This is a genomic window from Salisaeta longa DSM 21114 (assembly GCF_000419585.1).
Classification (GTDB): Bacteria; Bacteroidota; Rhodothermia; order Rhodothermales; family Salinibacteraceae; genus Salisaeta; species Salisaeta longa.
This window is the reverse complement of sequence record NZ_ATTH01000001.1, coordinates 802,952-860,622: the sequence shown is the minus strand read 5'-3', so window position 1 is coordinate 860,622 and position 57,671 is coordinate 802,952. Positions and strand designations below refer to the sequence as shown.

The window sequence follows — 57,671 nt, the reverse complement described above, 5'->3', positions numbered from 1 at the left end:
AACCGTCTCAACGGTCAGCGTGGCGGCCGCCGGGTGTTCGCTGTTGATCACGTAATTTGCGCCCTCCGGCAGCACCACCGAGGGCACTTGCAGCACCGCGTAATCGCCGCGGTCAAGCCACGCGTCCCCCACGGCGCGCGTGCTTTCGGGCGCAGGCACCGCATCCCAATCGTCGGGCCGCTCCGCTGCAGAAAGTTGCGTCACGTGTTCGGGGGCCATGACGGCCTTCGCGTACACCATCTCGGCCATCAGGTCCGCGCGCTGCACGCCCGCAAGTTTCTCAAGCGTTGCCAGCGCCAAGTGATCGGCCGCATAGCTGACGCGCTGTCCTTGCGAGGCCCACCGGCTGTTGTGGTACAGCCCGCCCATTCCAGAAAATGGATCGGTGCGGTACCGGCGATGCACAATGCGGTAGAGCGTGAGCACTTGCAGCGGAAAAGAGACGCAGGGCAGCGAACATCTACAACCGAAAGACGCTACACCGGAAAGCCGTGTTCGAGGCCCGCAAGCAGATCGTCCACCAGTGCTGCGCCCGGCGCGGTGAGCGCTACATCAAACGGGGGGCGGCCGTTCAGCGACGGATTTGGCTCTTTCATCCACCATGCCGCTTTCTCCGCCGTACCAAAGACGTGCTCGGCGCGCTGCAGCAACCGAATGTATCGGAAGATGCGCTCCGATTCCGGCAAGCCCAATTGCTTATCCTGGCGCCGATAGCGCGTGTAGGTGCGTCGCGAGCGCCCCAGCACATCGGCCATCTCGGCATCGGTGAGCGCCAACACGTCCTGCAGCTCTTCTGCAATACGGACTGGATACCCGCCGCGAATTTCCGTATCGGCCTCGCGGTCGTTGGCAATGTGCAGGTCGGCCACGGAAGCCGCTGTAGATGTAGAGGGCATGGGCGCACCGATGGTTTGTGGTTAGACAGATGGCCTTTCGGAGCTGGCCATATGCAGACAGTAGACGTTAGACGGTGGGTGGTTTGTTCCGCACAAACACATCGGTGAATGCAAACGCATCGCCGTCAAACAATCCCTGATCGCTCAGCTTGAGCGACGGAATCACGAGGAGCGCCATGAACGAAAGCGTCATGAAGGGGGCCTCCATCGGACTCCCCAGCTCGTCTTGCACCCTTCGGCTGAGGGCCTCGTAGCGTGTGGCGACGGTTTCAAACGGCGCAGCACTCATGAGGCCGGCAATGGGCAACGGAAGGCACGCCACGTCCTCGGGCGTGGCCACGCTGATGCCGCCGGTTTCGGCAATGACGGCGTTGATGGCCCGGGCGAGCGCGTCGTCGTTTGCCCCCACGGCAATGACGTTGTGCGAGTCGTGGGCGACGCTCGATGCCATCGCGCCGCGTTCCAATCCAAATCCACGGACAAACGCCGTTGCGGGCGGCGCGTCGACGTATCGATTGATGACGGCCAGCTTGAGAACATCGCGTGCGGGATCGGCGACCGCCGCGCCATCCACGATGGTGGCGGGCAGGTGCGCTTCGCCGGTGGTCAGCTGATGGTCGGCGGCTTCGATGACGCGGAGCGTATCGCCGGTGGCGGGGACCTCCAGATCGGCGGGTTCTACCGGCGCGGCGTGGAAGGCGTTGGGCGTTTCGGGGGGTGTGGCGGAGAAGTTAGCAGTGCCGTTTTCGCTCACCCGCTGCCCGTCGATGTACGTGGCCTGCACGGTAAACGCGTTGAGGTCATCGACCACGATAAAATCGGCCGGATCGCCCACGCGCAGCAGGCCTACGTCGAGGGAATAATGCGTCACCGGATGCACGCACGCGGCCCGCAAGACATCGAAGCGGTTGTAGCCACGCGCCAGGGCGCGCCGCACGAGCCGGTCGATGTGGCCGCGGCGCAGCATATCGGGATGGGCGTCGTCGGTGCAGAACATGAGCCGCTCCGGCGCTTCGGCCATCAGCGGGATGAGCGCGTCGAAGTTTTGCGCGGCCGAGCCGTCACGGATCAGGATGTGCATGCCGGCGGCCAGCTTGTCGCGGGCTTCGGCCAGGGTGGTGCATTCGTGCTCGGTGGAGATGCCCGCGGCGGCATAGCGCTCGGCCTCCGCGCCCCGCAATCCGGGGGCGTGACCATCCACCGGCAGCCCGCGCGCCTGCGCAGCCTCCAGCTTGGCCTGCACCTCGGCGTCGCCGCTGAGAACGCCGGGGTAATTCATCATCTCGCTGAGGTATCCAATGGCCGGATCGTCGAGCAACGTGGCTACGTCGTCGGGCCCGAGCGCGGCCCCCGCGGTTTCAAACGGCGTTGCGGGCACGCAGGAGGGCGCGCCAAAACTGATCTTGAGGGGCACGCGGCTCGCATCCTCCAGCATGAAGCGCACACCTGCCTTCCCCAACACGTTCGCAATTTCGTGCGGATCGGAGACGGTGGCGACGGTGCCATGCGGCACGGCGGCGCGCGCAAACTCGGACGGTGCCAGCATCGAGCTTTCGACGTGTACGTGGGCGTCGATGAGTCCGGGCAGCAAGAACCGATGCGGCACGTCCTCCGCAGATTCGAGGGCCGCGATGCGGCCGTCGCGCACATGCACCACCCCCGGACGAATGGAGCGCGCATGAAGGTCTACGATGTATCCGGCGTGGGTCGTCTCGGGCATGGGCAGTCGTGAGGTTGGCAGAAGGCGGTGCCAGGAAAACCGGCGGCGTCGGGCGATGGATCCGCTGTGAAGGCGTTGCAATCGACACGGCGCCGCTGTACCCTATAAACGAAGCTAGGGGTGCCCCGCGCGGGGCTGAGATAGACCCTTTGAACCTGATCCGGCTTGTACCGGCGAAGGGAAGCATCGCAGGCGGCATCGCTGGCTTCACCGATTGCTTCTTCACGTATCCCGAAGCCGTATGCCTGCCATCAACGAGCAAGTCGTTCTCATCACCGGCGCGAGCCGCGGACTGGGTGCCGCCACCGCCCGGGCCTTTGCCCGCGAAGGCGCTCGCGTCATCATCAACTACTACCAGAGCGCCGAAAAAGCGGAGGCGCTCGCCGACACGTTGGGCGCCGATCAGGCGTTGGCCGTACAAGCCGATGTGCGCGACCCGGATGCCGTGCACGCTATGGTAACGCAGGCCACCGACCACTTCGGCGCGCCGGTGCATACCGTCATCAGCAATGCGCTCATCAACTACCAATTTGACCCCGCGGCGCGCGATAGCGCGCCTACCATCGACTGGGCGGCCTACGACGAGCAGCTCAGCGGTACGGTGCGCGGCGCACTCAATGCCCTGCAGGCGTGCCTGCCCGGCATGAAAGACGCGGGCTTCGGGCGGTTTGTGGCGATCGGGTCAAACCTCGTCCAAAACCCCGTCGTGCCCTATCACGACTACACCACCGCCAAGGCGGCACTGCTGGGCTGGGTGCGCAACATGGCCCACGAGCTGGGCGCTGCGGGCATCACCGTGAACATGGTGTCGGGCGGGCTGCTCAAAACCACCGACGCCAGCGCGGCGACCTCCGACGAAGTGTTTGGCCTCATCAAGGAATCGACGCCCTTGCAGATGGTGACGGCGCCGGAGGATGTGGCCGATGCGATTCTCTTCTTCGCCTCGCCCTGGGCGCGCGCCGTGACGGGCCAGAACCTGATCGTGGACGGCGGTCTGGTCATGCGGTAGCATTTAGCTAGAGCCCGAGGGCGTCGGTCGGGTTCTCGTCAAAGAGTTGCCCCTCGCGAATGTATTCGCGCACCATGCGGATCGACTTGTGCCCGGTGTGCTTCATGATGACGCGCTCGGGCACGCCTTCGCGCGCCGCCTGCGTGGTGAAACCGGCGCGAAGCGAATGCCCGCTGTACGCCTCCGGATTCAGCCCGGCGCGCTTTACGGCTTTCTTTAGGATGAGTGCCACCGAGCGGCCCGAAAGCGCGCGCTCGCGGATGTTGCCGTGCCGGTCGATGCCGCGGAAGAGCGGCCCCTCGCTGATGGAAGCGCGGCGCGTCCAATCGCGGAGGGCCCGCACCGGACACGTGTGCGGGTGCTTGCCGTAGTGGATGCCCTTCACGAGGCCCTTGCCCTCCTGGTCGGATTTGCTCTTGCGGACGATGAGGCGAAGCCCGTCGGCCGTCACATTGACATCGTCTTGCTGCAGGCCCACGAGCTCGCTGCGGCGCAGGGCCCCGGCAAAGCCTACGAGCAGGAGCGCGCGGTCGCGCAGGGCCCGCGTGGTAAAAAGGTTCTCGTCGGTGCGGGGCAGCGCATCCACAATCATCCGCAGCTCGTCGGTCATGAGCGGCGCCACCTTGTCTTTGGCGCGCGACTTGGTGCGCGCGATGCCGGCCCACACCGAGTGGAGCGGTTCCTTGGCCGTGAGCGCCGGACTATCGAAGCCGGCTGTTTTGTGCGCTTGGCTGATGGCCGTCAGCTTGCGCTCCAGCGTCGACAGCTTGTAGTCGTCGGCCACCGCCGAGACGTAGAGCACCACGGTTTTGGGGAGCGCGGGCAGCGGGCGGACGCCGCGTTCTTCGCACCACCCAACGAATTGCTTCCAGTCGGCGCGGTAGGCGCGTTTGGTATTTTCGGCGCGCGCCTTAGACGCAAAAGCTTGCGCGCGGGCGTTCGCGTCGGTGAGGTGCGCGAGTTGTGTGTGTTCGTCGGCGCGGGGCGCGGGCAAATCGGTGCCGGCACGCGACGATGAATCGGCGGACGAGGGGCCGGAGGCTTTCTCCATGAAACCGTGAAGATAAAATGAACGAATCGGTCGTTTTCTGACTTCCGGTAATTGCATCTTATCGGAAGTCAACCTGCACACATGAATATGGGTATGCGCGGGGAACAAATGCAAGCGGTCCGGCCGCCCGATCGTGTTTTTCGGGCCTTCAGCGTGAGCGCCGTAGGCGCGATTGATCGCACAACCCCACGCACACGCCAAACTTTTCGCGTCTCAGCGGCTCTCATTTTGCGCGATTCGAGCGTTCTGGCAGCACAGTGAGCAGCCGAAATCCAACCGTAGCGCTCCTATTCGGCGTTTTCTTCCGTATTCTACGCCGCGGCGCGAGGCAATTTTTGAGCGCACGTTTGCCTTCTCAAGGGCCATGCTACGGCCTAATTTCGACGCGGCCGCCGCCCTGAAACCTCACAAAAAATAGCTAACGCGCACATGTATCCGGTTCAATTTATTTTTTGAGCGCCGCGAGGATGTCAAGGTGCGATGCACGGAAATAAATTTGGTCAGAAGTTATGCTATCAATTATTTTGTCATACCACTCGTTTACAATGTCTGATGACACCTTCTCCGATGCCCGGCCTTCGGACTTAACGAACGACGCGATGACCTGAACGAACAATGATTCGTTGTCAGATAACGGGTCATATGTAGATCCAAGAATAGACCAGTCTGAGGAATCTACCGTGAAGAGTTGTGCGTTGTTTTTGTAGAGCCAGCGCACCACCCGCCGCCCACAATAGGCACCGCCGGTGGGCGCGCCCTCGACGCGTCGCGCCTCCATCGAGCGGTGGTACGCGTCGATGATTGGTTGCTGGATAGCTAACGAACCGCCGGGGGGCTCGAAGACCGTTGCGCCGTCGAAGAGTAGCGCGAGGTAGCACCGGTGGTCGCTCAACAGTAGGCTCCGCCAGTGCTGCAGGGTGCGATCGAGCGGAAGCAAGTCGAGCAGCGCCTGCGAGGCAAGCGCGTGAATGGGCGCCCCATCAGGGGGCCGCCATGTCATCGCATCGCCCCGGCAGAAATGCACCGTTGCGTGCCCTGACGGGCGCCGGATGGTGATGGGGGTGTCGTGCGCCTCCGTCGCAAAACCACGCTCCTGTGCCCAGTTGCGCAAATTCGACCGGGCCCGGGCAAGATTGGCAGCCGACGCGTCTACCAAGAAGTACGTTAGTGGACGCTCGACGGCCGCAAGCACCCGCAGCAGCGTAAATCCAATGCCGCCGCCCATGTCGGCGATACGCAGGGGCTTCTCGGACGCGTGCCCACGCAGCCAATCGACAAAGGGCTGCCAGACCCGCGGGCTTAGCGCCTGCTCGTCGACAGCGGCCTTTGCGGTGAGGTACCGGGGATAATCCAGCGGTTCATCGAACGGCGCATCCGAAGAATCAGTCATCGTGCATCGGGGCCGTGTACGCAGCCCAGGCGGTGTCGTCTTCCCAAATGCGCACCGTGAGCGTCGCGTCCTCTGGCGGCGCCTCGATCACATCCAGCGCCTGCGCATGCACGCAGCGCGCGAACCATTCCACACTCGGATTTTTTCCCTCAAATTCCGGCAGATCGTTGAGCGTCACGTCGCGATAGCGCGCCTCGATGGCGTCCAGTGCACGATTCACGTCGTCGATGTCAACGACATATTGGTGCGTATTCAGGGACGGAGAGGCAATATCAAGACAGACCTTAAACGTGTGCGAATGCCACTCATTTTCTGGACCGCAATTGGGGACGGTGAGGTAGTGCTGGGCGACGAAAGAACGCTCTACGTGAACTTCGTACATCGGTGTTTAGGATTCTAATAGGAAAGAAATAGCTGTATGTATTTACTGTCATACATATACTCATCAAACACATTAGATGCTTGATCAATTGGAACCGTGCGGGTATAAAAAATGTCGGCAAATGACGCCTGTCGCAACTGTTTCTTCACAAAATCAAGGCGTCGTGCCTTCGTCCATCGCCCGCGCAGCACCGGGGCAATGGTGCTCACCTGGCTTGACACTATCTTCACGGAATTTCGGTGGAAGTGTGTGTCGAGCTGCAGCGGCGCCCGCTTGGTTCCGTACCACGACCCCACAATCACGCGGCCGCCATAGCCGACGCTCCGCACGGCCTGCGAGAACACGGCCGGCTGACCCGACACCTCAATCGCCCCGTCCGCTTCGGCGCCAAGTGCCGCCGCTACGCGATCTGCCGTTTCCTCCGGCGTGTCGCCCGGCGCAACCGCCGCGTCGGCCCCCAGCGCCTGCGCCATGTGACGACGAGACGCAGACGGCTCGACCGCCACGAGGCCCGCGAGTGGAAAATCGGCCAGCAGGTGCGTGGTGAGCAAACCAACGATGCCTGCGCCAAAGACGGCGATGCGCTCGCCAATCCGCGGCGCGGCATCCATCACCAGCGACGTGGCGGTTTCCAGGTTGGGAAGGTAAAGCGCCGTTTCGTCGGCAATGGCGTCGGGCATCGGAATGAGGGTGTCCGGCGCAGCGTTGTAGTGGCTAGCGTGTGGTTGGAAGGCAAACACGCGGCGCCCGCGCCACTGCGCATCGTCGACGGCAGCCCCGCAGGCAATTACGCGGCCCACGGTGGCGTATCCGTACAAAAACGGATACGACATGTCTTCGGCCAGGGCATCGAGCGTGGTGTCGGCGGTCGTATCCGACGCCACGGCGCCTTCGTACACCAGCCGTTCGGTGCCCGCGCTAATGGCCGATCGCTGCACGCTTACCTGCACCGCCTCATCCTCCGGAGGCGGCAACGGCTCGGTACGCACCTCCACCTCCCGGGGCGCCACATGGTAAAGGGCTGTGCGCTGCACCATGGCCTACGCCTCCCACGTCGGATCCCCATGCAGTACGAGGTCGGTGCCGTACCATTGATAGTGGATGTTTTCCAGAGCGGGCAGCCGTTGCGTGGCCGCCGCGTAGCCATCGCCCGAGACATCGAGCGGTGCCACGGCCGGCACGCCGCCCACAAAGCGGGGCGCGATGGTGAGGACGAGGTGATTGACGTGCTGCTGCGAAAGGAAGCTGGTGATAATCTCGCGGCCGCCTTCCACCATCAGGCTTTGCAATCCTTCGTCAGCCAGGGCATCGAGGAGCGCATCGAGGCATACGCCCTGCGCGTCGCAGTCGAGGCGGAGGACGGTAGCACCGGCATCTTCGAGGGCTTCGGCGCGCGCCGGATCGGCCGAGCGGTCGGTGGCAATGAGCGGCGCGGGGCCGTCGCCCTGCAACAGTTGTGCATCGAGGGGCGTGCGCAACGACGTATCGAGGATGACGGGCCGCGGGTTGGGGCCCTCAGTACGGCGCACGGTAAGCTGCGGGTCGTCGGTGAGCACCGTGCCGATGCCTACAAGAATCGCATCGTGCAGCGCGCGCAGCTCGTGCGTCATGGTGAGTGCCGCCGCCCCGCTGATGGCAAGCGGTTCCTCGGTGCTTGCGGCAATCGACCCGTCGAGGGCTTGCGCGTAGGTGAGGGTTACGAACGGCAGACCGTTGCGTTTAAAATAAGCGCGGGCGCGCTCGCGCAGGGAAGCAGATCCAGCGCCCGCGCGGTTTGCGTGGCGCCCGCGCGGCATCGGCCCCAGGTCGAGCATGTGCCGCATGCGGTTGGCTTTGGTTTGGAGGTAGTCGGTGTTGTGTTCGTTGAGGTGCGGCGTAAGGGGCACGCGCTCGGTGACGGTTACGCCGTGGCGCTCCAGGCTCTCAATCTTTTCGGGGTTGTTGGTCAGCAGCCGCACCGATGCAACGCCAAGGTCTTCAAGCATCAGGGCACCGATCGTGTAGTCGCGCTCGTCGGCCCCGTGCCCCAGCATCAGGTTGGCTTCTACCGTGTCGTATCCTTCATCCTGCAGGTCGTAGGCCCGCAGCTTGCTGAGCAGCCCAATGCCACGGCCTTCCTGCCGCAAATACAGCAGCACGCCGCGCCCGGCCTCCGCAATCATTTGCATGGAGCGGTTGAGTTGTTCGCCGCAGTCGCAGCGCAGCGACCCCAGCACGTCGCCCGTAAAACATTCCGAATGCACCCGCACCAGCACATCATCGGCGCCGCGCACATCGCCATGCACGAGGGCTAGGTGGTCTTTATCATCGCGGCTGTTCTCGTACAGGGAAAGGGCAAACGTTCCATCAACGGTGGGGATGCGGGTGTGGGTGAGACGCCGGACGGTGTGCGTCACGCTCATAACAAATGCAATCGGGTTTTATCTTGTGGAGAGACCTGAACGCACAAAGGAAACGGCCGTTCAGTATAAAATTTGCGCGCATGAAGCAATGAGCACCAAGGCGGCGTGTTCAGGGGCAACGGACAATGTTACAAATGCTACGAAGAGCCTGCACGCCCGTGAACTCTACCACGGATGTCTCTTTAGAGTAAGGCGTTTCACTCTGTTGGAGCGCTATCTTTTTGTGTCCTCCGCCCCCATCATTAGCGTCCATGTTTTACCCTCTGCTCGTCAATGCCCATTACCCCACGCTGTCGCGGGGCCTCATGGCCGACCGTCTGGCCGTGCAAGCACTCGGCGGCGACGCAGCGACCGTGTGCACCAGTCACATCGTGGCCAGCGACGGGGTTGTCACGGATGTGCTGCATGTACCCAGCGACACCGTGCATGCGCAAATCGAACACGCCTTTCAGGTGCGCACGCCCACGGCCGCCAAGGTTGGCATTTTGGGCGATGCGCACGCGGTGGAGGCCGTCTTTGAAATGCTTGAGGCCCACCTCGCCGGTCCGCTGGTGTTTGACGTGACGCTCAGCGGACCGAGCGGTGAAGATATCATCGACCAGCGCGGCATTGACGCCATCGGCGCCCACATTGGCGCGGCCGACGTCGTATCCATTGGCCGGACCGACGCCGAGCTGCTGGCCGGCATGAAGATTCCGAGCCTCGATGATGCCCAGGTGGCGGCCCAGCGCATTGCCAAGGAAGGCGCACCGCGGGTGCTCCTGCGCTGCGGCAAACTCCCCACGCACTATTTTGAGGACGATGGCGACGCGCCCAACTACGCGGTGGATCTGTTCTATGATGGCGACGAGTTTGCGGTCTTTGAGGCACCGTACCTCGACGGTATCGACACGCTGCACGGCGCCGCAAGCGGACTGCTTGCCAGCCTGCTGAGCCACTACGTAGCAGACGGCGACTGGCTGGAGGCGCTCCAAAAAGCCAAGGGACAAATCACCGAAGCGCTCCGGGCCGCGCAGCAATGTGACAATGACCAACGTATGCATTATCTTTTTTCTGCGTTGCAGCAACACGCCGCGCCAGCCGTAAACCCCTAAGTGCGCTGCGTTCTCTTACCTTCCAAGCGTTGATCCTTCTATGCCATCCCAGAAGCGGGACTCTGAAAAAGCCACGATCTACGACGTTGCCGAGCGTGCCGGCGTCGCCATATCGACGGTATCGCGCGTGGTCAACGATTCGAGCGACGTATCCGAGGCCACGCGTGAGCGCGTGCGGCGGGTTATCGAGGAGCTCAACTTTCGGCCGAGCCGTACGGCCAAAACGCTCGCGCAGAGCGTGGCGAACACCATCGCGGTGGCCGTGCCCACGTTTACGACGCCGTTCCACAACGAGCTGCTGAAGGGGGTGCGGGCGGCACTTGGCAACTCGGAAATTGATCTGCTCTTGTGCGACCTGGCGTGGGCCGCGCCCAAAACATCCCTGGGCAACTTTCTCGACCGCGCCGGCGCCATGGACGGCCTGTTGCTCGCGGGCCTCAAGGCGAACCAGGAGGTCGTAGACAACTTCCTGAATCCGCTGGGGGCGCCAACGGTGCTGGTTGGCTCGCGGTGGGACGGCTTCGACTCGTTCTACTGGGACGACGAGCCCGGCGCGCGCCTGGCCGTGGAGCATCTGATTGAGCTGGGTCACACCCGCATCGGCATGATCACCACGCCGCACGAAAACCGGCTGCGCAACGCGCGCGAACGCGGCTACCGCCAAGCGTTGGAGGCTGCCGGCATCACCTTCGATCCGTCGCTTATTGCAAGCGGCAAGACGCGGAAGCATGACGGGTTCAGCGAAGAAGCGGGCTACGAGGCGATGCAGCAACTGCTGGCCATGGACGAGCCCGTGACGGGCATTTTTGCCAGCAGCGACGTGCAGGCCATTGGCGCGTGGCAGGCCATCCGGGAGGCCGGCAAGGAAGTGCCCGATGACTTTTCGCTCGTGGGCTACGACGACATCAAGATGAGCCGCTTCATCGGCCTTACGAGCATTGCCCAGAACATGCACGACGTGGGCGAAGAAGCAACGTCTATCCTCTTGGAGCGCACCGCCAACAAGGGCCCCGACATCATCTCGAAGCTGATTGCGCCCGAGCTGCGGGCGCGGAAGTCGACGCGCCCGCATCCATAGATCCGCCGCCCTCACGCCGCTCGCGCCGTTTGTGCCCCTTCCACCAACGACCCACCCGATGGACACCGCGCTGATTCGCCAGCAACTGGACCGCACGATACGCTCCACCCGCCTCGACGCCCTCGGCGAGCGCTACGAAGGCAAGGTGCGCGACACCTATCGCCGCGACGACGAGCTCGTTTTGGTGACGACCGATCGGATCTCTGCGTTCGACCATGTACTGCGGCAAACGATTCCCTTCAAGGGCCAGGTGCTGAACCAGATCGCCGCGCACTTCTTCGCGGCCACCGAAGACCTCGTGCCCAACCACGTCCGCTCGGTGCCCGATCCGAACGTGACCGTCGCCACGGCCTGCACGCCTATCCCCATTGAGTTTGTGGTGCGCGGCTACCTGGCCGGGCATGCCTGGCGCGTGTACCGCGACGGCGGGCGCACGCTTTGTGGCCAATCGCTGCCCGACGGCCTGCAAGAGGCCAGCAAGCTCCCCGAGCCCGTCCTGACCCCCGCCACCAAAGCGGCCGAGGGCCATGACGAGGACATTTCGCGGGAGGCGGCCATCGCGCGGGGCCTCATTGATGCCGAGACGTTTGACCAGCTGGAATCGTATGCGCTTGCGCTCTTTGCCAGTGGCTCGGCCATGGCCGAAGCGCAGGGGCTGCTCCTCGTTGACACGAAGTACGAGTTTGGCCGCACGCCCGATGGCACGCTGGTCGTCATCGACGAAGTGCACACGCCCGACTCCTCGCGCTACTACTACGCCGACACCTACGACGAACGCCTCGCTGCCGATGCCCCGCAGCGCCAGCTCTCAAAAGAGTTTGTGCGCGAATGGCTGATGAATCACGGGTTTCAGGGCAAAGCCGGGCAGACGCTCCCCGACCTGCCCGACGACTTCCGCGTGACGGTCGCCGAGCGCTACATCGAACTGTACGAAGCGCTCACCGGTCAGGCGTTCACGCCCGATACGCACCCCGATCCCGAAGCGCGCATCCGCGCGGCTCTCACCCAGCAGGCGTAGCGCACGCGGTGCGCCTTTTCGCATTCTCACACACCATCCATCTGCTTGTTTGCCTTATGTCTGAAACCGCTTCCAGCCACGACAGCTTTCCGTTTGGTCAAGCCATTGCCTGGACGCCCGCCCCGGAGGTCATCGCCGACACCAACCTCCAACGCTTCATGGATCGGCACGGCATCGACACGTACGATGCCTTAATGGCGCGCTCTACCGACGATGTGGCCTGGTTTTGGGCATCGGTGCTGGACGACCTTGGCATCGAGTTTTACACCGACTACGAACAGATACTGGACAACACCCGTGGGCCGCAACACCCGCGGTGGTGCGTGGGCGGCGAGATGAACATCGTGCACAACTTGCTGGACAAGTGGCAAGGTACGCCGGTGGAGCACCGGGAAGCGCTGCGGTGGGAAGGAGAAGACGGAGCGACGGTGACGCTCACCTACGGCGAGCTGCACGACCGCGTGTGCCAGTGCGCCAACGCGCTGCGCGCGCAGGGGCTGGGCGCGGGCGATCGCATCGGGCTGTTTATGCCCATGACGCCCGAAATCGTCATCGCCTTCCTGGCCATCGTCAAGATTGGCGGCGTGCTGCTGCCGCTCTTTAGCGGCTACGGCCCCGGCGCCGTCATCACCCGGCTGAAGGGCGGCGGCGCCAAGGCGCTGTTTACGGCCGATGGCTTTGCGCGCCGCTCGAAGCCCATCCACCTGAAGGAAGTGGCCGACGAGGCGCTTGCCGAGTGCCCCAGCGTGGAGCACGTGATTGTGCACCGGCACCTGGGTCGTAGCGACACGCCCATGACCGCAGGCCGCGATGTTTGGTGGGACGACTTCATGGCCGGGCACGCGGGTCCGGCCGAGACGGCGCGCACCGGCGCCGACGCCCCCCTCATGATCATCTACACGAGCGGCACCACCGGCGCGCCGAAAGGCGCTGTGCATACGCACTGTGGGTTTCCCATCAAAGGCGCGCAGGACATGTACCACAGCATGGACCTGAAGCCGGGCGAGACGATGTACTGGATGAGCGACATGGGCTGGATGATGGGGCCGTGGCTCGTCTTTGGCACCCTCACCATTGGCGCTACGATGGTGCTGTACGACGGCGCGCCGGATCACCCCGGCCCCGACCGCCTCTGGCGGCTGGTGGAAGATCATGACGTAACGCACCTGGGCGTGTCGCCTACGCTCATCCGCGCCCTCAAAACGCACGGTACGGAGCCCCTCGCGGGCCACGACCTGTCGGGCCTGCGCGCGGTAGGCTCTACCGGCAGTCCGTGGGACCCCGAGGCATGGCAGTGGTGCTTTCAGCACGTGCTGAACGGTGAAAAGCCGATCCTGAACTACTCCGGCGGCACGGAAATCAGCGGCGGCATTTTGTGTGGCAACTTTTTCAAGCCGCTGAAGCCCGGCGCCTTCTCGGGGCCGGTGCCCGGCATGGATGCCGACGTGGTGAATGCCGAGGGCCAGCCGGTGCGCGAGGAAGTCGGCGAGCTGGTGATCCGCAAACCCTGGATTGGCATGACGCGCAGCTTTTGGCAAGACGACGAGCGCTACCTCGACAGTTACTGGCGGCGCTTCGACGACACGTGGGTGCATGGAGACTTCGCGGCCATCGATGCGGACGGCCTCTGGTACATCCTGGGCCGTTCCGACGACACCATCAACGTAGCCGGCAAGCGGCTGGGCCCGGCAGAGGTCGAGGCGCTTGTGAATGCGCACGATGCCGTAGCGGAAAGCGCAGCCGTAGGCGTGCCGCACGAGGTGAAAGGACAGGAAGTGGTGGTGTTCGTGGTCCTCAAACCCGGCCATGAGGCCTCTGAGGCGCTGCGCGAGGAACTGGAGCAGGCCGTCATCGACGAACTGGGCAAACCCCTCAAACCCGGCGCCCTCTTGTTTACCGACGCCCTTCCCAAAACCCGCAACGCCAAGGTGATGCGCCGCCTGATCCGCGCTGCGTACCTCGGCGAAGACCTCGGCGACACCTCAAGCCTCGAAGATCCGCGCACCGTCACGGCCATCCAAGAGGCGTCGTAGCGGCCTCCCCGTGAAGCGTGCGACCGTTGCGGATTCAGAACGCTTCGCGCGTCGGCTATTGCATTTGCTGCAAGCGCATCCTATGTTAAGGGTGGGTGAATGCAGGAAGGCGTGGAGGCCGTCATGGGGAAACCACTGGGGCGATGGATCGGATGGATGCTATGGACATGGGCCGTGCTGGGCATGACGGCACAGGCCCAGCCTACCGTCCTCACCGGGCGCGTGCTGGATGCGGGCACTGGCGCACCGCTGCAGGACGCGCACGTCTTTTTGGGCCGCTCGCTGGAAGGCACCGCCACCGACGCTAAGGGGCGCTTTACGATCGTCATCAAAAAACCGCGGGCCATCCGGCTGATGGCTTCGATGGTTGGTTATAAGCCCCAGGAACGCGCCTTTTTGCTGCAGACCCGCGACACGACGTATCAGTTTACGTTTCGGCTGCAACGCACGGTCATTCCTATGGCACCGGTGGAAGTGCGCGCGGCCCGCGATGACGACTGGTGGGATCATCTGGGGACGTTCCAGCGGCTGTTCCTTGGCACCTCGCATTACGCGGAGCGCTGCTACCTGGTCAACCCCGAAGCCCTCACCTTCGATACGCGATGGTGGGGGCGGTTTCGGGTAGCGGCCAGCGGGCCCCTCGTAATTGAGAACCGGGCCCTGGGCTACCGGTTGGTGTATGCGCTGAAGGCGTTTGAGCGCAGCGGCGATGTGGTGCGCTGGGACGGCGCGCCCACGTTCTATCCGCTCACGCCAGCTTCTCCGGCAGAGGCGCGGCGCTGGCGGGCGGCGCGCCGGCGGGCGTACTACGGCTCCGTGCGCCACCTGATGCGCAGCCTCATGGCCGGTACAAGCCGTGAAGAAGGGTTCGTATTGGAGTGGGCACCGCGGGCGGGCGTCACCCCGCGTCACCGCCGGCCGCGCTACGTTCCGGTAGATCCCACGACGCTCCTCACCCCGCTGGGCGACTCGACCTATGCGCTTGACTTCAGCGGGCGGCTGAAGGTGGTGTACCGGCGCGAAGCCGAGAGCGACGCCTATCTCGACTGGGCCGGGCTTTGGCACACCCGCGGCGCGCGCTCCGTCCAAACCTCGCACATCGTCCTGAACGAAGACCGCGTGCACGTCGACCGCTTTGGCGACATCGTCGAACCCTACGGCGCCACCGTCTACGGCTATTTTGCCTTCGAGCGCATCGCCGAACTCCTCCCCGTCGAATACCGACCGCCGGGCACCGGCCTGCGGAGCAGAACTTCCGCGGATGCTGCGGTTTCCAATGACCCATGATCAGCACGTCCTGACGGATCCACGCCCCCACCCTCCATGACGACTCTCGTAATTCCCGCCATCGACCTGCGGGGCGGACGCTGTGTTCGCCTGCACCAGGGATCCTACGAACAGGAAACCGTTTACTTCGACGATCCCGTGAAGATGGCCAAGCTGTGGCGGGTGCAAAACGCGCGCACCTTGCACATTGTGGATCTCGACGCGGCGCGCGGCGGATCGGAGGATCGCGCAGACAACCGCGCCGTCATTCGCAAGATGTGCGATGCGCTGGACATTCCGGTGCAGCTTGGCGGCGGCATCCGGTCGCTGGATGATATCGAGGCCGCGCTGGAGATGGGCGTCTACCGCGTCATCATTGGCACGGCCGCCGTTCGAGATCCGGACATGGTGGAAGAGGCCGTAGCACGCTTTGGCTGCCGCCGCATTGTGGTGGGCATCGACGCGCGCGACGGCGAAGCGCGCGTGCAAGGCTGGACGGAAGGATCGGGCGTCGACGCCGTCGATCTGGCCCTCGACATGGAACGCCGCGGGGTACGCCGCATCGTGTACACCGACATCAGCCGCGACGGAACGCTGGAAGGGCCCAATATCGACGCGTACCGCGTCATGGGCAAGCACCTCACCGACATGCGCATCACGGCATCGGGCGGCGTGGGCGCGTACAAAGACCTGCTGGCGATCCAAACGCTTACGCCGTACGGCGTCGATTCGGTCATTACCGGAACGGCCCTGTACGAGAACCGCTTTCCATGCCAGCAATTCTGGAGCTGGAACGACAAAGACGCGGTAGACCTCGATACGTTTTCGACGGCACCGCTGCGCGACGATGCCTTGAAGCCCTGCTGACCCCCGTCTCCCAAGCTTCTCTTTTCATTTTACGCAACTGCCATGTTAGCAAAACGCATCATTCCGTGCCTCGACGTCGACAACGGCCGCGTGGTGAAGGGCATCAACTTTGTCGAGCTGCGTGACGCAGGCGACCCGGTGGAGCAGGCCCGCACGTACGACCACGCGGGCGCCGACGAGTTGGTGTTTTTGGACATCACGGCCACGCACGAGGAGCGCGACATCATGCACGATGTGGTGCGGCGGACGGCCGATCAGGTGTTCATTCCGCTTACGGTGGGCGGCGGGCTACGGACCGTAGACGATATGCGCGCCATGTTGCACGCGGGCGCCGACAAGGTCGCCATCAACTCGGCGGCCGTCCACGACCCTACCCTGATTACCCGCGGCGCGGAGGCCTTTGGCGCACAGTGCATCGTGGTCGCCATTGATGCAAAGCGCGTAAGCGACGACCCGCTGCGGTGGGAAGTGTTCGTCCACGGCGGCCGCAAAGCCACGGGCCGCGATGCTATTGCGTGGGCCAAAGAAGCCGAAACCCGCGGGGCCGGCGAGCTCTTGATCACCTCCATGGATCGTGACGGCACCAAAAGCGGATACGACACCGCGTTGCTTCGGGCCATCACCGAGCGCGTGCGCATTCCGGTCATTGCCTCCGGCGGTGCGGGTTCGCTGCAGCACCTGCAAGAGGGCCTGGAAGACGGCGGAGCCAGCGCCGTGCTTGCCGCCTCCATCTTTCACTTCCAGGAGTTTACCGTTGAGGAGGCCAAGGAGCACCTTCGCGCGGCCGGTGTCGCCGTGCGTCCCGCAACCCCCGAATGGACCGAGACCTTCGCCCAGCATGCCTAATTCCAACGAAACGCCCCGCGCGGCCTACGTGCTGAAAGGCGGTGCGGTCGTCTTTGTGCTCATGGGACTCGTCATCGGCGGTTGGCTGGCGCGGCAAGCGTGGGCCCATCCCGAGATCCAGGCGAGTCAGTTTGGCTACGAGGCCCCGCTGTGGATTCCCGCCCTGGTGTTCGTGGTCGGGGCCACGGGCGCGGGCAGTGCGCTGCTGTGGCATGCCAGCACCCGCGTTGCGAACGGCGAGGACCTCTTTGCGCAGCGCCACCGGCGACGCGCCTCCGATCGGCCGGCCGACGACAAATAACCTGTAGGACCTGTTGTGCTATGGACGATGTAGCCCCCGGCGCTTTGCTCGAACAACTCATAGACGCCCACTGGGCGACGATTGCGCGTCAGGCGTGGAAGCAGTATCAGCGGAAGGGGCGTGGCGCCGTCGTTTTCGATCTGCGAGCAGAGGAGGCGCCGTCTGATGCCGCACAACAGCGCCCGCTGCGCTACCTCACGTTTACCGACGACGACGCAGCGCAGACTGGCGCCTTTCAGCACCTTCATCGCCTCACCACCACGTATACACCGACGGAAGAAGCCGTTGTGGCTGCCGTACTGCCCGACGGCCGCACGGTGTTTGACGTGTATGCGCGCACCCCTCCCCCGTCAAACGCAATCGAGTAGCGCCCCGTGGTGCTCGTTAAGCAGGCGGCTCAACAAAGCGGGCGCCGGCCGGTGCCTCTAGCTTCGAGGGATCAAACGGCCGTCGAAACGAGATGCTGTCGGCCCAGGCTTCGTTCTTAGGTGCGCCACGCGCACCGTTCTGAAAAGTATACCCGCGAAAATGCGTGGGCACCGTCAGGCCGTCGACCGTGATGTAGTCCTCGTAGTAGAACAGCGTTTGTGGAAGATCCCCGGGCTGCGCGCCGCGACCATAACTCACCGTATAGCGGATTGCGTCCACACGCCTCGTCTCGGGATGCACGTACAGCGTGTAAGTGTCGCCGGGCGAATCCCCCACGCCTGGCGTAAAGCCGACCTTCACCATGTCGTACGGAACTCCATCAAGTGTATCATCCGGCAACCGCGTGTACGTCAGCCCCGGATCGGCCAGTACAAAGGGAATCTGCTCAAAATAAAAGCCGGTAAGGGCCCAAAAGTGCGGATTAGGCTGCTGAAGCGTGTCGGCATATATCCATGCGCGTGTACCATTCCAGGCAAAACGCGCATCAATAGGCTGTGGATTGCCATAGGGTCCGAGCGCGGTGAGCTCGTGGTATGCGGTGCGCGTTTGGTTATTCACCATCATGAACGATGTGAACTGCAGGTTGGCACCCTTATTCGCATACGTCCAGCGGTAGGAGCTCGTAGGGGCGCGGTACCAAGCCGCCAATCCACCGTGCGCTTCTATGGCATCCAACACCAATCGCCCGCCGGATGATTGCTCAAGACGCTGGGTGGTGCGTTCCACGCGCTGTTGCTCGCCTGAATGCGCTTTTTCTGGGTCGGTGTCGGGCGATGAGCAGCCCGCTCCTACTATGAGCAACGCGCAGGAGAAGGCGTGGAATGTTCGCATAGGTTGTAAGACAAAGGTAAATAAGGCGCTGTACAAGCAGGACGCTTGGTGGACTGCAAGCTGCAAACGTTACAAAAGAAATAACAATAACAGTAATAAAGCACGTAGAAAATTGCGTGTGCCGCGCCGCCGCCCATTGCACCCGACGGCTCGCTGTTGTTAGTTGGGAAACGCATTATGGGTCTCTTTCTCTTCGCGCGCACCGGTCCCTATGGGCGACTTCTGTCATCTGCACTGCCACACGCAATATTCCCTCCTCGACGGCGCGGCCAGCATCGACGCGTTGGTGAAGCAAGCCAAACGGGAAGACATCCCCGCGGTGGCCATCACCGATCACGGCAATCTGTACGGGGTGCCCGAGTTCTACACGACCGCCCGCAAGCACGACGTGCAGCCCATCATCGGGTGCGAGTTCTACGTGACGCCCAGCGGCATCGACGACACCACCGACCGCACGCGCTACCACCAGGTGCTCTTGGCCAAGAACGAAACGGGCTACAAGAACCTGATGAAGCTCTCCTCGAAGTCCTTTACCGAGGGTTTTTACTACAAGCCGCGCCTCGACCACGACCTCATTGCTGCACACAGCGAAGGCTTGGTGGCCACCACCTGCTGCCTCCAGGGCGAGGTTTTGCAAACCATTTTGCACAAGGGCGAAGCCGCAGCCCGCGAGATTTTTGAGTGGTACCTCGACGTCTTCGGCGACGATTACTACATCGAGTTTCAGGATCACGGCATCGACGAGCAGCACACCTGCAACGAGGTTCTGAGCCGCTGGGCCAAGGAATACGACGTGCCGGCCATTGCCACCAACGACGTCCACTACGTTGAGCAGGACGACGCCGACGCGCAAGATATTCTGCTGTGCCTGCAAACCGGCAAGGATTACAACGATCCGAACCGGATGCGCTTCGAGAACGACAAGTTCTACCTGAAGAACGCCGAGGAGATGACTACGGCGCTCACCGGTCTCCCGGCGCGCTTTCAGCAGGAGGCGCTCGTTAACACCCGGCGCGTGGCCGATACGTGCGACTTCGAGTTGCCGATGGGCGACCTGCTCATGCCGCACTACCCCATCCCCGAGGGCTTTTCGGGCATGGACGATTACCTGCGCCACCTCACCTTCGAGCGGGCGAAGGAGCGCTACGGCGAAGACCTGTCGCAGCGCGTGGTCGACCGCCTGAACCACGAGCTGGGCATCATTCAGGAGATGGGCTACTCGGGCTATTTCCTGATTGTGCAGGACTTTACGGAAGCGGCGCGCACGCTTGACGTACGCGTGGGCCCCGGCCGCGGATCGGCAGCCGGCAGCTGCGTGAGCTATTGCCTGGGCATCACAAACGTGGACCCGCTGGAATACGACTTGCTCTTTGAGCGCTTCCTCAACCCGGAGCGCGTCTCGATGCCCGACATCGACATTGACTTCGACGACCGCGGGCGGAGCAAGGTCATTGACTACGTGGTCGACAAGTACGGGCGCGAGAACGTCTGCCAGATCATCACCTTTGGCACGATGGGCGCCAAAACCGCGCTGCGCGACGTGGCCCGCGTGCTCGACGTACCGCTCGATGAGGCCGACCGGATTGCCAAGATGGTGCCAGACGGCGTGGGCGTCGATTTGGAGCAGGCGTTCAACGAAAACCCGGAGTTCCGCGCGCTCAAGGAAGCCAACGACCCGCAGGTGCGCAAGACCATGCGCTACGCCGAGGTGCTCGAAGGCTCGGTGCGCCACACGGGGGTGCATGCCGCCGGCGTCATCATTGCGCCCGGCGACGTAAGCGAATACGTGCCCGTGTCGGTCTCCAAATCCAAGGGCGAAAAGGTCATCACCACGCAGTACGACGGCGACTGGGTGGAAGAATTTGGCCTGCTGAAGATGGACTTCCTGGGCCTCAAGACGCTCACCGTCATCAACGACGCGCTGCGGCTCATCGAAGAAAACCACGGCGTCTCCATCGATCTGGAAGACATTCCGCTGGATGATGAAGCAACCTACGAGCTGTTTCAGCGGGGCGAGACGGTTTCCATCTTTCAGTTCGAGTCCACGGGCATGCGCGAGTGGCTGCGCAAGCTGAAGCCGACGGAGATCAACGACCTGATCGCCATGAACTCGCTCTATCGGCCCGGCCCGATGGAGAACATCCCCGACTACATCGACCGAAAGCACGGGCGCGCGCCGGTGAAGTATCCGCACCCCATGCTGGAAGAAATCCTAAAGCCGACGTACGGCATCCCCGTCTATCAGGAGCAGGTGATGCAGATGGCCCAGGTGATGGGCGGCTTCTCTCTTGGCAAAGCCGATATTCTGCGGCGTGGAATGGGCAAGAAGAAGCAGAAAGTTGTCAACAGAATGAAGGGCGAGTTTGTCGAGGGCGCCCGCGCGCAAGGGGTCGACGACGACACCATCGAGGAGGTATGGGAGCTGATGGCGAAGTTTGCCGGGTATGGCTTCAACAAGTGTGTGACCGGAGACACTACCGTGGTTGATACGAGCACCGGGCGGCGCATTCCGGTAATCGACATTGTGGAGGGCCGCGAGACCGACGTAACTGTTGCCTCTTTGGATGAGTCCACACAGCAACTGGTCGAGCGACGCGTGGTGGATGCCTTCTCCAGTGGAACGGCGCAAACATACACCTTAAAAACGCGCACCGGGCGCCGCATCCGTGCGACGGCGAACCATCCGGTATACACGCCCGAAGGTTGGGTGCACCTTGGAGACCTGGAGGTTGGAGAGCGTGTGGCAATCCCCCGAGGAGTGCCTTATAGCTCCTCGAACGCCATGAACGCGCACGAAATTGTTGTCTTGGCGTACGCTATTAGCGAGGGTAACCTCTGCCATCCAAGTAGTTTCTACGTTTACACTAAGTCAGAGGAAGAGCTCGAAGACTATTGTACGCACCTTTGCCGTTTTCCCAATAGCACGGCAACCATTGACCGATCAAAGTCGGCGATGTCCATTTATGCAAGGCGAAAAGACTTATCTAAGCCGAATGGAGCCGTTGCGTTCATCGACACGCTGGGGCTGCGGAATGAGCGTGCGACGACAAAGTTTGTACCGGAAGCAATCTTTCAGCTTCCTACGAGCCAAATCGAGCTTTTTCTTGGGCGCCTCTGGACGGGCGACGGAGGGATTGACGCGAAAGGAGGGCAGATTTTTTACGCCACTTCTTCAGAGCAGCTAGCGCATGATGTTCATCACCTTCTGCTTCGGTTGTCCCTACCGAGTACAATATACGAGAAACGTTTTAAATACAGAGGGGGAGAGAAGCCTGGATATGTAGTGCGGGTGTCTAGCACAGCCATAGCGTCATTTGCAAAAAAAATTGGGCCCCATCTCGTTGGGAAGCGTAAGCGCGATCTCACAGAAATGCAGTCCACATGCATTGGCAGTGGGCGCATGACGCAAGATGTTATTCCAACAAGCGTGCTTCCGATCGTCCGAAAAGCAGTCCGAAGTGCATCGGCAGAACAGGGGCTGTCGATGAAAGGCTTCATGCGTGATCACGGGATGTCTCCTCGTCTCTTGAATCGAGATAGCCGGAAAAAGGGGTACGCGCGGTCCACAATCTCGGCGCTTGCTGCGGCAACGCAGGATGACACCCTCGACCAATGGGCAGCTTCGGACATCTATTGGGACGAAGTTGCTTCAATTGAAGAAGGGCCGGTGGAAGAAGTATATGACTTGACAGTCGAGGACACCCATAACTTCGTGGCCAATGACATCATTGTCCACAACAGTCATGCAGCGGCGTACTCTATCGTTGCTTATCAAACAGCATACCTTAAGGCGCACTATCCGCCGGAGTTCATGGCTGCGGCCATGACGAACGACATGGATAACAACGACAAGCTGAGCGTGGTGCTGGAGGAAGCCCGCACCATGGGCCTCGACGTGCTCCCGCCGTCGGTGAACCGGAGCAATGTCGACTTTACGGTAGACGAAGGCAACATCCGCTTTGGCCTCGCCGCCGTGAAGGGCGCTGGCGAGGGCGCCATTGAGGCGTTGGTGGACACCCGCCGCGAGCACGGCCCCTTCGAAACACTTTGGGACGTCACCCGGGAGCTGGACCTGCGCACGGTCAACAAGCGCACGCTGGAAGCCCTTGGCCTCGCCGGTGCCCTCGACGACCTGGAGGGGCACCGCGCACAGCTCACCGACGCCGTGGACGCCGCCGTGCGCTACGGGCAAAAGGTGCAGGCCGACCGCGCCGCGGGCCAGAATTCGCTATTTGGCGACGGCACCATCGGCTCGGGGGCCATGGAGCCCAGCCTGCCCCGCACCGAGCCCTGGCCCAAGAGCGAAAAGCTCAAAAAGGAGCACGACGTGCTTGGATTTTACGTGTCGGGGCACCCGCTTGATGAGTACAAGGCCGAGGCCGAGGCGTTTGCCAATGCCCAGTTGGGCGATACCGAGTCGCTTGAGCGCCTGATGGAAGCGATGGGCGGCGACAGCCGCGGCCGCGGACGGGGCGGGCCTGTGCGTACGTTTTGCGGCATCCTTACGGAAGTGAAGCGGGCCACGACGAAGAAGGGCAAACCCATTGCCTTTGCCACGCTTGAGGACTTTACCGGGCAGGGCGAGCTGGTGTGTTTCGCCTCGGTGCTCGACAAGATCCAGGCGTACCTGGAGGTCGACAAGGTGGTGCTTGTAAAGGGCAAAGTCGAGCTGCGCGGCGGGGCCGTGTCGGTCATTGTGCGCGACGTGACGCCCATGTGGAAGGTGCGCGAGGAGCGCGTGCGCGCCATCGAAATTGACCTCGACCTCAACACGCTCACGCGGCCCGACGTAGAGGCGTTTCGTACCCTCTGCGCCGACCACGACGACGGCCACTGCGCGCTCTACTTCAACATTACAAGCAACGAGCTCGACACCCCCGAGCGGCTACGCAGCCACGCGTTTATGATTGACCCGAATGCCACCTTCATGCGCGAGGCACAGCGGCTTTTTGGCACCGAGGGCATCCGCCTGCGCGATGAAACGTAGCCCTGACAGCAGCGCAGCGCCTCAAAAAACAACCGGGCATGCCCGTAAGGACATGCCCGGCGCTGTTTGCAGATGCAAGGATGTAGCCGCTTGCTCCTTAGCCGCGTTCGGCCGCCGACACGTCGGCCGGAAAGCGGAACGTGGCCGCAATACTGCGCCCGCCCGGCATGTTCTCCGGCCGCAGCGCGTGCACCGTCGCACCGTTTAGATAGGCCTGTACCGCCGCGTAGTTCAGCAGGTCCTCGTTGTCGCCCGTGCGCTCGTCGTGAAGGGTCACAACGTTGTCGGTCGCATCGAAGCGGCCCCAGCGATGCTGTCCGATGGGCACAAACAGCGTGTCAACGCGGCTGTACACGCACGCCGGCACAATCTCATGGAAGTCCTCGGAGGCCAAGGCACCGCCGTCCTGGTGGAAATACTGATCGAATGCATCGAGCGCCTCCTTCTGCGTCTCCAGAAAGATCGGCTCAACCATCGCCCATGCCTGCTCATGAAGCTGGTCCTCGCGCATGTCTTCGGGATTCCCAGCAATGATGTCGTCTGCGACAAGGCCGCTGTACGAATTGACCTCGCGGTACACCGGCAGATACTCCGCAACCCCCGCCAGGACCATCGGCACCGAGTCGTCATTGATCTGCTCCTGGATGCCGTCATCGATCTGTTGGAAGAAGCGCCGCAGCTCCTCGTGGGCACGGGCGCTGTCATCCTCGGAGGCCGTGTGCCCATGAAAGGCCGCGTCTTGTCGACCGCGGCTCGTCCGGTTTGCCGTGTGCTGCTGTAGCTCGCGCTCGGCATCCTCGTACTGGCGCACCGCCTCCACGATGTCATCGGGAATTGCATCGCTGTCAATGAGCCCAATGGCCTGATGCGTGCCCTGGTACAAGCGCACATTGCTCTTGTGCAGCGCCAGGATGTAAAAGCGGTTGTTGGTCGCCAGGATGGGAAAGAGCGGCTTCAGATGGAAGCGCGATCCCACAACCGCCACCTCGTCAAAGGAGAGCGGAAGGCGGAAGAAGCGCGTGCCGGACGCGTCAATGAACACCGCCAGCCCTTCGGCCATGTGGCGCCAGAACGCCGTATCGTCAATCTTGCGGCGCGCTTCGTCCAACAGGTCGTCGATAGCCGGCTCGCGATAGTCCTGCGCGCGGAGTTGGTCGCGCACGTCGCGCAGCAGATTCTTGTACCGGATGACATTCTGCGCCGCATCCGATTCGTGCCGAACGCTGGGAAGATAGATGGAGGCACAGGGCGCGCCCTGATGTTCGGCCAACTGACGAAGGTGATCTCTGCTGAAACGATCCATAAGCAATTGCGCTTGGGTGATAGGGGATGCGTGGTGAATGAGGCGCGAAGCCTCGTGCAACAGCCGTACGTCCGTTTTCAACAGGCGTTGGGGCCGTTGCAATATCGTTTGGATCGGCGCGCGGTGCTTACTCGCGTGGCGCAAGGACCGCCCGCACCGGAGCCGCGTCGGCCCCCGGCATGTAAAGCGGCATTGCCAGTAGCCGATAGCGGCCCGGAGCAACGCCGCTTAGATCCAGGTTTTCAAGGTTGGGAATGCGGTGCGTGCCCAAGGCCTGATGCGCGGGCAACGTTTTGCTATCGACAGGATCTACGGATGGCGCATCGGTGCCAATGAGCACGGTTCCCCGCGCCGCAAGGGCCTCAATGGTTGCCGGCGCAATGGCCGGAAAGTCGTCGTGCCATACATCTGACGGCTGATTGCTGTGGGACGTTTGAAACAGCACGCGTGGGGCGCGCACCTCCGCCACGGCCGACGGCTCAATACGATCGTCCGTCACCTTCACCACCTCGGCCGGCCCCACAAAGGCCGCAAGGGGCCACGTTGTCACATCAGCCCCGCCGTCCGTGTAGTGCAGCGGCGCATCCACGTGGGTGGCATGATGCGTGCTTGCGGTGTACGCGCCCACGTTCACCGCGGCGCCCGCCCCCATACGAGCCGTCCACGACCAGTTGAAGGGTTGGTCGCCCGGCCATGCCGCTGTCGACGGATGCGCGGGCCGCGAGATATCGATGAGGTCCATAGGCAGAAGCTACGAGCGCTTGGGAACAGGCCATTGCGGCGAAGGCACCGGCGGACCGTGCCGCGGCGACCGGTCGCCCGACCAGCGAGGCGGCTCGGGCTCCGGCGACCAGTTGGTGCCCCCCGGCGGGTCATCGTCCGATCCCGAATCGCCATTCCACAGCACATGCCATAACAGCACCCCAAGAACGACAGGGCCAAAGGCAGCGAAGAAGCTGAAGAGTTGGTAGATCCAGTTCATAGGCACGGGGGCTTATCACAAGCGCAACAGGCTCATGACGTACGTTAGCGTCTGGGCGCTGTTTTAGAGGTATCTAGCGGGCCGCGTGTTGGCGTCTCACAAAGGACGCAGGCGAACAACCACATGCTTCACGGTTCCTTAATGCAGACGCGTAACCGTTCGTGGGGTTTCACGAAAGCCCCACATCTGTTCATTCGATGTACGTGCTGTGTGTTGTATGTTTCGTTATCGCAACTCTGCAAAATTAACGCCCGTACATGCCGTGACGTACGATGTCATCACGATCGGAGCGGGGCATAACGGCCTCATCACGAGTGCCTATCTGGCGCAGGCCGGGTATCGGGTGGCGGTTTTTGAGCGCCGCGACGTGGTTGGGGGCGCGGTATCTACCAAAGAGATCGTGCCCGGCTACCGGTTTGACCTGGGCGGAAGCGCCCACATCTTGATCCGCCTCACGCCTATTGTCGAGGAGCTGGGGCTGTCGCACTACGGGTTGGAGTACATCGACCTCGACCCGATGTTTTTCGCGCCGTTTCCCGACGACGATGCGTTGTTTATCTACCGGGATTTGGAGCGGACGGTCGACCATCTCAATGAACGCTTTCCCGGACAGGGCGACGCCTACCGCCGCTTTGTAGACGACTGGCGGGACTTCTCGCTCTCGATGCGCGACATGTTTCTGTCGGCGCCCAACCCGCTGAACCTGGGCAAAAACCTGGGCGGGGCCCGCACGCCGATGGCCTGGGACGCGTCGCTGCGCCGCATCTTGCGGCCCTACGGCACGGTGGTGCAGGACTACTTTAGCGAGCCGAAGGTGCAAGCGCCCCTCGCGTGGATGGCCGCACAGTCGGGGCCGCCCCCCACCGAACCGCTCACCGGTCCGTTTGCGCTCTGGCATCCGCTGTATCATGAAGGCGGCGTAGCGCGCCCACGGGGCGGTTCGGGGATGCTCACGCAGGCGCTGCGGCAACATATTGAGGCGCACGGCGGTGCAGTATTTACGAATACGCCCATCGACGAAATTCTTGTCGAGCGTGGGCGGGCGACCGGCGTGCGATGGGGCGATGAGACCGCCACAGCCCGTGCGGTGGTCGCCGCCACCCACGCGAAGGAGACCTTCGATTATTTGCTGCCCCGGGCGTATCGCCCTGAGGCGGCCGATGGGTTGCGCATCGGCAACGGCTTTGGCGCGATGCTTCGGCTTGCGCTCGATACGCCGGTGGAATACCGCGCGGCCCCCGGGCGTGAAGCGCGCGTCGGGTTGCAGCTCTTATGCCGCGACCTGCAGCAGATCAACGCCGCATATGGCGAATACCTGGGCGGGCGCCCCTCCTCCGACCCGCCGATCGTGGCCATGACGTTCAGCGCGGCCGACGACACGCTCGCGCCGCCCGGTGGCGAGGTCTTGTGGCTGTGGGGGCAATATTTTCCGTACGAGCTGGCCAACGGGGACACCTGGGAGGAGATTGCGCCCCGCGTTGCCAACACCCTAATCGACACGTTTGAGCAGTACGCGCCGGGCACCCGAGCATCCATCGTGGGGCAGCTCTTTCAACACCCCGAGTGGCTGGAAAAGCACCTGGGGCTGTTTCGAGGCAATGTGATGCACCTGGAGATGAGCATCGACCAGATGTTTGCCGCGCGGCCCGCGCTGGGTCTGGCCAATTACAAGGGCCCCGTGCCCGGTCTCTTTCTAACGGGGGCCAGCACGCACCCAGGCGGTGGCATTATGGGTGCCTCGGGCCGCAACGCCGCCCGCGTTGTACTGAAGGCGCTCAGCTAGGCCACATCGACGGCCTCAATCGTAAAGGGATCGCAACACACCCCCTCGGCAGTCGGCAATCGGTACTTGTGGCGTGTAAGTTAGTTGTCCGTGATTCCTCCGTTTCTGATGGGCCGGCTCGCCATGACCTACTGGCAGTTTCATGTTGTTTTTCTTCTACCACCGATCGCGCTCCTGGCGCTCACCCTACCGGCGTCATTAAACGGCGTGAGTGCCCGCCGCCGACGCTGGGCCCTGCCCACCATTTGCCTCATCGCTTTCTGTTACACCACGCCGTGGGACAACTACCTGGTGTACCGCAATGTGTGGGGCTACGGCCCCGAGCGTGTGCTGGCGACCATCGGCTACGTCCCGGTTGAAGAGTATGCCTTCTTCATTCTCCAACCCATCCTCACCGGGCTTTTTCTGTACCACTGGCTGGCGCGATGGACCACCGACTGGCAGCCACAGCGTCCTATCGACCACCACCCGGGGCCGCGCTGGGTGGGAGCCGCCGTGTGGGGTCTTCTCTCCATAGCAGGCTGGGCCCTCATCGCGTGGTCTGACCCAAGCGGCCTGTACATGGGGCTCATTCTAGGATGGGCCTGCCCCGTCATTGCCGGTATGTGGCTGTACGGCGGATCGGTGCTGTGGGCGCACCGGCGGATTATTGCCTACACCGTAGGGCTGCCCACCCTGTACCTGTGGATTGCCGATACCACCGCCATCGGCCTCAATATCTGGTACATCAACGATCAGTATACGCTCGGCGTCGATCTGCTGGGCGTCTTACCCATTGAAGAAGCCACATTCTTTTTAATGACAAATATACTCGTCGTACAAGGAACGCTTCTCTTCTTGATCGACCTGCCCGAGGCACTCACCAAACGCCACCGGGTCCTGTCCTCTAACGCATAGTCCATGCAAACACAGGGCGAATTATCGCCGCTACACCCCGCTACATTTCAACATTACACCATCGTTAATACCATGTATCTTTATCGTTGCGTTCTGTGTTGGCATCCGAGTGCGTTCAGTCTATATTGAAAACTGCGTATTGAAACGGGCCCCTGCGCAAGCGTATGTGCTGCGCACTGTCTAGCGACTACGCGGCCCTCGTGCTGCATGGACCGGTCCCGCAAGGCAGTAGGCCCGTGCTCTATCGCTCCTTTCACGTTGAACGTTCAATCTTTCAAGGAGGCATCAACCTATGGTCGAAGGACTTCCAGACTTAACACCAGGCCAGTTTTCGCTGGTGTACAATATGTTCTCGTTCACCGTTGCGACGATGTTCGCAGCGTTTGTGTACTTTGTGCAGGCCCAGAAGAATCTGGCGCCGAAGTACCGCGTCTCGATGATGGTATCGTCGCTCGTGGTCTTTATTGCCGGGTACCACTACTTCCGTATCTTCAACAGCTGGGACGCGGCCTACGTGCTGAACGACGCAGCTACGATGTACGAGTATAGCGGCAAGCCTTTCAACGACGCATATCGCTACGTTGACTGGCTCCTCACCGTGCCGCTTCTCGTCATTGAGCTCGTGATGGTCTCCGGTTTGCCGAAAGGCAAAAGCGGTTCCATGATGGCACGCTTGGGCATTGCTGCTGCTGCGATGATCGCGCTGGGCTATCCGGGCGAAATTGCCACGGACACCGCAACGCGTGTCATCTGGGGCATCGCGAGCACCGTGCCGTTCATCTACATCCTGTACGTCCTCTTTACCGAACTGGGATCAACGATTAATGAGCAAACTGGCGAGGTGAAGGTGCTACTGAAGAACGCACGCCTGCTCATGCTCTTTACCTGGGGCTTTTATCCCATTGTGTACATGGCTCCCTTTGCCGGTTTTGAAGGCGCTAGCTCGCTAGTTACCATCCAAGTGGGGTACACCATCGCGGATGTTGCCGCGAAGGCCGGCTTTGGCGTGCTGATTTACGCCATTGCGAAGGGCAAGTCGGAGCAAGAAGGTTTTGTGGTCGACGAGATGGCCCAGCCTGTGGCTGCGCAGTAGGTACACGCCGTACATACGGTCTTGTACGATGCGGCAGCTCTCCCTGGGAGGGCTGCCGTTTTTTGTTGTCCTCGGTGGACCGCCACGTGCCATTTGAGTGCTCATCGCGTGAACAGATGTGCATGGGAATCCTGCACCGAAGAAACCCCGCAGTACCTTTTCGCTACAAGCGCCTACCCGGCCCACAAATAAGCTGCAACCTCTTGTTATGGATACGTTGCTGTCGTTCCTGGACTACATCGTTTTGGGGATCATGAGTCTGGCCATGTTCATCTACGCCTACAAAAACCGCCCGGTAGGAGACGACGAAGGCGACGATTCGTCTGACGATGGAGGCGGCGGGCCGTCGGTGTCGGGCGATGCTGCGCCCTTGGATCGACCGCCGGGGCTGTCCGTTCGTCCGTCGTCCATGCCCGATCAGTCGCCACAACCTACTGCTTCTGGATGAGCAATGCCCCGGCACGCCCTGGCCCGTTCCTGACCATCACCGGCCCTACGGCGGTCGGCAAAACGGCCCTGAGCCTGTCGGTGGCCGAGGCCATCGATGCGGAAATCATCTCGGTGGACAGCCGGCAGGTGTACCAGGAACTGAACATTGGCACGGCTACGCCCAGCGACGACGTTCTCGCTCGGGTGCCGCATCACTTCATCAACGAGCTGTCAATCACCGCGGACGCCGACTTCTCGGCTGGTGCCTTTGCGACGGCCGCGAATAAACGCATCCGGGAGATTTTGTCGCGCGGCCGGGAGCCGCTGCTGGTTGGCGGATCGACGCTGTACCTGCACGCCCTTCAGTACGGATTGGCCGATATCCCGTCCGTCGACGATGCCGTGCGGGCGCGCCTGGAGGAGCGCCTGGCCGACGAGGGCGCCGAAGCGCTCTACGCAGAGCTGCAAGCCGTAGACCCCGAACAAGCGGCCTCGGCCGATCCCACAAAAACGCATCGGGTCATCCGCGCGCTGGAGGTGTACCACGGCACGGGCAAGCCGCTGTCGTACTACTACGCCAATCAGCCGGAGCCGCCGTTCCGGTACGTCACGGCGGTGCTCCATCGCCCGCGGCCTGCGCTGTACGACCGCATCAATGCCCGCGTGGACGCTATGCTCGACGCAGGGCTTTTGGACGAGGTGCAAGCGGTGATGGACCGCGGCGCGCGCCTCGACGAACCGCCGCTGAGCACCATCGGCTACCGCGAGCCCATCCAGCACCTGCGTGGCGAGATGTCGCGCGAGGAGATGATACGCCGCGTGAAGCGCAACACGCGGCGCTACGCCAAGCGGCAGCTCACGTGGTTTCGGCGCTATGACGACTATCACACCCTAGACGCCGAAGAGGCAACGCCCGCAGCAGTGCTTGCCCTCCGCGAAGAGGACGCGGCCTCCACCACGAATCCCACCTGATGGTGCCACCACGGGCCCCAGGAGACGCGCGTTGTCACGCGGCCGCCGCACCGGCGAATCGCTGACGCCCAGCCCTCGGGCGATCGAAACGCCAGATGCAGCTCCTGCGCCTGCATCACAGCGCCGCCGCGCAGCCGGTTGGCCCATACGTCGAGCACACGCAACAAGCGCCGCTGCCACGCGGTGGTGTACGTTGACTCCACAATTACGACCGGCCCGCGGCTCACGCGCAGCGCTTCGGTCAGCACCCGCTCGGGGGCCGCGCAGTGATGCAGCACAAAGTAGAGCACCGTCACGTCAAACGCATCATCGGCATACGGCAGCGTGTGCCCATCGTACACGGTGTGCGGCAGGGCCGTCTGGTTCATATCCGCGACATCCACGAGCTGCACCGCAGTGGGGCCGTACGGCAGCAGGGCTTGCCCGACGTAGCCCTCGGCCGCCCCACAATCCAGGACGCGCGCGTCGCGCAGGGTCTCATCATCCGTAAGGGCTGCGACACGTGCGGCTTTGCGGGCCGCCCGCCGCCGCTGGAGGGCCTGCAGGGCATCGCCACCGTGGGCACGCACCAACAGAACGACCCAGCCGCCCCAGCCGGCCACCACCCACGGCACGTACCAGCCGGTGGTGTAGAACAGGTACGTGCCCAGGCTGCACAGGCCCAGCCACGTCCACGCCCAGGGCGCGCGCCCCACGACAACCGCTAGCGGCAGGACGAACAGCAGATACCACGGATGCACGGTGGTGCTCAGCGCCAAAAACGTTCCCAGGATGCCGTAGAGGGTCCACCCAAGCGCGGGCCGGCGGTGATAATCCCATACGTACCAGCCGATGAGCGCTACGCCAAACGTCCCGCCCATGAGCGGCCCCAGGACCTTGCTCCAATCCGTGCCGGTAAGCATCCAGAGGCCCTGCTTGAGGCCGCTGTAGAGGCCGCCGTTGAACTCGAACAGCTGCACGTACAGCCGCAGCGACTCCAGGACGTGCGGGGCGGCATACGGCGCCCAAAACGGCACGAGGGCCGCCCCCGCGAGCCCGAGCCCCGGCCACACGCCCTTCCACCCAAACCGCCAGGCCAACAGCGGCGCCCCCAGCACCGGCGTGAGCTTGACAAGCGCCGCGGCTGCAAGCGCTACGGAGGCGAGGCGGGGGCGACGGGCGCGCGCGTACCACACGGTGAGCACCAGCGCCGCAACGGCCAGTCCCTCGGTGTGGCCCTGCCCCGCAATTTCCAAAACGGCCAGCGGATGCCAGGCATAGAGCATGAACGCACGGGCAGTAACCATGCGGCGAAGGACCAAGAGGCCGCCCATCTCGGCACCGGCAACGAGGGCCTTGATGGCGTAGTAGCCCGCGAGGGGATGGAGGTCGTACCATACGCCGCCCACGGCAAACACGAGTTGCGAGAGGGGCGGATAGACGCTGAAGTAGGAGGCGGAGTTGAGGCGTTCGTAGAGGAAGCCGTCCCGAAAAGCCGCGAGCGCCGGGTCGGAGGGACGGAAGCGGTACGGGTTGATGCCTTCCCACAGCAACCGGCCGTCCCACAGGTAGCGATACATATCGTCGGACAGCACCGGCGGGAGCGTAAACGCGGCCAGCCGTGCGGCGATGGCCAGGACGAGCACCGCGCGGCCGTCTACGAGATCGCGGTGCCACGCGTAAGCCATGAGGCCGCCGAGGGCAAGTCCGCTGCCTACCATGACGGGCCACGCCGCGGGGGCGTGCGCACCCGCCACGAGTCCGCCAAACGCCGCAGCAACGAGCGCGTACAAACGATGCGAATATGGAAATGCCATCGGAGAGAGAAAGTAAGCCTGCGGGACACCGCCGCAACCTTCGTGTGGCACCAGAGGTTCGCGTTACGTCGTTCCTGTTGTTGGTTCTTGGCTTCTGCGTTTGCATGATTACAATCGACCGCTCGGCGCCCACCTCGGTACACGACCAGCTCGTCGACCACGTGCGGTACCGCATTGCAAGCGGCCAGTACTCCATTGCCGATACGCTCCCCTCAACGCGTGCGCTTGCCCAGGACGTCGGCGTATCGTTTCATACCGTGCGCAAGGCGTACCAGACGCTTGAGGCAGAGGGCCTGGTGGAGGCGCAGCAGGGGCGCGGCTATGTGGTGAAAGAGCGCACCCCGCTCTCGAAAGGCGAGCGTATGGAGCGTGGGGCCGCCCTGATGCAGGAGACCATCCGGCAGCTGATGGGCCTCGGGTTGGCGCCCGAGGAGATCGACTACCTGGTGCAAGAACAGTCGCAACTGCTGGGCGATGCGCAGCTCGAACATCAGCTGTACTGCACGGGCCCCCACGACGAACTCAACCGGCGCTGGGCGGATCAGCTGCGGAGCGCGTTGCAGCGTACGGTGCGGCCCGTTCCGCTGTCGCACATCGAGGAGCAGGTGACCGCCGACTTCGTGTTCACGCCGTTTGCCCACTTGCAAGATGTAATGCAGCGCGTGCCGCGGGCCGACGTGTTGGGGTTTAGCGCCCATCTACCGGCCGACCTTTTGGAACGCGTGGCCCGCTTGCGCTCCACGGATACGCTGGGCCTCGTCACCGCAACCCGCGACAGCGTACGGCCCCTGTCGCAACACATCCGTCAGTCGTCGGCGTTCAAGGGCCAGCTCATTGCCGCTTCCATCGAAGACGGCAGCGAACACCTCGCGAGCTTCATCGATCAGACCGATCTGCTCTTGCATACGTCCGAGAGCCACCGGCGCATCGCGTCCATGCTCTCGGAACGGGCCCACGCGCGGCTTACGCTACGCATCGCGCAGGACGCCATCGATGCCATCCGGGCCGCTGTGCCGGTGTAACGCACCGTTCAGCGCCCAGCGCAAAAGAGGCGCTCACTCTTCTGCTTTGTCATCGGACGCCGGCGATGCTTTCGTATCATCGCGGGCCGCCGGCGTGCCTTCGTGTTCTGATGGGGCCGGCCCGTTGCGCGCGGCCACCGAATCGGCCCCGGCGGGTTTGTTGGCCACGTGCGGACGAATGCCCGGCATGTTGCGCAGGTTGTCAATGCTGATGCTCTGCTCCGGCGTCCCCCACACGTCGCGCTCCATGAGAACGGACACCGCGTTGTTGAAGGCTTCCGGCCCGCCCGGCGCTACCGACACGATTGGCTGCTGCTCGGTGGGCGCGTCCGGTGCATCGGCGGTCCCTTCCGGCGCCTCCTCGTCATCCTGATCGGGGTACTTCACCCGCACGTGATGGATGCCCGTGAGCATCTTGAGGAACGTCTCCTTGATGGCCTGCAGGTCCCGAAAGGTGAGATCGGTATCGTCAAGCTGACCGTCTTCGATGCGATCCTTGAAGATGAGGTCGATGAGTGATTGCAGGCGTTTGCGCGACGGATCATCGAGGCTTCGGCTGGCGGCTTCCACACCGTCCGCAAGCATCAGGATGCCGGTCTCTTTCGAATGTGGGCGCGGGCCGGGGTACCGGAACTCTGATTCGAGCACATCGGGGGCGTCTTCGGCCCGGTCTTCCTGGGCTTTCCGGTAGAAGTACTCGATGCGCGACGTGCCGTGGTGCGTTGGGATAAACTGCAGCACCCGCTGCGGGAGGTTGTGCTCCTTTGCCATCTTGACGCCCTCCTTCACATGACTCGCAATGATAAGCGCGCTCATCTTGGGCTTGAGCGTATCGTGCGGGTTCGTTCCGCTCTGGTTTTCGACGAAGTACTCCGGCTTCTTCATCTTGCCGATGTCATGATACAACCCGCCCACCCGCACAAGCAGCGCGTTGGCCCCGATGCGGTCGGCGGCCGCCTCAGCGAGGTTGGCCACCTGCATCGAGTGGTTGAACGACCCTGGGGCCTTCAGGCTGAGCTCTTTTAGGAGCGGACGGTTGGTGTCTGATAGCTCCAGGAGCGTCAGGTCGGTCGTGATGTCGAACAGCCGCTCCAGCGTCCATAGCAGCATGGGGCCGGCGATGGTAAACGAGGCGCCAATGCTGGCATAGAGCAAGTTCGTGCCGAGGCGCTCCACGGGCGTTCCCATATACAGCCACCCAGCTACCAGCACGAGCATGTAAGCAAGCAACACGACGAGGGCGCTCCCAAAGAACTGCCCGCGGTTTTTGATGTCGCGCACGCTAAAGACACCAACCGCGCTGGCGATAAACGTGGCGAAGGTGTATTCCAAATCGAGGCCCACAATTTGTCCGCCCATCAAGGCCAGCGTGAGCGCACTAAACAGCCCGAGCCGCGAGTTGAAGATGATGGTGAGCACCGTTACGATGAGCGGAACCGGCACCACGTACAACGACGCCCACGGCAACCGCACCACCCCTGCAAACAGGAGCACGGCAATGAGAAGCGGAATGTTGACAATGAGGAAGGAGCGGTCGTGGCGCCAGATGCTGGGCCGCAGCGCAAACAGGTAGAGGAAGAAAAAGCCAAACGTGAGGACGCCAAAGAGGATCTCGCCCGAGAGGCGCTGCCACAGAATGGTAGGCTCGGTCCGCTCGTTGCGCACCCGCTCAAGGGAGGTCAGCTTTTGTTTGATCGCGGGCGTCACGCGCTCGCCCTTGCTCACCACAATCGACCCGCGCTCTACGCCGCCCTGGATGGGCGACACCGTTTGCGCCCGTTGCTTGCGCTCCTCGGCGGTTTCTTGGGCCAGGTAGTGCAGCGACGGCTGAAAGATGTCGCGAAAAAGCACCATCCCAGCCTCCACCCACTGCGGATGTTGGGGGAAGCGTTTCTTGAGTTGCTGCTCGGCGTACTGGTACGCCTCCTTGAGTCCGTACACCTGGTCGATGGGCACGCGCTGCTGCACGCGCTCTTCCTCGTTACGGATGATCACCGATGCTGCTGCGAGCGTATCGCGGGCGACGTTGAGTACGCCCTGCTGCAGCACGTTCTCGGCAATGGTGTAGGCCGCGTCGAGCAACCGAACGTCAAGGCGCGTCGTAGGGGCCGAGGGGTTGCGGGTAGCCTGCGAGAGGCCCTCCAGGTTGTCGACATAGTACTGCACGAGCATGCGCCACTGCTGCGGGGTTAGCATCACAGGCGTGTTGCGGCGCAGCTCGACGTAGCGCAGCGAGTCGGAGCGGGCTTTAGCGGCGTCGCCCTGCTGGCTGTGGTACTGCGCCGCGGCGTACGCGGACACAACTTCATCGAGCTGTTTGCGGAGCGTGTCGCGCCGCGCTTGCACATTGTTCAGCGCGTTGGGCCGCACGCGGGCGTACGGCGGCGCGGTGGCGCGGGCGCTGTCGCGCTGGGCTTGCACGAGCGCCGGGTCTTTGTACACCGGAAAGTTGAACGGTGCCACCAGCGTCGGCTGTCGCCATACGTCGCCCACCTGCACGGTGTACTCGAACGTGTCGCCCTGCGGAAAGGCCAGCACGGCGGCCGCAAGCAGTGCAACGAAAAGGCCCACACGAAGCAAAAGGGCCCGACGGGTGCCGTCGTCTCCGGGCGCGCGCCCACGTTCGAGGCTCTGTCCGACCGGACGGGCCTTGGGCTTTCGCCAGCCAATCTTTTCCAGAATATCCATAGGGGGCGTTGTGATCAGCGCATACAGCACATCGCTAATGCCCGCCCGGGACGAAGGATCCACCCGAGGCGCGCTCCCCGCCCAAACGGCGGCGCGCCGGGGGCGTGCAGACGCCTCCCTTTCAGACCTACGCTGGACTGTTCTAGGCTGTGTTTAAAACTCAACGTGAGCGCGAGCCCGTGGCTGCACGACGTTCGAAGCAGGGGGAGCGGGCCTACAGCGATGCAGCACAACGTAGCAGCAGCGGCTGTCCAAGCGGGCGCAGCCGCGAGGACAGTCTAATTCAGCAGGTCCAGGAAGTCGTCTTCATCAAGGATCGGCACGTCGTTTTCCTGGGCGTCCGCGAGCTTAGACCCTGCATTTTTACCGGCCACAAGGAAGTCCGTGGCCCCGCTCACGCTGCTGGTCACGCGCCCGCCCACGGTCGTGATGCGATCTTTGGCCTCGCGGCGCGTAAACGCATCGAGGCGGCCGGTGAGCACCACGGTCTTTCCGGCCAGCGGGTGATCAGTCGTCGACGAAGGCGCCTCCTCCGGCAGCCGCTCGGTGTTCACGCCGACGGCCCGCAAAGCCGCGACGAGCGCCTGGTTGTCGTCCACCGCTCCCCAATCCACAATGCTTTCGGCAATGACGGCGCCAACGCCATCCACGGCTTCGAGCTGTTCCGCAGAAGCCGCCAGCAGGGCCGCCATCGAGTCGAAGTGTTGTACCAGCGTACGCGCCACCGTGCGGCCCACATACCGGATGCCCAGCGCGTAGATGAGGCGATGCAGCGGCCGCTCCTTCGATGCCTCGATGGCCGCGACAAGGTTCGATGCGCTCTTCTCCGCAAACCCCTCCAGCGGGATCAGATCAGACACCTCCAGGCGGTAGAGGTCGTCGAGCGACGACACCAGCCCGGCGTCCACCAGTTGATGGGCCACGCGCTCGCCCAGCCCTTCGATGTCCATGGCGTTGCGCTGCACAAAGTGCTCCACCAGCCGCTTAAACTGCGCCGGGCACTCGGTATTCATGCAGTAGACGTCGGCCTCGTCGGGCAGGCGCACGAGCTCGGTGCCGCACACGGGGCAATGCGTGGGGAAGCGCCACGGCGTTTCGTCGCCCGAGCGGGCGTCGGGGACGGGCGCCACCACCTGCGGAATGACGTCGCCGGCGCGCTTAACGACCACCGTGTCGCCCACGCGAATGTCGCGGTCGCGGATGTAGTCCTGGTTGTGTAGGGTGGCCTGCGACACGGTGACGCCGCCAATGTGCACCGGCTTGAGCACCGCCTCGGGCTTAATCGCGCCCGTGCGGCCCACGTTCACCTCAATGGCCTGGAGCGTTGTGGTGGCCTCGCGGGCCGGAAACTTGTACGCCACCGCCCAGCGCGGTGCGTTGGAGATGCTCCCGAGGGCCGCTTGGTAATTGAAGCGATCAATCTTGAGCACCACGCCGTCAATCTCGTAGTCGAGCGTGTCGCGCCGCTCGGCCCATTCGGTACAAAAGTCGATGGCCGCATCGATGGCCGCGAAGCGCGCGACGTGGTCGCTCGTGGGAAGCCCCCAATCCGCCAGATGCTCCATGACCGCGTGCTGCGTGTCGAGCGCCGGTGCATCTTCACTGACCGGCCCCAGACCGTATCCGAAAAAACTCAACGGACGCTCGGCCGTCACCGTGGGGTCCAGCTGACGCAGGCTCCCCGCCGCTGCGTTCCGCGGATTTGCAAACGGCTGCTCATCGGCGGCGGCCAAACGCTCGTTGAGCGCCTCAAACTCGCTTTTGCGCATGAAGACCTCCCCGCGCACCTCCATGCGCTCGGGCACCGCGACGTCTGTGTCCACCGGTACTTTGAGCGGAATGCGGTGCACCGTGCGGATGTTGTGCGTGACGTCTTCGCCCACCGTGCCGTTGCCGCGCGTGGCTGCGGTGGTAAGTTGGCCGTCCCGGTAGGTGAGGGCCACGGCCAACCCATCGATCTTGAGCTCGGCCACTACGGCGGGGGCTACATCGCCGAATGCGTCGCGCAGGCCTCGGCGGCAGCGGTCGTACCAGTTGCGCACGTCGCCGGCGTCGAAGGCGTTGGAGAGCGACAGCAGCGGCTCGGGGTGCGTGTGCTTCTCGAACGCATCAATGGGCGCGCCGCCTACACGCTGCGTCGGCGAATCGGGCGTTTGCAGGGCGGGGTGGGCCTGCTCAATGGCTTGCAGGGCCTGGTAGAGGCGGTCGTATTCGGCATCGCTGATGAGCGGCGCATCCTGCACGTAGTACCGATGGGCGTGCCGGCGCAGCACCGGACGCAGGCGCTCGGCGAGGGCCGCTGCCTCGGAGCGATCGAGCGATGACGGGTCGTCTGGCGCATCCAGGTCCGACTGCAGCGCACGCGTTTCATTCAGCAGATCCATGACAGAAGCGTTGGCGAGAGGGGCTTACAGGCTGGCAGGCGGGAGCGGAATGGTGTCGGGGGAGGGCACCGGGCGCGGCGGTTCGCCCCGCAAGCTATCGACAAAGATGAGGGCGGAGTCGCGGCTGATGACCGCGCGGCCGTCGGCGCCGGGTCGCAGCGGATACGGATAGCCTTCCAGGCGCACCCTGATGCTGTCGAGTGCTTCTTCTAACACAAACCGCGAGCGCGCTTGAAAGATCTTTGCTTCGCCCGCGTTGATCCAGTACGGCCGCCGCAGGTCGCTGTCGCGCTGTACGCGGATGGGACTCACGCGGCCCGTGGCAATCACCGTGAGCTCCATCACCTCGCCAATAGATACGTCGGCGAGTGGCGGGGCGGGAGGCGCGGCCGCCGTATCGACCGCAGCGCCCATGGTATCGGCGCGCGTCAGGGTATCGGCCGGGGGAACGACAGGCGATGATGGGGGCGCACCCAGTTGCGCGTACATCCACCACCCAACGCCCACAAGGAGCCCCACCGCCACGACGCCCGCGAGAAGGACCAGCCACCGGCGCGTGCCCGCGGCGCCATCAGACGAAGGCGCACCACCCGCCGCCCGCGTGGAACCGGCCGTCTGTGCTTTAGCGCTAGGTGAGGAAGCCTCCGGCGACGCAGCATCACCTGCCACCGACGACGGCTCCGGCGAACGCGCAGGCTCCTCAGACGGAATCCCCCAGCGCGTCGCTGTATCGGCGGAGGCGTCATCATGCGCCGCGTCCTCCTGATCGCTCGCTTCCGAATCTTCCTCGGTTGCTCCCTCCTCGCCGGAAGACCCATCGGATTCTACTTCATCTTCCGCATCGGATGCACCCGATGCCTCGCGCGGCACATCTTCAGCCGGCGGGCTGCTGCCCAGGAACTGCGTGGCCATCTCGTGCTGATAGTTGCCGTCCAGCGCGCGGTCGAGCGCATCCAAGGCCCTATCGGGCGGAAGGTCGACGCACTCCGCGTAGGCACGAACCAGCGACCGCAGGTACACCCGGTTAAACGACGGATGATCGAAGAGGCCGTCCTCTTCAAACGAGGCGATGAGCACCGGCGTAATACGCGTGGCCCGCTGAATGTCTTGCCGCGACACATCGCGCGCCTCGCGGATGCGCTTCATGTCGTGTGCAAAGCGCTTCCCCGCAGCGATTGAAGCATCAGTGGCCATAAACAGAAAGCGTCGTCGGTAGGTGGGACGAAGCGCTTGCGATGCAGGTACAGAAAAGCCGTCTCCGGCACGAGTACCAGAAACGGCCCAGGGCAAGCGCACAAGCAAGCATCCGCTAGATGCCTGCAACAGTCGGGACACCCGGATTTGAACCGGGGACCTCCGCTCCCCCAGAGCGGCGCGCTAACCGGACTGCGCCATGTCCCGATGTTTTCACAGGTACAACTAAAGGGTCGCCCAGAGGTTCTGCAAGGGGTTCACGGAAAACGTACGGAAGCCCCGCCGGGCGCGCCCTTTCGCGGCGTCACTTGGAGGGGGCCACCTGTCCACTTGGCAGCCAGTGCCAGTTGGGAAGCTGTGCCTGCACGCGGCGCTTCAAGCGCTCGGCGCTCACATAAGCCGTGGGGATGAGCACCAGCGTGATGAGGGTGGAAGCGGTGAGCCCGCCAATCACGGTGCGTGCCAGCGCCGCCTGAATCTCGGCGCCCGCGCCCAATCCCAGCGCCAGCGGCAACAGCCCCAAAACGGTGGTAAGCGTCGTCATCAGGATGGGCCGCAGCCGCAACCGGCCGGCTTCTGCCACCGCATCCTCAAGCGACAGATCCTGCTCGCGTCGCAACAGGTTGATGTAATCCATGAGCACAATGGCGTTATTCACCACAATGCCAATCAGCATGATGATGCCCATGACGCTTTGGATGTTGAGCGTCGTGTTTGTTAAAAGCAACGTCGGGATAACGCCCACAAGTGCCAGCGGCACGCTGCACATCACAATCAGCGGATCAAAGAACCGCTCAAACTGCCCGGCCATCACCATGTAGATGAGAATCAGCGCCATGATGATGGCAATGAGGAAGTCCGATTGCGCCTGCTGCTGCTCGCGGTATTCGCCGCCGTAGGTGATGGAGAAGCCCTCGGGCAGGTTCACCGTGCTCAGGTCGGCGCGGATGCGCTCAACAGCCGTTCCCAACGCAATGCCTGTTTCCAGCGATGCGCTGATGTACGTAACACGCTGCCCGTTGATGCGGCTGATGGACGTAGGGCCGCGGCTCTGGCGCGTGGTAACCAGCGCCGAGATCGGCACGTTTTCGCCGCTGGGCGTGCGCACCGACACGTTGCGGAGGTCTTCCGTCGTCAGTCGGTCTTGCGGACGGAGGCGCACCATGATCGGAATTTGCTCGCCGTCCTCACGAAAGACCCCGGCCCGGCTGCCGCCCACATTGGTTTGCAGCGCGTTGGCCACCTGATCGGGGGTCAGGCCGATGCGTGCAATCTTGCTTCGGTTGAGCAGCACATCTTGCTCCGGTCGTCCCTCGCGGCGCCCCGAGCGCACATTGGTAACGCCCGGAATCTCTTGCAGGCGTTGCTTGATTTGCTGCGACAGCCGCTGGGCGGCGTCCAGGTCGTAGCCGCGCAGCTCGACTTGCACCGCCTGCGTCCCGCTGCCGCTGCTAAACACGCGGCGCAGCACCCACAGGCCCGATTGCGCCTCCACCCGAATTTGGGCGCCGGGCACCGTGCCCATTACGGCCTCGCGGATGCGATCAGCCAGCACGAAGCTGTTGGTGGTGCGCTCGCCCGCGGGCTTCAGCCGGATCTCAATCTCGCCGTCGTCGCCGCGAATCACCTTCGCGTAGTTCTCCATGTCCTGTTTCGGCAGGAGCGGGCGCACCTTCTGGTTCAGCTCTTCCAGGTACTCGTTCACCACCGCGATATTTGTACCCTGCGCCATTTCGAGCTCAATGTCGATCTCGCTCGTGTCGGTCTGCGGAGCCAGCTCAACCGGCACCAGCGGCCAGAGCACCACGGCGCCCACAAGCAGCACAGCCGTTGTGCCAAACACGGTCGTTCGATGCTGCAGCGCCCAACGGATGACGCTCTTGTACCGATTTTCGAGCCGGCGAAAGAGGCGTTGAAAAGCCGATGGATCTTGCTGGGCCTCGCCCCCGCTCGATACGCTGAGGAAACGGCTGGCCAGCATCGGCACGAGCGTAAGCGCGACGAGCAACGAGCAGAACAGCGCGAACACCACCACCAGGGCAAGCGCCTGAAAGAGCGCCGCGGACGTGGTGCGCGCAAAAACGAGCGGCAAGAAAATCACCGACGTGGTAAGTGTAGACGCAATCACGGCGCCCGCCACCTCCCGCGTGCCAATGCGTGCCGATTCCTTCAATGAACGCCCGTTCTCTTCCCGTTGTCGAACAATGTTCTCCAACACCACAATGGCGTTGTCCACAATCATACCTACTCCCAATGCCAGGCCGCCAAACGTCATCTGATTCAGCGTCAGCCCACCAAAGTACAGGAGCCCAAAGGTAGCAATGATGGAGATGGGAATGGCCGTGGCAATGATGAACGTCGTCGAGCCATTCCGCAAAAACAGATACAGCACCAGAAGCGCCAGCAGCGAACCCCAGATGGCCGACGATTTCACGTTGTTGATCGACTTCTGGATAAACTCGCTCTGGTCGCTGATGACCGTCAGCGTCAGATCATTGCGTCCTGCATTGATCCGCTCTACGGCAGCACGCACCTCATTGGCCACCGATACCGTGTTCGCGTTGCTCTGCTTTTGGATGGACATCCGCACGATGGGCACGTTGTTCAGCTCAGCCAGCCGCCGGATGTCCTCGTACCCGTCAATGACGTCGGCCACATCAGACACCCGGATGGGCTGCCCATCGCGCATGGCCACCACGGTGTTGCGTATTTGGTCGATGGATGAGAATTCGCTCCGCGGTCGCACGTACAGGTTCTTGATGCCATCCTTCACGTTGCCGCCGGGCACGGTTGAGTTGGCCTGCGCGAGGGCCTGCTGCACCTCCTGGGCCGAAAGGTCGAGGGCTTGCAGGCGGTCGCGTTGCAACGCGACGCGCACTTCGCGACGAATGGCGCCTTCAATCTCAATCGTCCCAACGCCCTCAATCTGCTCGAACTGCTTTGCCAGGTCGCGCTCCATGATGCGCGTGAGCTCGGGCAAGGGCCGCTGCGACACCGCGGCGATATCCACCACCGAGATGCTGTTGGGGTCAAACTTCCAAATGCCCGGGGGCTCGGCCTCGCGGGGCAAATCGTCGCGGATGCGGTCGAGCGCGGCGCGCACATCATTCGCGGCAGCATTCAGGTTGGTGCCCTGTGCGAACTCCAGGTTGATGTAGCTGCCGCCCTGCTCCGACTGCGACGTCATGCGTTGCACGTTGGGCACGCCCGACAGCGCATTCTCCAGCGGGTCGGTGATGATCTTTTCCATCTCCACCGGCCCCACGTTGGCGTAGTTGGTGTAGACGGTGAGGCGCGGGTACTCAATTTCCGGAAGAAGGTCGACCGGCAGGTACGTAAAGCTCACGATTCCGACAGTAATAACCACCAGGAAGGCCATTGTGGTGGCCACCGGGCGCCGGATGGAAACATCAGTCATCGACATAACAACAGCGGGGCGTGGGGAAAAAGACCGTGCGGCGGAGGCTAAGGGGTAGACGTAAGGGCTACAGATTGCACGCGGCTCGACTGTAGTGAGTCGGGCGCGGCGGTGGCCGCAGCGGGTGTTGAGGTATTGCCCGCATCATAGCTTCCGCGTTGCCGGGCCAGGCGCTGCTGCTTCTTCATGAAGCGACGGAGCAGATCCTGGTCTTGCAGGCGCTGCAGCGCCACAATACGATTCCACGGTTGCGGGCGCACGCGGGCATCGACGCGGTTTTGCTCCGGGCGACTCAGCAAGTTCTGCCCAACAGTAATGACCCACGTGCCCGGGTCTACGCCCCGAATGCCGGCCGTGTGGCGCCCTTCCGCAATCACTTCAATGGGGCGGAAAACAGTGGGCGTCGGGCTGGTCAGCGGCGGCGGGTTGTTGGGGTTGTAGTTGCCAGGCATCTCCACCGGCACCTCTTGCCCAAGCGAAGGCGCCACGAACACCCCTTGCGTGCCGGTCTGCGGATCTTCGTACAGGGCATTCACCGGCACGAGCGTTGCCTGCTGGCTTTCGCCGTACTCCACGTCGACCTCCACAAACATGCCCGGCTTGAGCAAACCGTCAGCATTCGGTACGTCAATTTCTGCAGCGGCCCGATAGGTATTCGGATTGATGAAGGGCGACATCCGCGAGACGCGTGCCTGTAAGGTGGTGTCTCTAGATGGAACGTGTACCCGCGCCGTCTGCCCCACGTTAATTTTGCCAAGCAGCTCGTCCGTTACATCAACCTGCACCTCCACCTCGTCGAAGCTTCCCATCGTAAGCAGCCGCGTGCTGCTGTCCACGCGTTGCCCCACTTCGGCGTTGCGCATGCCGATGTGGCCGTTGGTGGGCGCGCGCACCACGGTGCGTTGCAGATCGGCCCGGCGCTCCGCTACGGTGGCTTCGGCTTGCATCACCTGTCCCTGCGCTTGCTCGTAGCGCGCTTTGGCTGCAGCCACTTGTGCTTTAATGGACTGCAACTGCTGGGCGCTCTCAAAATTCTGCTGCGCCAGCTTCTCGGTACGCTGTAGCTGCAGGCGGCGTTCTTCCAGGGTGGCCTTAGCCTCGGCGGCCTGCGCGCGTGCAATCTGCAGCTGGGCCTCGGCCTGCAGCAGTTGCTGGCGATACACGTCATCGTTCAGGCGCACGAGCGGGTCGCCCGTGTTCACGTAGTCCCCGTTTTGGACCATGACCGCCACAATGCGCGCGTTGATCTCCGGATAAATCGCCACCTGGTTTTTGGCCCGGACGGTGCCGCTGAGGCGTTCCTGGAGGGGCAATGCACCATACTGCGCGATCGTAGCCTCAACCGACGGAATCGTGTCATCACCGTTCGGCGGCCCGCCCTGCGACGGCGCGTCGCTGCCACAACCAGCCAAGACGAGAGCCAGCGTTAACGTGCTAAGAAGCAGCACGGACCACGAGGAGCGGAGCATAAGCGCAGAAATCCAAGGAAAAGGGAATGCAGTCGGTCCTACAGGCGGCCGTCGGAGGCAGATCGACGTGCGCGGGCAACATACCGAAAACGTTGCAGGCACACGCTGCAATTCCTACGTGCCTGTGCTACGCTGAACCCGTGTCCTGCAACTTCTTTCCGTGGGGCCGCAGCGTTTGCCCTGAATCACACGGTCGTGCAATCAGCGGCACACGGCGCAGGGTTGCTGACACCACGTAACAGCTCCGTTGAAGGTACACCCGCCAACGATGCCCGCTCCCCCCACCGACGCCCGCCCATCGCCCCACGCGCCCGACCATTTGCAGGTGGTGTGGCTGAAGCGCGACCTGCGCGTGACCGACCATCGGCCGCTTTGCGAAGCCGCGGGCCGCGGGCCGGTGCTACCGCTGTACATCGTAGAGCCGCAGGTGGTAAACGCCCCCGACTTCTCGGCGCGGCACTGGGCGTTCATTCGGGAAAGCCTGCAGGCGCTGCGCGAAGCGCTGGCCGCACGCGGGCAGCCGCTGGTGGTGCGTCAGGGCGACGCGGTGCCCACGTTTCAGCGGCTGTACGAGGCAGCAGGCGCGTTCACGCTGTGGGCGCACGAGGAAACCGGCAACGCCCGCACGTTTGCGCGCGACGTGAACGTTCGCCGCTGGGCCCGCGTCCATGCCCTCCCCTTTCACGAAATCCGCCAGCATGGCGTCTTTCGGGGACTTGAGGACCGCGACACCTGGTCTGATCGCTGGACGGCCCACATGGCTGACCCGCCGGTGGCGCCGCCCGAGGCGCTGCGCCCGGTGCCGATACGGCCGGGCACAATCCCAACAGCCGACAACCTCGGACTGACGGCGTCGTACGATACAGTGCAACGTGGCGGCGCCGCGGCCGGTGAGCGCGTGCTACGCTCGTTCTTGGAGACGCGCGGGCGGCGCTACCACAAGCAGCTGTCCAGCCCCAACACCGCCTTCGACCATTGCTCGCGGCTGAGTCCGCACCTCGCGTGGGGCACGGTCAGCCTGCGCTCTGTGCTTCATGCCACGCGCAAGCGACAGGCGGACGTGGGGCGGGCGGCGCCGTGGCATCGGGCCCTCGCGGCCTTCGAGAGCCGCTTGCACTGGCACGATCACTTCATCCAGAAGCTCGAGTCGGCGCCACGCATCGAGCACGAAAGCTTCATCCCGGCGCTCGACGCCCTCCGCGCCGATGCCTTCAACGCCGCGCACTACGAAGCCTGGACCGAGGGCCGCACCGGCTACCCGCTGGTGGATGCCTGCATGCGCGCCCTCACGGCCACCGGCTACCTCAACTTCCGGATGCGCGCAATGCTCGTTTCCTTTGCCGCGTACGACCTCTGGCTCGACTGGCGCCGTTTCAAGGACGTGCTGGCGCGCCGCTGGACCGACTACGAGCCCGGCATTCACTTCAGTCAGCTGCAGATGCAATCCGGCACCACCGGCATCAACGCCCTGCGCATGTACGACCCCACCAAGCAGGCCCGTGAGCACGATCCCGACGGCGCCTTCATTCGCCGCTGGCTACCGGCGCTCGCCCCAGTGCCCACCGCCTACGTGCATGCGCCCTGGCTGATGCCCCGCTCGGTGCAGGCGTCGTGCGGGTGCCGCATCGGGCGCACCTATCCGGCGCCGATTGTGCGGCACGAGACGGCCGTCACGCAGGCACGCCAACGCATCGCCGCGGCGCGCAAGCGGCCTGCAGTGCAGCAACAAGCCGCCGAGATACTGGAGCGCCACGGCAGCCGGCGCGGGCGGCGGGGGAAGGGTGCATCGTCCACATCCAACACGCCGCCCGACAGGCAACAAACCCTCGACCTATAAGGACCAATCTTGAGCCGTTACCCAGCGCAGCGTTGAAGCGCATGGGACCACAAACTGACCGACCCGTAGCGGCGCTGGCCCTTACCTGAAAGAGCGCCCGAACGTGAATACACTTCAACGTTACGGCTAAGTCTTGTGTAACTGGTTTCAATTCGTTACATAGCCATCGTATGGTAGTATGTGTTCAAACTATTATCTTCAAACACCACACTCATGACTTACACCTACCGTACCGTCATCCTCCTGCTCTTGGCAGGATTCACATGGACCATTCCCGAAGCCGCCGCCCAGGGCGTCACGCGTGCTGCCATGCACGGCACCGTCGTCGACACGCAGGGCGAGCCGCTGCCCGGCGCCAACGTCCTTGCCATTCATACCCCCACCGGCACGCGCTACGGCACAGCAACCAACGCGCAGGGCCGGTTTCTCTTTCGCGCCATGCGCATCGGCGGCCCCTACACCGTCCGCGTCACCTTCATTGGCTACAAGCCGGCCGAGCAAACCGGCATCCGGCTGCAGCTGGGCGAAGACCGCGAGCTGAACGTGGTGCTTGAGGAAGAAGCCCGCGCCCTCGATCAAGTCGTTGTGGTAGGCGAAGAGTCAGACCTCAACAGCGACCGCAGCGGGATTTCCACCTTTGTGCAGGAGGACGCCATCGAGGCCCTGCCAACCATCAGCCGCAGCACGCAAGACTTCACACGGCTGACGCCGCAGGCCAGCGGCCTGAGCTTTGGCGGACGCAACACGCAGTACAACAACTTTTCCGTCGACGGCTCAATCTTCAACAACCCGTACGGCCTCGACTCGCCCGTGCCCGGCGGCCAAACCAGCGCGCAGCCCATCAGCTTGGATGCGGTGGAGCAGGTGCAGGTCTCCATCGCCCCCTTCGACGTGCGCCAGGGCGGCTTTACCGGCGCCGGCGTAAACACCGTCACCAAGAGCGGCACGAACGACTTGACCGCTACGGCCTACTACTTCACGCGCAACGAAAACCTAATTGGCGATCAGGTGGGCAGCGCGACGCTCTTTGAGCCCGACCTCACCTTCAACCAGGCCGGCATCAGCGTGGGCGGGCCAATCATTGAAGACAAGCTGTTTTTCTTCGTCAACGGCGAGATTGTGCGTCGCGACGATCCCGGCTCCGTCTTCAGCGCGGACACCGATGGCAACCCCAACAACAATGGGCCAAACGTATCGCGCGTGCAGGCCGACGTCATGGAACGGATTAGCCAGCGGCTGCAAGAGGAGTACAACTACGACACGGGCGGTTTTGGCCGCGGCTACCTGCTGGATACCACCAACGACAAGCTGCTGGCCAAGCTGGACTGGAATATCGCGACCGGCCAGACGGCCACGCTGCGCTTCAATTACCTGAACGCCGCCAAAGACCTAAACGCCAACCCGGTGGCCATTTTCCGCCGCGGGCCCAATCAGAACACCCTGCCCTTCGAGAACGCAGGCTACACGATCAACAACGACATCTACTCGATCGTGGGCGAGTACAACGGCTCGTTTGGCACCCGCTACACCAACAAGACGATCATCGGCTACACGGCCTTCCGCGATAACCGGGAGCCGTTCAGCACCCCGTTTCCCACGCTGGAGATCTTTGAGAACGGGCTGCTCTACACCACGGCCGGGCATGAGCCGTTCTCCATCAATAACCTGCTGGACCAGGACGTCTTTCAGTTCACGAATAACTTCAGCATCTTTGCCGGAAGGCACACCATCACACTGGGCGTGAACTACGAGCAATTCTGGTTCAACAACTCGTTTAACCTGTTTAAGTACGGGCTCTTCGTCGCGCCTGTGCAGTTCGGGGGCACGCGGTTTCAATCGCTCGACGACTTCTTTGCGTACACAGATCCCAGCAATCCGTCGTGTAGCGCGCCCGGCGTTGATCCGGCCGATGGGCCTTGCTTCCTGGAGCTGAACGAGTTTGTCCCGGACAACCCGACGTTTGCTTTTGATGAGACAAACGTGGGGCAAGGCGCGCTGTACGTGCAGGACGAGTACACGGTGAGCGATCGCCTGGAGGTTACAGCCGGGCTGCGCGTGGATATGCCGGTGTACTACATGGATATTCCGCGCAACGAAGCCATCGCCTCGCTGCGCTTCCGGAACAACGAGCGGATTGACACCAGCGAACTGCCCGAGGTGCGCCCGCTGTGGTCGCCGCGCGTGGGCTTCAACTGGGACGTATTGGGCGACCGCACCACGCAGATCCGCGGCGGTTCGGGCATCTTCACCGGACGGCTGCCGTTTGTATGGATTGGCAACCAGGTGACGAACCAGGGCACCGACAACCCGAGCTGCATCAACACGCCTAATAACGACGGCTGCCTGGGCATCGTGAACGCGCTGTCGGACGACTTCCGCTGGCCGCAGGTCTGGAAGTCGAGCCTGGCTATTGACCAACGACTGCCGGGCAACGTCATTGCCACGGTGAACGCGCTGTACGGCAATGACCTGAACGCCATTGTGGTGCGCAACGCCAACCTGGCCCGGCCTACCGGCACTGCGCCCGACGGCCGCCCCACGTTTGGCAACGTGACCAATCCCGGCAACGAGACGTCCACCCGCATCAACGACGAGGTAGCGGGCGCCTACGTGATGGATAACACCAACGAAGGCTACCAGTGGAGCGTCACCGGCGAGCTGAAGAAGCAGTTTGATTTGGGTGTAAATGCGCGCCTGGCCTACACGTACAGTCAGGCCCGCAACAAGCTGACCTCCACCGAGATTGCGCAGGTGCTGTTCGAGGGCAACCCGGTGTCGGTCGATCCGAACAACCCGGAGCTGAGCTTCTCGGAGTTTGGCCTGAAGCACCGCATCATCGGCGCTGCGAGCTACCGCGTGGCGTATGCCGAGCGCTACAAGACGACCGTCGGGATGTTCTTTGAGGTAGGACGCGGCGATCGGTTCTCGTACACCTACGCCGGCGACATGAACGGCGACGGCGTCATCAACAACGATCTGATGTACGTGCCCACCGGACCGGGCGACATCAACCTCGTGAACCCCAGCAACTGGTCGGCACTCAACCGCTACATCACCCAGGACGAGTACCTGAGCAGCGTGCGCGGCGCAATTGCAGAACGCAACGGCGCCCTAAGTCCGTGGTTTGCGACGCTCGACCTGCAGGTGGCGCAGGACTTCACCCTGGATGTTGGCTCGACGGCGAATACGCTGCGCGTGTCGCTGAACATCTTCAACGTGCCCAACCTGCTCAACAGCGCCTGGGGCGTGCGAGAGGTGCCCATCAGCACGCAGGTGTTGCGGTTTGAGCGCTACAACGCGGCCGGCGAGCCCGTCTTTGAATGGATTGGCCCGCAGCGGACGTTCCAGGACAACGTGGCCATCGTGTCACGCTGGCGGGCGCAATTGGGCATCCGCTACATCTTTAACTAGGCTGTGTTTTAAAAAGTCAACGTGAGCGCGAGCCCGAGGGGGAAGCCGGAGCTGCAAGGCGTTCGAAGCAGCGGTAGCGGGCCTACCGCGATGCAGAACAACGCAGCAGCAGCGGCTCTCCAACCGGGCGCAGTCCGCGAGGTGTTTTAAACACAGCCTAAACCCTGTGCAGCGTGTCGCGCGCGAACGCGTGCTACACGATGGACGGTTGGTGCGCGGGCGACGGCTTCGGCGGTCGCCCGCGTTCTGTTGGGGGGCAACGGAGCACCGCGCGGTACGCGTACCGGCCGGCAATGGGCGTAATGACGAGGTCGTCGACGCGCCCGCGCTGGCTGAGGGCATGCAGGTGCATGTGGAGCGCCGGGCGATGCCGCACGCCAAAGAGCCCAAGCCACTGGCGCAGGAGGGCTGCCGCCGGCGCCGGCCAGTCGGCAATGTCCCAGAAGTCGACGATGTAGAGCGCGCCGCCGGGGCGCAGCTGCGCAAGCGCCCGGTCAATCGCGGGCCGCGGGTCGTCCAGCATCGACAAGACGTACGAACAGACGATGGCATCAACCGGCCCCGGACGTCCGAAGGCCACGTCCATGGTGAACGATTCGGCCAGGCCCTGCGCCAGCCGCACCGACGCATCGGGCGCATGCCGGTCTATCGACCGGCGCGCCGTGTCGAGCATCACGGTCGCCGCATCGAGGCCGTACAGCGTCGCCGTTGGCAGGAGCTCGTGGAGCTCTAGCAGGTTGCGGCCCGTGCCACACCCTATCTCCAGCACCGTTGCGGGGGCATCGGCCGCCAGCGCCGCCAGCGTATCATCGCGGCCCAGCAGGTAGTAACGCCGGCTGAGGTCGTACACGTGGCGCGTGTAGCGATACATCCGGTTCATGCGTTGCGCGGTGCTCATGCTGTGCACTCGTAGAGATGAAACATGCCGTAGATGGCCGAGCGGTCGTGGGCGTGCAGGCGCTCAGAGGCCATCCGGTGGTAGGTGAAGCGCGAGCGGAGCGCCGTCGGCAGGGCCGCCTCGACCGGCGAGCGCGTGCCCGCCGTGCGGAAGATAACGCGCGCCCCGGCGCCGCCAACCCGTGCAATCTCGCGCCAAAGCCGTGCAATGGCCGAGGGCGTCATCCAATCCTGGGCATCGAGCAGCACAAACGCGTTGTACGCGCCCGTCGGCTGCGCTGCGAGATAGTCGGCATACGAGGCCACGTGCGTATCCACGCGGCCCGCGCGCTCTCGGAGCGCAGGAAAAGCCTCGGCGCGCAGGTACGGCGGAATGGCCCGGCGGTGCGTATGATCGTAGCGGCGGCCAAAGACCTGCCACGCGAAGTAGTTGTCCTGAATCGGAAACTCGCAGACCATGGTGCGAAGCCGCTGCCGAAAGAGCCCCAGCACACCGCCCCTCGACTCTTCCGCCATGAACCGGTGCTGCTGCGGCGGAATGCCCAGGCTGAACACCGTAGCCGGTTGTTGGGTGAGCCAGGCGACCCACCGGCGCTCAAAAAACGGCGCGACCACGCGCTGATAGAACGCCCGCTGCCCGGCGAGCGTCTGCGCCTGCAGCAAGCGCTCGGGCTGCAGCCCCATCTGCCGTGCCACCCCGTGTACAAACCGCAGGAAAAGCCCCATGCGGCTGCGGTCGTACAACCCGCTGGCGAGCACATGATAGCGCCGTTGGCGACGCAACCCGCGACGCGCCGTCCAGAAGGCGCGCGTGTCGTCGTCGAGGTGTGGTTGGAGGTGCCTCGTGTAGATTGAGACGTTGGAGGAACGATCGCCGTGCCCAAACAGGTCGTAGAAGGCATCGTGCGAGGGCACGCGGCGAAGCGCCGTCAGCTTCAATCGGGTCAAGGCCAGGTGGGCCGGATTCAGGTCGAGCGCGGTGATGCGTTCGGGGCCGTGCCCGAGGTAGTTGAGGACGTTGCATCCGCCCGAGGCGATGGTGAGCACGCGGCTGTTGCCATCCAGCTGCAGCGCCCGGGCATCCACGCGCGGATCTTCCCAGATCTGGTTGTAGACCCAGCCATCGAACCACGTGGTGAAAAGGCGTTCCAGCAGTCCGCGACGCGAAACGGTTGGACTTTGCTGCACCGCATCGGGCAGCAGGCGGGCCACGGACGGAACGCGAACGGATGGAGCACTCGGCATGAGGGCAGATGCTTGGTGGACAGGACGGATGCAACCAATAGGTTACGGGTCTCGTGTTACCTTGGCATTAGCGAACTATGGTGATTGGGTAAGCAATGGGATGGACGGCAGCGATACGTATCGGACCCTCGCGGGCGACGGGTGGGCGGAGCTCAAACGAGAGGGGTCGCGCTTCATCGCCGAGGCGATGCCGGTGGAAAGCCGCGAAGAAGCGCAGGCATGCGTAGAGCGCATTCGATCGCGCGAGCACAAGGCCACCCACCATTGCAGTGCCTACCGCGTGGGACCGGAGGGGCAGACGTTCCACTACGACGACGACGGCGAGCCCAGCGGAACGGCCGGACAACCCATCTTGCGCCACATCGACGGCCGCGCAATCACCAACGTGGTCGTCGTCGTGACGCGCTACTACGGCGGCACCAAGCTGGGCACCGGCGGCCTTGTGCGCGCCTACGGAGACGCCGCAGCGGCTGCATTGGACGATGCCGGCACGCAAACCATCGTCCGCCGCACGCAGGTTATCGTAGCGTTTGCGTATGACGACACCAGCGCCGTGCGGCGCGTGATCGACCGTTTCGATACGGCAGCAGTGGATGCAGAATACACGGCCACCGTTCGGCTCACGCTCGGCATACGCCCGTCCGCCGTGGCGGCGTTTACCAATCAGATGCAAGAGGCGACGGCCGGGCGAGCTACCATCCGTGCAGCCTAAAGCATCGCAGCCCGGCCGGTGCAGACCCACCTCGTGTGGGGATCATTCGTTTCGGGGGAACGCGGGCCGCAGATAGCAAGAGCACAAAAGAGAAGCCACGTATCGATAGCTATTCAACGATTGCGGTCGAATGTCAAATCAAGCGAACCCAAACGCAATCATTCTATATTTGCAATAACAGACATAAAGTGGCAGGTCGAACGGCCGCTCGGGGCCGGGATTGCAGGGTGCGGCCTCACGTGGTCCGGCGCTCGACGAAGTATTTCTCCTCGTAGAACGCGGCCTCCGGCAGGCCCGCGCGCCGGGCGAGCGCCTCCACATGCTGCACCATCTTCGGATGCCCGCACGCGTACACCGCGGTGTCCTCCAGCGGAAAGCGCGCCGCGTCCCAGTGCTTCCGCAGCACGTCGCCCACGCGGCCACGCTCGCCGGTCCATTCCGCATCCTCCCACGGTCGACTGACGGTCGGGACGTACGAAACCCAGTCGTACCGCGTGCTCATCGCATGCAATTCGTCGCGGTACGTGCCCAGCTCCCACGAGCGACTGCCTCCATGGATGATCAGAAGCTGGGGTGGCGTGATGCCCTCCGCCGCTTCCGCTGCCAACTGACGAGCGATGCTCACGTACGGCCCCACGCCCGTCACCGTGGCCGCCATCACGTGGTGCTGCCGATCGGTGTCGCGCACAAAACGACCAACTATTTTCTTTCGCATCCAGAGCCTATCGCCCGATTCCAGCGCCCACAGTCGCGGGGTGAGTGCGCCGTCGGGTACCAACTCCACAAAGAACTCGAGCATACGGTCGCCGGGCGTTGCCACCACCGAATACGCGCGTAGTAACGGCCGGTCGGTCGCTTCGTCGTGAACGCCGAGCGTTGCGTACTGCCCCGGCGTAAAATCTATGGCTTCGGGACTTTCAACCCGTAAAATGAGCAGATCGTCGGCTACCGCGACGCACTCGCGGAGGGTGAGCTGAACGTAACCAGACCAATCCATGGACTTCCGTGCAAGTGGTGGTACATGCTGTGTGGGAAAAGCGCTACTGTGCCGGTTGCGTCGTTCCTCCAACCGATTCGTGCATCACCGTGATGGGCTGCGGGTACTTGATGCGTCCCAACGCCGTGCGAATCGTCGGCTGAACCTGCAGCTTCACGTTCTGCGGCGGCCCCTCGCCCCCTACAGCCAGCGCCAAATCCACCAGGTCTTGCAGTCCGTTGCCGAAGAACTTCACCAGATCCAGTTGCACCGGCACCGGCACATCGGCCGTGGTGCCCGGCTCAATCAGCGTCTCGTTGTTGAACACACCGCTAACGGTCGTCTCGCCATCCAGGATGAGCGTCCAATCCATTTTGGTAAGCCGCGCCGCCACGCTGTTGCTCTCGGGATTCGTCGCGTTCACGTGGACCGTAAACGACAGAGGCAGCTCGCCATCCGCGACGGCCGCGCCCAACCGCAGCATATCGGTAGCTCGCAGGTCCTCGTACGATTGGACGCGACGCAGGTCGATGCCCGCCAGCTGCGCCTGGGCCACCCGGTCGAGCCCAAACGTGACATTCCGCAGCGCCGTAACCTGGCGCAGCGTCGTGCAGCCCGCAAGGGCAACAAAAGCAAGGAGAAGACCAGTCCAGGTGGCCGTACGGAATCTATTTTTCATGGTGGATGGAAGGTTGGACAGATAACTTTACAGGGCAAAAGATGCGAAGCCCCGTTGTAACGTAACGACCAGACCGCCCATGCGAAAGCTAACCTGGGACGAAATCGACCGCCCCACCCCCGATGAGCTCGCCACGTTACCCCGGCACCCCATCGCGGGCGTGCTGCACAACGTGCGGTCCATTTACAACGTCGGATCGATGTTTCGCACCTCCGATGCCGCCCGCATCCACCACGTCCACCTCAGCGGATACACCGGCACGCCCGCTCACCCCGATCTCCAAAAAACGGCGTTAGGCGCGCAAGACACCGTTCCGTGGACACAGCATGAAGCACCAGAAACGCTCATTGACTTTCTCTGCAATAACGGATACACTGTTGGCGTCCTCGAAATCACCGATACGCCCACCCGCCCTTCCGCCGTTGCGGCGCATCACTTTCCACTGGCCCTCGTGGTTGGAAATGAAGTGCACGGCGTGGATGACGTGTGGATGGACGCCGCCGACCTTGCCCTGGAGCTCCCGCAGTACGGGGCCAAGCAGTCGCTGAACGTCTCGGTGGCCTACGGCGTGGCCGTCTACCAACTGGTGGATCGGTACCGTGCGCTCTGCGGACCGCCGGACGCTGCCGCTCGTACCGATGCTACGTAACGCTCATTTTCGCTCCCTGCGTATGCCCAACGACATCCCCGCGCCTGAATCACCGCTCTTCGACGCGTTTCCCCCGGTCGCTACCGAGGACTGGAACGCCCGCATCCGCAAGGATATGGGCACAGACGACGTTGAATCGCTCGTCTGGGACAGCCTCGACGGCTTTCGCCTCCGGCCGTACTATCGGGCCGAGGATCTGGCGGACTTTTCGCACGTCAGCGATGAAAGCGCTTCCTCTCCGCTAGCCGCGAGCGACGATACGCCTGCCAATGCCTGGCGCATCCGACAAGACCTTGCGCACGCGTCCCCAGACGACCTCTGCCGGGCCCTCGACGCCGCACAGGCCGCCGATGTGACCGACATTGGTCTGCAGATGGCCGTCCGCGACGGGCGGCTGGTGGGGCCGGCGCTGCAGACGCGGGACGACTGGCGCCGCGTGCTCGACGCCCTCGCCCCCAGCACCCGCCTGCACCTCCCCGGCGGCCCGCTCGGCCTCGCAGCATGGACGATGGTGCGTAGCGCGACGCCTCAAGCGCCCCCGCTCGTCGTGCTCAACTACGCCCCCACCGCCGCGCTGGTCACCGGCACGCTCACGCGTCCGCAGCAGGCCTACGATTACGCCGCCCAGCTTGTGCGCGCGGAGACGCGACCGGCCCACCCGCTGGCCATTGACGCCACGCCGTACCACCGCGCCGGGGCCGCCATGGTGGACGAGATGGCCTGTACGCTGGCCGCGTTTAGTGAACTGCTCGCGCAGGAAACGGAACGGGGGCTGGCGCTCAACGACCTGCTGGCAGCAATCCACTTCGTCGTTCCGGTTGGCACGAGCTTCTTCCCGGCGCTCGCCAAGCTCCGGGCGCTCCGCCTGCTGCTGCCCCAGGTGGCCGCCGGATTTCTGGACGCCGCGGCAGCCGACGCATCGTACGACGCCAACAGCGTGCGCCTCCACGCGCACACCGCATGGCGCAGCCGCACCGTGTACGATCCGCACATGAACCTGCTGCGCGGCACCACCGCCGCCACCGCCGCCGCGCTTGGCGGGGCCGATGTCATCAGCGTGGCCCCGTTTGATGCCGCGGGCGGCGCACCGAACGCCTTCGCCGACCGTCTGGCCCGCAACACGCAGCTCATCCTGAAGCACGAGGCGCACCTGAACCATGTGGCCGATCCGGCCGCCGGATCGTACTACATCGAGGCGCTCACCGACCAGCTCGCGCGCACCGCATGGTCGCGTTTTCAGGCGATCGAAGGCGCCGGGGGCATCCTTGAAGCCCTGCGCGACGGCGCCCTGCACGAGCGGATTCGATCGGTGGGACAACAGCGCCTGGCGGAGGTCGCGCGCCGGACGCGGATACTCGTGGGCACCAATCACTACCCGAACCCAGCGGAACGCCGTACAGCGGACGTAGACGCGCGGCCGTCGGGGACGCCCGTTGCCGCAGATGCGCCCGCCGAAGCGCCGCTCGCGCCCGATGCCCCGGCTACGCTGGCCGACCGGTGGGCCGGACTTCAAGACGACGCCGAGTCCTTTCTGGACCCGCTGCCCGCGCAGCGCCTGAGCGCCGCGGTGGAAGCATGCCGGCTGCGGACCGAGCGCGCGCCGCGGACGCCCGTCGTCTTTCTGTTGCCCGTGGGCCCGCGCCGCATGCGCAGCGCCCGCGCCACCTTTGCGCGCAACTTCTTTGGCGTAGCGGGCTTCGAGATCGTTGAAAACGTGGGCTTTGCATCCGTTGCCGAAGGCGCCGACGCCGCCGCAGCCGACGCCGACCTGATCGTTTTGTGCAGCAGCGACGAGGCGTACGCCGATGCCATGCCCGCCCTACGCGACGCCCTCGGTAAACAGCCGCCCCTCGTGTACATCGCCGGAGCCCCCGCGTCCATCGACGCCACCGCCGACGGCTTCATCCATCGCCACGCGCCGCTGCTCGACACCCTCACCACCGCGCAAGACCGCCTGGGCCTTGCCTAACCCGTCGCGTCTTTTTCCACCCAACCCCTACGCCTCCCGCCATGACGCGCCCCGACTTTTCCAACCGCGCCTACCAGCCTGCCGACGCGCCCGCCGCGTCGCCGCCCCGCGATGCATGGACAACCCCGGAGCAGATCGACGTACAAGCCGCCTACGGTCCGGATGACGTAGCGGGCCTCGATCACCTCGACTTTGCCGCGGGGCTTCCGCCCTATCTGCGCGGACCGTACAGCACCATGTACAACTTTCGGCCGTGGACCATCCGG

Annotated in this window: 45 protein-coding genes, 1 tRNA gene and 1 riboswitch (2 of these 47 running past the window's edge); of the genes, 23 read left to right on the top strand and 23 right to left on the bottom strand. The window is 63.5% G+C overall.

Going from position 1 to position 57,671, the window contains the following annotated elements:
- From SALLO_RS0103660 to ade, 3 genes are all read right to left on the bottom strand, one after another.
- Positions 1 to 426, bottom strand: partial view of an RES family NAD+ phosphorylase gene (locus SALLO_RS0103660; protein WP_022834964.1) — the 5' portion only. Its footprint begins 48 nt before the window's first position; 426 of the gene's 474 nt are visible here — the first part of the coding sequence; its start codon is at positions 424 to 426; its stop codon lies off the left edge, out of view.
- Between the two features lie 50 nt (positions 427 to 476).
- Positions 477 to 896 carry a type II RES/Xre toxin-antitoxin system antitoxin gene (gene parS, locus SALLO_RS14990; RefSeq protein WP_022834963.1) on the bottom strand — a complete coding sequence of 140 codons (420 nt, stop codon included), beginning with the start codon at positions 894 to 896 and terminating at the stop codon, positions 477 to 479.
- Between the two features lie 67 nt (positions 897 to 963).
- On the bottom strand, positions 964 to 2,616 hold the full coding sequence (gene ade, locus SALLO_RS0103650; protein ID WP_022834962.1) for an adenine deaminase: 1,653 nt from the start codon (positions 2,614 to 2,616) through the stop codon (positions 964 to 966).
- A 106-nt stretch (positions 2,617 to 2,722) separates the two neighbouring features.
- Positions 2,723 to 2,815: riboswitch (TPP riboswitch) on the top strand.
- A 42-nt stretch (positions 2,816 to 2,857) separates the two neighbouring features.
- Between ade and SALLO_RS0103645 the strand changes: the two genes are divergently transcribed.
- Positions 2,858 to 3,625: a 3-oxoacyl-ACP reductase gene (locus tag SALLO_RS0103645; RefSeq protein WP_028566863.1), complete on the top strand. Its 768-nt coding sequence runs from the start codon at positions 2,858 to 2,860 to the stop codon at positions 3,623 to 3,625.
- Between the two features lie 7 nt (positions 3,626 to 3,632).
- Here SALLO_RS0103645 and SALLO_RS14985 read toward each other — a convergent pair whose 3' ends face one another.
- The 5 genes from SALLO_RS14985 to ribA all read right to left on the bottom strand — a co-directional run bounded on the left by SALLO_RS14985 (position 3,633) and on the right by ribA (position 8,850).
- Complete coding sequence (locus tag SALLO_RS14985; RefSeq protein WP_022834960.1) at positions 3,633 to 4,676, bottom strand: site-specific integrase; 1,044 nt, start codon at positions 4,674 to 4,676, stop codon at positions 3,633 to 3,635.
- Between the two features lie 445 nt (positions 4,677 to 5,121).
- Positions 5,122 to 6,066: a class I SAM-dependent methyltransferase gene (locus tag SALLO_RS0103635; RefSeq protein WP_022834959.1), complete on the bottom strand. Its 945-nt coding sequence runs from the start codon at positions 6,064 to 6,066 to the stop codon at positions 5,122 to 5,124.
- Positions 6,059 to 6,448, bottom strand: coding sequence for a 6-pyruvoyl trahydropterin synthase family protein (locus SALLO_RS0103630; RefSeq protein ID WP_022834958.1), 390 nt, complete (start codon positions 6,446 to 6,448; stop codon positions 6,059 to 6,061). Before SALLO_RS0103630 ends, SALLO_RS0103635 begins: the two co-directional genes overlap by 8 nt.
- Before the next feature lie 14 nt (positions 6,449 to 6,462).
- Positions 6,463 to 7,458, bottom strand: coding sequence for a zinc-dependent alcohol dehydrogenase (locus SALLO_RS0103625; RefSeq protein WP_211214077.1), 996 nt, complete (start codon positions 7,456 to 7,458; stop codon positions 6,463 to 6,465).
- A 30-nt stretch (positions 7,459 to 7,488) separates the two neighbouring features.
- Positions 7,489 to 8,850 (bottom strand): GTP cyclohydrolase II, encoded by a 1,362-nt coding sequence (ribA, locus tag SALLO_RS18815; RefSeq protein WP_022834956.1) that lies wholly within the window; start codon positions 8,848 to 8,850, stop codon positions 7,489 to 7,491.
- 251 nt (positions 8,851 to 9,101) lie between these two features.
- Between ribA and thiD the strand changes: the two genes are divergently transcribed.
- From thiD to SALLO_RS0103575, 9 genes are all read left to right on the top strand, one after another.
- Positions 9,102 to 9,944 (top strand): bifunctional hydroxymethylpyrimidine kinase/phosphomethylpyrimidine kinase, encoded by an 843-nt coding sequence (gene thiD, locus SALLO_RS14980; RefSeq protein ID WP_022834955.1) that lies wholly within the window; start codon positions 9,102 to 9,104, stop codon positions 9,942 to 9,944.
- Between the two features lie 40 nt (positions 9,945 to 9,984).
- The gene (locus SALLO_RS0103610; RefSeq protein ID WP_022834954.1) at positions 9,985 to 11,022 is read left to right on the top strand and encodes a LacI family DNA-binding transcriptional regulator; all 1,038 of its coding nucleotides are present in this window, start codon (positions 9,985 to 9,987) and stop codon (positions 11,020 to 11,022) included.
- A 58-nt stretch (positions 11,023 to 11,080) separates the two neighbouring features.
- Complete coding sequence (locus tag SALLO_RS0103605) at positions 11,081 to 12,040, top strand: phosphoribosylaminoimidazolesuccinocarboxamide synthase (RefSeq protein ID WP_022834953.1); 960 nt, start codon at positions 11,081 to 11,083, stop codon at positions 12,038 to 12,040.
- A gap of 56 nt (positions 12,041 to 12,096) precedes the next feature.
- Positions 12,097 to 14,073: an AMP-binding protein gene (locus tag SALLO_RS0103600; protein ID WP_022834952.1), complete on the top strand. Its 1,977-nt coding sequence runs from the start codon at positions 12,097 to 12,099 to the stop codon at positions 14,071 to 14,073.
- A 123-nt stretch (positions 14,074 to 14,196) separates the two neighbouring features.
- The gene (locus SALLO_RS14975) at positions 14,197 to 15,360 is read left to right on the top strand and encodes a carboxypeptidase-like regulatory domain-containing protein (RefSeq protein ID WP_169577876.1); all 1,164 of its coding nucleotides are present in this window, start codon (positions 14,197 to 14,199) and stop codon (positions 15,358 to 15,360) included.
- Between the two features lie 36 nt (positions 15,361 to 15,396).
- A complete protein-coding gene (hisA, locus tag SALLO_RS0103590) occupies positions 15,397 to 16,206 on the top strand; it encodes a 1-(5-phosphoribosyl)-5-[(5-phosphoribosylamino)methylideneamino]imidazole-4-carboxamide isomerase (RefSeq protein ID WP_022834950.1) in 810 nt (269 codons plus the stop codon).
- A gap of 42 nt (positions 16,207 to 16,248) precedes the next feature.
- Positions 16,249 to 17,052: an imidazole glycerol phosphate synthase subunit HisF gene (hisF, locus tag SALLO_RS0103585; RefSeq protein ID WP_022834949.1), complete on the top strand. Its 804-nt coding sequence runs from the start codon at positions 16,249 to 16,251 to the stop codon at positions 17,050 to 17,052.
- The gene (locus SALLO_RS0103580; protein ID WP_022834948.1) at positions 17,045 to 17,353 is read left to right on the top strand and encodes a hypothetical protein; all 309 of its coding nucleotides are present in this window, start codon (positions 17,045 to 17,047) and stop codon (positions 17,351 to 17,353) included. The genes hisF and SALLO_RS0103580 overlap by 8 nt, the downstream gene beginning before the upstream one ends.
- 20 nt (positions 17,354 to 17,373) lie before the next feature.
- Positions 17,374 to 17,721, top strand: a complete 348-nt coding sequence (locus SALLO_RS0103575; RefSeq protein WP_022834947.1) for a hypothetical protein — start codon at positions 17,374 to 17,376, stop codon at positions 17,719 to 17,721.
- A gap of 16 nt (positions 17,722 to 17,737) precedes the next feature.
- Here the strand turns inward: SALLO_RS0103575 and SALLO_RS14970 are convergent, their stop codons facing one another.
- On the bottom strand, positions 17,738 to 18,649 hold the full coding sequence (locus SALLO_RS14970) for a hypothetical protein (protein ID WP_157621187.1): 912 nt from the start codon (positions 18,647 to 18,649) through the stop codon (positions 17,738 to 17,740).
- A 175-nt stretch (positions 18,650 to 18,824) separates the two neighbouring features.
- Between SALLO_RS14970 and dnaE the strand changes: the two genes are divergently transcribed.
- Entirely contained in the window at positions 18,825 to 23,600 is a 4,776-nt protein-coding gene (gene dnaE, locus SALLO_RS17610; protein WP_022834945.1) for a DNA polymerase III subunit alpha, read from the top strand.
- Positions 23,601 to 23,697: 97 nt separating this feature from the next.
- Here the strand turns inward: dnaE and SALLO_RS0103560 are convergent, their stop codons facing one another.
- The 3 genes from SALLO_RS0103560 to SALLO_RS0103550 form a co-directional block, all read right to left on the bottom strand.
- On the bottom strand, positions 23,698 to 24,903 hold the full coding sequence (locus SALLO_RS0103560; RefSeq protein WP_028566862.1) for a baeRF7 domain-containing protein: 1,206 nt from the start codon (positions 24,901 to 24,903) through the stop codon (positions 23,698 to 23,700).
- Between the two features lie 127 nt (positions 24,904 to 25,030).
- On the bottom strand, positions 25,031 to 25,645 hold the full coding sequence (locus tag SALLO_RS0103555; RefSeq protein ID WP_022834943.1) for a cyclase family protein: 615 nt from the start codon (positions 25,643 to 25,645) through the stop codon (positions 25,031 to 25,033).
- Positions 25,646 to 25,654: 9 nt separating this feature from the next.
- Positions 25,655 to 25,885: a hypothetical protein gene (locus SALLO_RS0103550; RefSeq protein ID WP_022834942.1), complete on the bottom strand. Its 231-nt coding sequence runs from the start codon at positions 25,883 to 25,885 to the stop codon at positions 25,655 to 25,657.
- Between the two features lie 217 nt (positions 25,886 to 26,102).
- Between SALLO_RS0103550 and SALLO_RS0103545 the strand changes: the two genes are divergently transcribed.
- From SALLO_RS0103545 to miaA, 5 genes are all read left to right on the top strand, one after another.
- The gene (locus tag SALLO_RS0103545; protein ID WP_022834941.1) at positions 26,103 to 27,668 is read left to right on the top strand and encodes a phytoene desaturase family protein; all 1,566 of its coding nucleotides are present in this window, start codon (positions 26,103 to 26,105) and stop codon (positions 27,666 to 27,668) included.
- 90 nt (positions 27,669 to 27,758) lie between these two features.
- A complete protein-coding gene (locus tag SALLO_RS0103540; RefSeq protein WP_228702767.1) occupies positions 27,759 to 28,565 on the top strand; it encodes a lycopene cyclase domain-containing protein in 807 nt (268 codons plus the stop codon).
- Positions 28,566 to 28,857: 292 nt separating this feature from the next.
- Entirely contained in the window at positions 28,858 to 29,658 is an 801-nt protein-coding gene (locus tag SALLO_RS0103535; RefSeq protein WP_022834939.1) for a bacteriorhodopsin-like, read from the top strand.
- 208 nt (positions 29,659 to 29,866) lie between these two features.
- Entirely contained in the window at positions 29,867 to 30,106 is a 240-nt protein-coding gene (locus SALLO_RS0103530) for a hypothetical protein (protein WP_022834938.1), read from the top strand.
- Positions 30,103 to 31,059 (top strand): tRNA (adenosine(37)-N6)-dimethylallyltransferase MiaA, encoded by a 957-nt coding sequence (gene miaA, locus SALLO_RS14960; RefSeq protein WP_022834937.1) that lies wholly within the window; start codon positions 30,103 to 30,105, stop codon positions 31,057 to 31,059. The genes SALLO_RS0103530 and miaA overlap by 4 nt, the downstream gene beginning before the upstream one ends.
- On the opposite strand, the gene SALLO_RS14955 is transcribed toward miaA, so the two are convergent.
- Complete coding sequence (locus tag SALLO_RS14955; protein WP_084696134.1) at positions 30,972 to 32,855, bottom strand: methyltransferase domain-containing protein; 1,884 nt, start codon at positions 32,853 to 32,855, stop codon at positions 30,972 to 30,974. The genes miaA and SALLO_RS14955 overlap by 88 nt on opposite strands.
- A gap of 104 nt (positions 32,856 to 32,959) precedes the next feature.
- Between SALLO_RS14955 and SALLO_RS0103515 the strand changes: the two genes are divergently transcribed.
- Positions 32,960 to 33,877 (top strand): GntR family transcriptional regulator, encoded by a 918-nt coding sequence (locus tag SALLO_RS0103515; RefSeq protein WP_040605715.1) that lies wholly within the window; start codon positions 32,960 to 32,962, stop codon positions 33,875 to 33,877.
- Positions 33,878 to 33,910: 33 nt separating this feature from the next.
- Here SALLO_RS0103515 and SALLO_RS14950 read toward each other — a convergent pair whose 3' ends face one another.
- The 6 genes from SALLO_RS14950 to SALLO_RS14940 form a co-directional block, all read right to left on the bottom strand.
- On the bottom strand, positions 33,911 to 36,565 hold the full coding sequence (locus tag SALLO_RS14950) for an HD family phosphohydrolase (protein ID WP_022834934.1): 2,655 nt from the start codon (positions 36,563 to 36,565) through the stop codon (positions 33,911 to 33,913).
- Between the two features lie 278 nt (positions 36,566 to 36,843).
- The gene (gene ligA / locus SALLO_RS0103505; RefSeq protein ID WP_022834933.1) at positions 36,844 to 38,949 is read right to left on the bottom strand and encodes an NAD-dependent DNA ligase LigA; all 2,106 of its coding nucleotides are present in this window, start codon (positions 38,947 to 38,949) and stop codon (positions 36,844 to 36,846) included.
- 24 nt (positions 38,950 to 38,973) lie between these two features.
- On the bottom strand, positions 38,974 to 40,143 hold the full coding sequence (locus SALLO_RS17605; RefSeq protein ID WP_022834932.1) for a helix-turn-helix domain-containing protein: 1,170 nt from the start codon (positions 40,141 to 40,143) through the stop codon (positions 38,974 to 38,976).
- Between the two features lie 132 nt (positions 40,144 to 40,275).
- Positions 40,276 to 40,350, bottom strand: a tRNA-Pro gene (locus SALLO_RS0103495).
- Between the two features lie 97 nt (positions 40,351 to 40,447).
- The gene (locus SALLO_RS0103490; RefSeq protein WP_228702766.1) at positions 40,448 to 43,561 is read right to left on the bottom strand and encodes an efflux RND transporter permease subunit; all 3,114 of its coding nucleotides are present in this window, start codon (positions 43,559 to 43,561) and stop codon (positions 40,448 to 40,450) included.
- 47 nt (positions 43,562 to 43,608) lie between these two features.
- Positions 43,609 to 45,030, bottom strand: coding sequence for an efflux RND transporter periplasmic adaptor subunit (locus tag SALLO_RS14940; protein WP_022834930.1), 1,422 nt, complete (start codon positions 45,028 to 45,030; stop codon positions 43,609 to 43,611).
- Between the two features lie 268 nt (positions 45,031 to 45,298).
- On the opposite strand from SALLO_RS14940, the gene SALLO_RS0103480 reads away from it, so the two are divergent.
- Both SALLO_RS0103480 and SALLO_RS0103475 read left to right on the top strand, forming a co-directional pair.
- Complete coding sequence (locus SALLO_RS0103480; RefSeq protein WP_022834929.1) at positions 45,299 to 46,867, top strand: FAD-binding domain-containing protein; 1,569 nt, start codon at positions 45,299 to 45,301, stop codon at positions 46,865 to 46,867.
- Positions 46,868 to 47,080: 213 nt separating this feature from the next.
- Positions 47,081 to 50,278, top strand: a complete 3,198-nt coding sequence (locus tag SALLO_RS0103475; protein WP_022834928.1) for a TonB-dependent receptor — start codon at positions 47,081 to 47,083, stop codon at positions 50,276 to 50,278.
- 193 nt (positions 50,279 to 50,471) lie between these two features.
- On the opposite strand, the gene SALLO_RS14935 is transcribed toward SALLO_RS0103475, so the two are convergent.
- Together SALLO_RS14935 and SALLO_RS0103465 are read right to left on the bottom strand one after the other, a co-directional pair.
- Positions 50,472 to 51,176 carry a class I SAM-dependent methyltransferase gene (locus SALLO_RS14935; RefSeq protein WP_022834927.1) on the bottom strand — a complete coding sequence of 235 codons (705 nt, stop codon included), beginning with the start codon at positions 51,174 to 51,176 and terminating at the stop codon, positions 50,472 to 50,474.
- A complete protein-coding gene (locus SALLO_RS0103465; protein ID WP_028566855.1) occupies positions 51,173 to 52,420 on the bottom strand; it encodes a DUF3419 family protein in 1,248 nt (415 codons plus the stop codon). The genes SALLO_RS14935 and SALLO_RS0103465 overlap by 4 nt, the downstream gene beginning before the upstream one ends.
- 100 nt (positions 52,421 to 52,520) lie before the next feature.
- Here SALLO_RS0103465 and SALLO_RS0103460 point away from each other — a divergent pair, with 100 nt between their 5' ends.
- Positions 52,521 to 53,132: an IMPACT family protein gene (locus tag SALLO_RS0103460; RefSeq protein ID WP_022834925.1), complete on the top strand. Its 612-nt coding sequence runs from the start codon at positions 52,521 to 52,523 to the stop codon at positions 53,130 to 53,132.
- A gap of 235 nt (positions 53,133 to 53,367) precedes the next feature.
- Here the strand turns inward: SALLO_RS0103460 and SALLO_RS0103455 are convergent, their stop codons facing one another.
- Positions 53,368 to 54,129: an FAD-binding oxidoreductase gene (locus tag SALLO_RS0103455; RefSeq protein WP_022834924.1), complete on the bottom strand. Its 762-nt coding sequence runs from the start codon at positions 54,127 to 54,129 to the stop codon at positions 53,368 to 53,370.
- A gap of 43 nt (positions 54,130 to 54,172) precedes the next feature.
- Positions 54,173 to 54,787 carry an NDR1/HIN1-like protein gene (locus tag SALLO_RS14930; RefSeq protein WP_022834923.1) on the bottom strand — a complete coding sequence of 205 codons (615 nt, stop codon included), beginning with the start codon at positions 54,785 to 54,787 and terminating at the stop codon, positions 54,173 to 54,175.
- Positions 54,788 to 54,866: 79 nt separating this feature from the next.
- On the opposite strand from SALLO_RS14930, the gene SALLO_RS0103445 reads away from it, so the two are divergent.
- The 3 genes in view from SALLO_RS0103445 to scpA are tightly spaced (at most 41 nt apart) and all read left to right on the top strand, a layout consistent with a single transcriptional unit that may run on beyond the window.
- A complete protein-coding gene (locus SALLO_RS0103445) occupies positions 54,867 to 55,436 on the top strand; it encodes a TrmH family RNA methyltransferase (protein ID WP_022834922.1) in 570 nt (189 codons plus the stop codon).
- A 22-nt stretch (positions 55,437 to 55,458) separates the two neighbouring features.
- Complete coding sequence (locus SALLO_RS0103440) at positions 55,459 to 57,405, top strand: methylmalonyl-CoA mutase family protein (RefSeq protein WP_022834921.1); 1,947 nt, start codon at positions 55,459 to 55,461, stop codon at positions 57,403 to 57,405.
- A 41-nt stretch (positions 57,406 to 57,446) separates the two neighbouring features.
- A protein-coding gene (gene scpA / locus SALLO_RS0103435; protein WP_022834920.1) for a methylmalonyl-CoA mutase crosses the window boundary here: on the top strand, positions 57,447 to 57,671 show its start. It continues 1,929 nt past the right edge of the window; only the first 225 of its 2,154 coding nucleotides appear in the window; its start codon is at positions 57,447 to 57,449; its stop codon lies off the right edge, out of view.

Excerpts from the sequence above, each read along its gene's own strand:
- parS (WP_022834963.1), bottom strand. The coding sequence starts at position 896 with ATGCCCTCTACATCTACAGCGGCTTCCGTGGCCGACCTGCACATTGCC.
- ade (WP_022834962.1), bottom strand. The coding sequence starts at position 2,616 with ATGCCCGAGACGACCCACGCCGGATACATCGTAGACCTTCATGCGCGC.
- SALLO_RS0103645 (WP_028566863.1), top strand. The coding sequence starts at position 2,858 with ATGCCTGCCATCAACGAGCAAGTCGTTCTCATCACCGGCGCGAGCCGC.
- SALLO_RS14985 (WP_022834960.1), bottom strand. The coding sequence starts at position 4,676 with ATGGAGAAAGCCTCCGGCCCCTCGTCCGCCGATTCATCGTCGCGTGCC.
- SALLO_RS0103635 (WP_022834959.1), bottom strand. The coding sequence starts at position 6,066 with ATGACTGATTCTTCGGATGCGCCGTTCGATGAACCGCTGGATTATCCC.
- SALLO_RS0103630 (WP_022834958.1), bottom strand. The coding sequence starts at position 6,448 with ATGTACGAAGTTCACGTAGAGCGTTCTTTCGTCGCCCAGCACTACCTC.
- ribA (WP_022834956.1), bottom strand. The coding sequence starts at position 8,850 with ATGAGCGTGACGCACACCGTCCGGCGTCTCACCCACACCCGCATCCCC.
- thiD (WP_022834955.1), top strand. The coding sequence starts at position 9,102 with ATGTTTTACCCTCTGCTCGTCAATGCCCATTACCCCACGCTGTCGCGG.
- SALLO_RS0103610 (WP_022834954.1), top strand. The coding sequence starts at position 9,985 with ATGCCATCCCAGAAGCGGGACTCTGAAAAAGCCACGATCTACGACGTT.
- SALLO_RS0103605 (WP_022834953.1), top strand. The coding sequence starts at position 11,081 with ATGGACACCGCGCTGATTCGCCAGCAACTGGACCGCACGATACGCTCC.
- SALLO_RS0103600 (WP_022834952.1), top strand. The coding sequence starts at position 12,097 with ATGTCTGAAACCGCTTCCAGCCACGACAGCTTTCCGTTTGGTCAAGCC.
- SALLO_RS14975 (WP_169577876.1), top strand. The coding sequence starts at position 14,197 with ATGGGGAAACCACTGGGGCGATGGATCGGATGGATGCTATGGACATGG.
- hisA (WP_022834950.1), top strand. The coding sequence starts at position 15,397 with ATGACGACTCTCGTAATTCCCGCCATCGACCTGCGGGGCGGACGCTGT.
- hisF (WP_022834949.1), top strand. The coding sequence starts at position 16,249 with ATGTTAGCAAAACGCATCATTCCGTGCCTCGACGTCGACAACGGCCGC.
- SALLO_RS0103580 (WP_022834948.1), top strand. The coding sequence starts at position 17,045 with ATGCCTAATTCCAACGAAACGCCCCGCGCGGCCTACGTGCTGAAAGGC.
- SALLO_RS0103575 (WP_022834947.1), top strand. The coding sequence starts at position 17,374 with ATGGACGATGTAGCCCCCGGCGCTTTGCTCGAACAACTCATAGACGCC.
- dnaE (WP_022834945.1), top strand. The coding sequence starts at position 18,825 with ATGGGCGACTTCTGTCATCTGCACTGCCACACGCAATATTCCCTCCTC.
- SALLO_RS0103560 (WP_028566862.1), bottom strand. The coding sequence starts at position 24,903 with ATGGATCGTTTCAGCAGAGATCACCTTCGTCAGTTGGCCGAACATCAG.
- SALLO_RS0103555 (WP_022834943.1), bottom strand. The coding sequence starts at position 25,645 with ATGGACCTCATCGATATCTCGCGGCCCGCGCATCCGTCGACAGCGGCA.
- SALLO_RS0103550 (WP_022834942.1), bottom strand. The coding sequence starts at position 25,885 with ATGAACTGGATCTACCAACTCTTCAGCTTCTTCGCTGCCTTTGGCCCT.
- SALLO_RS0103545 (WP_022834941.1), top strand. The coding sequence starts at position 26,103 with ATGTTTCGTTATCGCAACTCTGCAAAATTAACGCCCGTACATGCCGTG.
- SALLO_RS0103535 (WP_022834939.1), top strand. The coding sequence starts at position 28,858 with ATGGTCGAAGGACTTCCAGACTTAACACCAGGCCAGTTTTCGCTGGTG.
- SALLO_RS0103530 (WP_022834938.1), top strand. The coding sequence starts at position 29,867 with ATGGATACGTTGCTGTCGTTCCTGGACTACATCGTTTTGGGGATCATG.
- miaA (WP_022834937.1), top strand. The coding sequence starts at position 30,103 with ATGAGCAATGCCCCGGCACGCCCTGGCCCGTTCCTGACCATCACCGGC.
- SALLO_RS14955 (WP_084696134.1), bottom strand. The coding sequence starts at position 32,855 with ATGGCATTTCCATATTCGCATCGTTTGTACGCGCTCGTTGCTGCGGCG.
- SALLO_RS0103515 (WP_040605715.1), top strand. The coding sequence starts at position 32,960 with ATGATTACAATCGACCGCTCGGCGCCCACCTCGGTACACGACCAGCTC.
- SALLO_RS14950 (WP_022834934.1), bottom strand. The coding sequence starts at position 36,565 with ATGGATATTCTGGAAAAGATTGGCTGGCGAAAGCCCAAGGCCCGTCCG.
- ligA (WP_022834933.1), bottom strand. The coding sequence starts at position 38,949 with ATGGATCTGCTGAATGAAACGCGTGCGCTGCAGTCGGACCTGGATGCG.
- SALLO_RS17605 (WP_022834932.1), bottom strand. The coding sequence starts at position 40,143 with ATGGCCACTGATGCTTCAATCGCTGCGGGGAAGCGCTTTGCACACGAC.
- SALLO_RS0103490 (WP_228702766.1), bottom strand. The coding sequence starts at position 43,561 with ATGACTGATGTTTCCATCCGGCGCCCGGTGGCCACCACAATGGCCTTC.
- SALLO_RS14940 (WP_022834930.1), bottom strand. The coding sequence starts at position 45,030 with ATGCTCCGCTCCTCGTGGTCCGTGCTGCTTCTTAGCACGTTAACGCTG.
- SALLO_RS0103480 (WP_022834929.1), top strand. The coding sequence starts at position 45,299 with ATGCCCGCTCCCCCCACCGACGCCCGCCCATCGCCCCACGCGCCCGAC.
- SALLO_RS0103475 (WP_022834928.1), top strand. The coding sequence starts at position 47,081 with ATGACTTACACCTACCGTACCGTCATCCTCCTGCTCTTGGCAGGATTC.
- SALLO_RS14935 (WP_022834927.1), bottom strand. The coding sequence starts at position 51,176 with ATGAGCACCGCGCAACGCATGAACCGGATGTATCGCTACACGCGCCAC.
- SALLO_RS0103465 (WP_028566855.1), bottom strand. The coding sequence starts at position 52,420 with ATGCCGAGTGCTCCATCCGTTCGCGTTCCGTCCGTGGCCCGCCTGCTG.
- SALLO_RS0103460 (WP_022834925.1), top strand. The coding sequence starts at position 52,521 with ATGGACGGCAGCGATACGTATCGGACCCTCGCGGGCGACGGGTGGGCG.
- SALLO_RS0103455 (WP_022834924.1), bottom strand. The coding sequence starts at position 54,129 with ATGGATTGGTCTGGTTACGTTCAGCTCACCCTCCGCGAGTGCGTCGCG.
- SALLO_RS14930 (WP_022834923.1), bottom strand. The coding sequence starts at position 54,787 with ATGAAAAATAGATTCCGTACGGCCACCTGGACTGGTCTTCTCCTTGCT.
- SALLO_RS0103445 (WP_022834922.1), top strand. The coding sequence starts at position 54,867 with ATGCGAAAGCTAACCTGGGACGAAATCGACCGCCCCACCCCCGATGAG.
- SALLO_RS0103440 (WP_022834921.1), top strand. The coding sequence starts at position 55,459 with ATGCCCAACGACATCCCCGCGCCTGAATCACCGCTCTTCGACGCGTTT.